Raw genomic sequence first — 57,671 nt, forward strand, 5'->3', positions numbered from 1 at the left:
CATACCTGAATAATGTCGAATCTATTTTGTTAAACTCACTAAACTTCCGATCCATGGAGTCAGGATATACATCATCGTGATAAGTATTAAACTCTTTTAGTTTTTTTCCCATATATAACCTCAGAACAGACATATGAAAATCTACCTCAATGCTTTCATATTCTGGGATATAAAGTGCATAAATTTCCGGCAGTTCATATCCTACTCGCTTCACATAATCCATTTTTTCCGGAAGATAATGATCATCATAATAGGCAAGCACAATACACTCATTTTGTGTCTTATTAAAAATACGAAGCTGTGCCCCCGTCTCCCCCATCTGTTTTATCGCTGAAGAATTGCCCTTAAAAAGGGCTGAGTTGAAAGGATTACTATACTTTTCCGGCTCAATAAAGGGCAGTCTATCTGTAGCTTTTGACTGCTGAACGGGAAAGACTCTAGCTTCAACAAAAGCCATCATATCAAGATGTTGTTGATCCGTCGGAGAGATACTGTCCTTCTCTCTATTAGAAATCCAAAATGCAAACAGGCAAACCACTACAAACATGAACAATACTGAAAAGTAAATAAAGCGGTCTTGTCCACCATGGCTACGCATGACTACAGAAATGTCATTTATTACCCTGGAATTACCATAGCCGTATCTAGTTAGATAAGTTAACAAATCATCAAAGAACGGAGTTCGTGCTGTATACTTTTCATGATCAACTATAAACTTTAAAAAGCGATATACATAAGGGGTAAAATGGCTTGGATGGATTTCATACATCAAAATGTAAAAAGCCTCTTTACGTAGAAAACCAACTTTTTTTGTCAACACATTACGTGGTGGCATTTGTTCCAAAACAGTAAAGCCTTCCTCTAATTTATCCTCCATTTTAAGGATAATAAACTCTTCGAGTTCCTTGTTTAAAAAGTCTGGATATTTGAGTAGTTTCCTGAGGTTATCGAAATTATTTTCCCTGAAATCCCGAACAATATACCCTATCAGTTCCGCTTTAAAATGTATGGAAATCAATTCTCTTATTCTAAGTACTTCCTCCTTAGTATGAAAACGTAAACTATCTTCATAAGTAGCTGGAATACCCCGGAGAAAGCAATACAGGTGTTCATAAAAAGTGATGGCCCTGATTTCTGCTCGGTAATACTTTAGTATAAAAAGTATCTTTTCAATATCATCCTTTGATAGGCTATTATTGAGGTTTCGATCTGCAATCAGCTTCTTTTCAATCCGGATGATGTCTTCATCAGAAATATTCTGAAGCTGATTCCGATCAACACCAATATTTTCGAGTGATTTAAAGAATAACAATTTTCGTTTTTGAGTTACGTTAAAACCTCAAAGATAGGAACTTAATATCAAAATTATTTTTGTAGAATTGCAACAAAGAACATGATACAGATAATTAATCAATTGTTTGAAATCGAACAAAAATTACGAACACGCAATGAGACATTCGCCGATCGGAATTTCACAAGATTAAAACATGAATTTGAACTAATGGGTTACGAGGTCATCAACCCGATTAACCGTAAATACCAGCTAACCGATACTGATCTGGAGGCCAGTATTTTGGGGGATGCTACTATTGGTCTAAAGGTAACACGGGTATTGAAACCTGTGATTTATTTAAAAAATGAAAATGACGAATATTCTCTTTTACAAAAGGGAATTGTGATCGTAGAATAGACAATATGAGGAATATAACTTTCGGCATTGATTTGGGCACTACAAATTCGGGAATTGCTAAATATGAAAACGGTCAGATAAGGCTGCTTAAAAACCCAGTAGGACTTCGTGATACGCTTCCTTCAGTGGTGTCATTTAGAAAAGGTCGTATCCTTATTGGAGATAAGGCCAGAGAACAATACCTGAGTAATGCCGGAAATGTCTTCAGTGCTTTCAAAAGAAAAATGGGTTCCAATGATCTTTATCATGTGAGTACTTCTGAAGGTGATCTGCAATTATCACCTATCGATTTATCTGCCTATGTTTTAAAAGAACTTAAGAATTATGTTCAGGATGAACATAGCGATTCTGTAGTGATTACCGTACCCGCTTCATTTGACACCATGCAATCCAATGCGACGAAGGAAGCAGGAAACAAGGCTGGATTTTCGGAAGTTGTTCTACTTCAAGAACCAATAGCAGCTTGCCTTGCTTATGCGAACACTAGCCGCCTGAGTCTGGAAAAAGAGCAAAAGTGGTTGGTCTATGACTTTGGAGGAGGCACTTTTGATGCTGCGCTAGTTTACATCAATGAAAGAGAATTAAAAGTGCTGGACAACAAAGGAAACAATTTCTTAGGCGGAATTGACATCGATTATGCCTTTGTTGAGCAGATTATAATTCCTAAACTGGTCTCCCTTATCGGTGATGAGGGGCTCTGGACAAAGCTCTTAAAGAAAGAAGGTGATTATGAGAAGCTCTGGCATTACCTGAATTACCTTTCTGAAGAATCTAAAAAGGAATTATCTTTATCGCCTGTAGTCTGGATGGAGATTGAATTTCCTGACTTGGATATCAGTTGCGAAATTGAGATCAATCGCGAAGAATTTAACAAGGTTGTAAAGCCAAAATATTTGGAATCAGAAAGCTTTGTATTAGCACTACTTCAAGAAAACAATTTAAGCTTTTCGGATATTGAACGCATCATCCTGGTGGGAGGCACAACCTATATTCCGTTTATTAAAGAACAACTAAAACAAGTTTCAGGGCTGATTGTAGATGATAGTATTGATCCTACCACTGCCGTTATTGTAGGTGCAGCCTATTATGCAGGATCACAGCCAAGCTCCTCACCTGCTGAAACAGCATTAACCTCATCAGTCAATAAACTAGCGATTAAACTTTCCTTCGAAGCCTATTCAAATGATCAGGAAGAGCTCATCGCTTTTAAGAGTTTAGTCCCTTTTAAAGGCCATTACCGCATTACCAGAACTGATGGTGGGTATGATAGTGGCATGATTGCATTCAGCGATACTGCTGCTGAATTTGTAACCCTACTGCCTAAAATGAAGAATAATTTTCAACTGCAGGTTTTCGATACAAAGAAAAATACGGTGTGCCAGGAAAATGAGATTACAATTTCGCAGGGCTTGTATAGCATTTCCGGCCAGCTACTTCCCCAAGACATTTGTATTGAACTGGATGACAACGATGGAGCGACTTATCTGGATGTGATCTTTAAACGGAATTCAATTTTACCATTAAGTAAGACGCTGTATAAGACCTTTTCGAAGTCCATCACAAAGGGGACAAATGATAAAATCGTCATCAATGTTGTGGAAGGAAAGGGAGGAACTATGCCTGGTTCGAATTTAAGTATAGGCTATATTGAACTCTCTGGGATTCAGATTCAGGATGACCTGATTGAAGGTACAGATATAGAAATACAAGTGAGTATGGATGAGTCAAGGGGACTTACTGTTCAGATTTATATTTCGGCTCTTAATCAGGAAATTAATGAAACATTTCACATCTCAAGTCGTGAGGTAAGTGTTGCTAAAACCCTTCAGGACATTCAGTTTGCAGAGCTAATGATTAAAACTGAAACTGATCTGAGCATTTCTCAGGAAGAGTTTGAATTCTCTGCGAAACTACAAGACATTGCAGTTCAGCTAAAAGTATTAACTGCTGAACTTAATGCCATTACGAACGACAGGGCAACCGAAGAAAAATATCGCCTTGATGAACGAAAGAGAAAATTATTGGCAGAACTTGATTCTTTTACCCGCAGCCGTGATCTATTCATACAAATAACTAGGTATAAAAAAGAAAAAGAAGACTTTATTGTGCAACAATCTTATGCCTATTCAGAACAAATAAGGAGTTTCAAAAACATTGTGGACAGAGAGAAGGAAATACTGGATTCAGGCAATAAATCCTTGATAAAAAGGATTTCAGAAGAACTGAAACAGTTAAACGATAAAGTTTACCTGCAGAATAATGAGAATTATATCGGCCTATTTTTTCAGTTAAAAATGCAGCCTAGTAACATTTATGAAGATCCCGATAAGGTAGGACACCTTTTTGAACAGGGGGACGATGCAATTTCAGAAAAAGACTACACGGTCCTGAAACAGGTTATTTCTGTTCTTGTAAGCCAGATAAAAAAGGAGCATTTAGGGAGTACCCAAATCCAACAGAAGGTGCTGCTAAATAACCTGAAAATGGGCGTTAAATAATAGCGGTTTATAACCTTCAATTAACCACAAGTCAAGAACCATAAAAAATATAATTTAAATAACCTGTAAACGAAAAAAGCCATTTTTCTTAAAAGAAGAACGGCTTTTTAAGCTTAGGCCCAGCTAGGTTTCTCTCGAACCATCTCCTATCTGATTTAGGTTTAATCAGTGATTTAATTAGATAGGCTTAGATCATGAAGTAATGGAATTTGCGTATACTATTTCATTGTTATGATTTCACTTAAAAACTTTCCGTCCCAAGTATATTTTTTCTGACTTTTTGTTTCTTTATATTTTGGAGCATCCAGATTCTCGCTGGTATTTTCGGCATCAATAATGTTTTTGTAGATCATTGATGGATCACCTTTATGCTCGGACGGGAACAAGATATTCTCCTGGTGATAAAAAACACCGGCATCAGACACAGACATTTTTTCCGGAAAATGAATGAGGTTTGTCCCATTCCAGGCAAAGTAGTAATACTGACTTGCAATGCCACATGCTTCGCCTAGAAAACCTAAACGGTGAATATTTTTAATATTTTGTAAGCCCATTCCAGGCAATATTTTGGTCTCTATTCCCGACTGACCATTTATATTAGCATGGAAAATCTCTTTTGTCATGAACACTTGTTCTTTATCGAAAATTTTCAATTCCGATTCATAATATGAGGAAGAATATGCTGTAGAAGGTCTAAATTTCTTGAGACCGCAAATAAACAATTCTCCTTCATCATTCTTAGAACCATTAAGGGCTAAAAGCCCTAACCAAACAAATCCTTTTTTTTGTTGATTATCTTTCACATAATTAACCTCATGCCATGGGGCATAGAAACCTCTAATGGTATTACCACGGTATGCAGCGCTTTTAATGATGACTTGATTTCCTTGTGTTAAAGAATCAATTACTCTTGCGTCAAGATTTGGGTAGTCACGGATATAGGCTAGATCTGCAAAAATATAAGCGGTATCCGCTTTCTGGAAGTTCCATAAATTATATTCCTCGTCCAAGGCGTAGGCTGTAGCTTTTTCCTGTGCTTTAGCAAATATGGATAACACACAAAACAGTAGTAATAATGATGATTTCATATCGCCAAATTTATAATTTGCTAATGAAATAAAATACATTCAAAGTTACAATACATCAATTTATACCCGATAAGGTATAATAAACTCTGTTTAAACTAATGAGCATTTTTATTGTTAAAACTTTGAATTGTTTTGTAAAGGAGTAAGAGGTTATCACCTAAATCGCCTACTTTGCGAATCTGACCATTGATGTCATAATCTATTCGTTGATCTCCTATCTGGCGAATTCGGCCATTGATATCATAATCTATTCGTTTGTCCCCAATTTGACGAACACGGTCATTGATATCATAATCAACTCGATCATCTCCTATTTGGCGAACTCGGTTATTAATATCATAATCTATTCGTTTGTCCCCAATTTGACGAACACGGTTATTGATATCATACTCAACTCGATCATCTCCTATTTGGCGAACTCGGTTACTAATATCATAATCTATTCGTTTGTCCCCAATTTGACGAACACGGCCATTGATATCATAATCAACTCGATCATCTCCTATTTGGCGAACACGATCATTAATATCATAGTCTATTCTTTTATCCCCAATTTGACGAACACGGCCATGGATATCATAATCAATTACTAAACCGTCAATATCACTTAATCGGCCGTTCAGGTCATATTTCAATGGTTTATCGCCAATGCTGTCAAAAGTAGAAACATTTTTATTTTGCAGCCTACCTTTTGAATCTAATCGTACATTCAAGCCTTCCTTTTGAACGATTAAAACATGTTTTTTATCGTTCCCAGAAAGGTCAAGCTTAATTGTTTGTGAATAAACAGTACCCGAAAAAATAAAAAAAGAAAATAAAAATAGGATGGTTTTCATAAGGATTAACTAAAGTGACTCATTGCTGGCCAATGATAATGAAATATAATTATATCTCTTTAAGCACTCCAACAAAAATCACACCTAAACCACTTATAGTACGTATAAAAATGTCAAAAAAACAAAACCTTCTTTACGATTTGTAAAGGAGGGTTTGTGGACCCAACTGGGCGTTTCTCGAACCATTTCCTTCTGATTTAGGTTTAATCGCTGATTTGGCTGCCAATATCTTTTAAATAAGGAAATGTGATATGATAGTATCATATCCTACTCTCTTTAACAACGCATCTACTTAATAACACATAAAGTTATACCCGAAAAGGTATAAAAACTCAATTTACACATAAAATATACCCTATCGGGTACTATTTAAATTATTTTCATTAAATTAGTACCCTAAAGGGTATAAAATGACACCAATTATAACATTTATCAAAGAAAGAAGAAAAGCTTTAAAGCTTTCCCAAACCGATCTTGCATTTAAATCAGGTGTGGGTCTTCGCTTTATTCGTGAATTGGAACAAGGAAAAACTACGCTTCGTTTAGATAAAGTTAATCAGGTACTAGCGCTTTTTGGTAAACAAGTAGGGATTACTGACCTTGATCACGTTGAAGAGGAGGAAAACTAATGATGAACAGAGCAAAGGTATATTATGATAAAACTCTGGCAGGTTATCTTGAAAAAACCGATTTTGGTTATCGCTTTTCATATGACAGCACCTACCTTAAACAACCGGAAGCTAAGCCGGTAAGTCTTACTTTACCAATTTCTAATTATCCTTATAACAGTAATATTCTATTCCCCTTTTTTGATGGACTGATCCCAGAAGGGTGGCTTTTAAATATTGCAAAGGAATATTGGAATTTTAAAAGCAATGATCGTTTTGAACTATTGGCTACGCTATGCAGGGACACTATTGGTGCTGTAACGGTTATCGGAGAGGAGGAGGGAAATGAATAAATGTCCATTTTGTTATCAATCACTTGATAAAGGAACATTCCATACCAAATGTTGTAAAAAAATGTTTGGAATAACTGAACTACCTGTGTTGACTTTAGATAAGGACCTGCTTAATGACCTTGCAAAAACAACGGTTAACAATAGAATTTCAGTAACTGGCGTACAGCCTAAGCTTTCGGTTGAACTTGAAGATGTAAAAGGAGCTGAAAAACGGCTTACTATTGTTGGGCTATGGGGGAATTATATCTTAAAGCCACAGAATATTAACTATGAACAAATGCCAGAAGTAGAAGATCTGACTATGCACCTGGCAGAAATATTTAAACTGAATACCTGTCAGCACTGTTTGCTTAAAGCTTCTGATGGGCAGATGGTATATATTGCTAAAAGATTTGATAGAGAAAAAGGACAAAAAATACATATGGAGGATTTCTGTCAGATTGGAGAATTTCAGACAGAACAGAAATATAATAGTTCATACGAACGTTGCGGAAAACTGATAACTAAATATTGTACAAACTCTGGATTGGATTTGATTAACTATTTCGAGCTGTTGGTATTTTCTTTCCTATCTGGGAATAATGATATGCATATGAAGAATTTTTCTGTACTCCATCGACAAGATCAGATCCTTCTTTCTCCAGCTTATGATCTAATCAACAGCAACTTGATTAATCCAAAAGATAAAGAAGATGTTGCGCTTAGCTTGAATGGTAAAAAGAAGAAGCTCAGTAGGAAGGATTTTGAAATGTTAGCTAGTGTCTTAAAGATTTCGGATAAAATGCTTAAAAGGATATTGGATAAGTATTGCAATACTACGGATAAGGTATTCAAATTAATAGATCAGTCATTTATGAGTAACGAATATAAAACCAATTACAAAAATATTTGGACTGAAAAACTCAATCGGTTAAAGTAATGATGCAAAAAAAGCCGTTCTTCTTATCGAAAAACGGCTTTTTAAGCAGTGGGCCGTCAGGGACTCGAACCCTGGACCAAAAGATTATGAGTCTTCTACTCTAACCAGCTGAGCTAACGGCCCTGAAAAATCTTATTGATTTTGCGAATGCAATGTTACATATTTGAATCGAATTTTGGAAACAGTTTCTATGAAAAAAATAAAAAACATCATCTTCGATTACGGCAATGTTATCTTTGAAATAGACTTTAAACGGGCTCAAAAAGCTCTATTACAACTTGGTATCGAGAATATCGAAGACTTTTTTGCGCATAAAAGCCACCACGATATTTTTAATAATTTTGAGACCGCAGCCATCGGTGCGGCCGAATTTAGAGCCGGAATCCGTGAAGCATCATCAAATAAAGACATCACAGACGAACAAATCGATGCTGCCTGGAACAGTTTATTGATCGGAGTTCCAGAAAATGTGCACGAAACCTTGTTAAAGGTGAAAGATAAATACCGTACATTTTTGCTGAGTAATACTAATGAAATCCATTACAACTGGATCGTTGATTACCTCAAAAGGGAATTTGATATGCCTGACAATAGCGGACTATTTGAAAAAGCGTATTACTCTCAACAAATGTTCTTAAGAAAACCTCATGTAGAAATCTTTGAAAAGGTTTTAAAAGAGAACAACCTCAATCCGGAAGAGACTTTGTTTATTGACGACAGTCCACAGCACCTGGTAGGCGCAAAAGCAGCAGGTATGCAGACCTTATTGATGACAAAGCACCCGAAATACCTCGAAGAAGTATTAATGGAACACGATATCCTTTAATGCCTTCTAAAAAAAACGTAAATTGCGGGCCTAAATAAAAATCCAACGTAATGACTGAACAAAAGTTTAAAACTCTGAAAGAATTCTATCCATACTATTTGACAGAGCATACAAATTTAACCAGTCGTGTGTTACACTTTATAGGAACAGGCCTTGTTATCCTTTCTGTATTTACAGGAATCCTGTTTCATGAATGGCGTTTCATTTTAGCGACGCCATTCCTGGGATATGGATTTGCCTGGATTGGTCATTTCTTTTTCGAAAAGAACAAGCCTTCCACCTTCAAATATCCGATGTTTAGTCTTGCCAGCGACTTTTTATTGTTCTGGGAATTACTCACCGGAAATCAGGACTTCAAAGTAAAGTAGTTGCCCTGATTATTAGCATAGAAAAACTCTATATCCGTATAGATATTTACAGTTTGTTACCGGAAACTATTATCCATAGATTTATAAAAACAATAAATCATCGTTTATGGAAAACAACAATACGAACAAGCGTAAACTTACAACTGCATCTGGCAGACCCTATGCTGAACATGAAAATACCCAATCTGTAGGAAGTCGCGGACCGCTACTTCTTCAGGACTTTATTCTCCATGAAAAGATGGCCCACTTTAACAGGGAAAGGATTCCTGAACGCGTAGTTCATGCAAAAGGTACTGGAGCCTATGGTACATTTAAAGTAACACACGACATTACTCCATATACAAAAGCCAAAATCTTCGGAGCAATTGGCAATGAATGTAAAGTATTTTTAAGGTTCTCTACTGTTGGTGGAGAAAAAGGTAGTGCAGATTCTGAAAGAGATCCACGTGGCTTTGCCCTTAAGTTTTATACAGAAGACGGAAACTGGGACCTTGTTGGCAACAACACACCGGTATTCTTCGTTAAAGACCCTAAGAAATTCAGCGATTTCATCCATACTCAAAAGAGAGATCCCAGAACAAATTTGAAAAGCCCTACCATGATGTGGGATTTCTGGTCGCTAAACCCGGAAAGCTTACACCAGGTGATGATCCTGATGTCTGATCGCGGTACCCCCTACTCTCTTCGCCATATGGATGGCTTTGGAAGTCACACTTACTCATTTATCAATAAAAATAATGAGCGCGTATGGGTAAAATTCCATTTCAAAACACAACAAGGCATTAAAAACTTTACCGGTCCGGAAGCTGACGCGATGCGTACACAGGATATGGACCATTCCCAACGTGATCTGGTAGATGCCATTGACCGTGGAGAATTCCCTAAATGGACCTTAAAAATCCAGATAATGACAGAAGCTGAAGCTAAAACCTTCAGATGGAACCCATTTGACCTGACTAAAGTATGGCCACATGGAGAGTTCCCGCTAATTGAAGTTGGAGAACTTGAATTGAATCAAATTCCAAGAAATTACTTCGCTCATGTAGAGCAATCCGCTTTTGCGCCTTCGAATACAGTAGATGGCATTGGTTATTCGCCGGATAAAATGCTCCAGGGCCGTATTTTATCTTATGCGGATGCACATCGCTACCGCCTGGGTGTAAACTACGAGCAAATCCCAGTAAACACTTGTCCTTTTATGGTAAATAATTACCATCGTGATGGACAAATGCGCATCGACGACAATGGAAACGATGATCCAAACTACTACCCAAATAGCTTCGGGGATGTAATTCCTGACCAAAGTTATAAAGAACCAGCATGGGAATTAGATTCTAATGTTGCGGATTGGTACGATCGAAATGCAGGTCCTGGTGATGATGACCATTACACGCAACCTGGCGACCTTTACCGTAAGGTAATGAGTCCGGAAGACCGTACAAATTTGGTGAACAACATTGTGGGTGCCATGGGTGGTATTACCGGCCCTAAAAAAGCACAGATTATCAATTTACAACTGTGCCATTTCTTTAGAGCAGACATTCAATTGGGAATGGCTATAGCAAAAGGCCTTGGTGTTGACGTGGATCAGGCTATGGCCAGCAGACACTAAAATACATCTAATGAAAAAGCCCCGTCTAAAAAAATCAGACGGGGCTTTTCATTTATAATCAAATTATAATCTTCTGCGTTCTTTCTCTTTCATGATCAAACCAAGCTCTCTACTCGTTTGTCCGGCAATGGAAGTATTTTCCTGCGCCCTTCTGAAAAGATACGGCATAACTGCTTTAATTGGCCCATAAGGAACATATTTAGCGACATTATAACCTGCATCTGATAAGTTAAAGCTTAAATTGTCACTCATTCCCAATAATTGCGCAAAATACACATGAGGATGGTTATGGTCTACCTTGTGTTTATCCAACAGGTTTGCAAGCACTCTACAGCTGTCTTCATTGTGCGTACCACAAACAATTGCAATCTCATTAATATGAGCCATACAGTAGTTCAATGATTCGTCATAATCTCTGTCGGAAGCCGCTTTGTTAGGTTGAATCGGTGATAAATATCCCATTTCTTCCGCTCTTCTGCGTTCTTTCTCCATGTATGCACCTCTTACCATTTTCACACCAAGGATATAACCAGCTGCTTTAGCGATCAAGTGATCTGCTTTCATATCAGCCAATTTATCATGACGGTACATTTGATAAGTATTATAAATAATGATACGCTCTCTATTGAATAAACGCATCATGTCTATAGCCAGCTCATCAATCGTGTCCTGAATCCAGGTTTCCTCTGCATCTACCATGATAGGTACATTTTTATCATAAGCAACCCTGCAGATCTTTTCACATCTAGCTTTTACTTTAGCATATTCTGCTTCTTCCGCAGCTGTTAAAGCTTGTTTTGCATCTAGTTTCTCTAATAATGCGAAACGGCCAATACCAGTTACTTTAAATACAGAGATTGGAAGACGTTTATCACCTGCTGCTCTTTCAATTGTCCTGATGATCTCCTCACAGGTAAAATCAAATACAGACTCTTCCTCTTCACCTTCTACAGAATAATCCAGAATGGTACCTACATTTACTGCTGCAAGTTGCTCAATCGTGTGTTCACACTCGGCAATAGTTTCCCCACCACAAAAGTGTTTAAAGATCGTGGCCTTGATGATTGATTTTATAGGCAGACCTATATTTAGGAAGAAGTTGGTAATTGGAGGACCAACTTTTGTTAAAAAGTTACTACTGATTACTTTGAAAAGCCAATATCCAGCGTTTAGTTCTGAATTGGATTTATTACGAAAAGCAATCTCGGTGTTGTCAAAGTTTAGTGTTTTTTTGGGGAAAATTTCCATTTAATTCGTGTGGTTAGTCATATTGCATGCAAAAGTATAAATTCCAAGGCTATCCATGGTACAACACTTTATAATTAATTGTAAATTTGCAGGTATAATGATAGAATTCAAATTAGAAGGTGAGTTTATTCCACTCATTCAGTTGCTAAAAGCAACTTCACTAGTACAAAGTGGTGGCGAAGCACAGACTGTTGTAGAAGACGGTTTGGTAAAATATAATGGTAAAGTAGATTTCCGTAAGCGATTGAAAGTGCGCGTAGGCGATGTAATCAGCTTTATGGGTCAAAAAATAACCGTAATTTAATGAACGTTATAGAAAGCTCAGGCCATAACATCCATTTCGAATCGGAACTTGCGCCATTAGCACAAATCATAGAAGAAGGTAATTACAGCAAGGTATTTATCTTCGTAGACCGGAATACTTCAGAGTTTTGTCTGCCCTTGTTGCAAGGAATGATGGACGACTATACCAATTTCGACCTGATTGAAACCGATCCTGGGGAAGAAAACAAAAACATTGATTTTTGTATTGGTATCTGGAAAACCTTATTAGATTTTGAAGCAGATCGTAAATGTCTGATGATTAATCTCGGTGGGGGTGTGATTACAGATATGGGTGGTTTCATTGCTTCAACTTACAAGAGAGGTATTGATTTCATCAACATTCCAACTACCTTATTGGCACAAGTAGATGCTTCTGTGGGTGGAAAAACCGGTATTGACATTGATAATGTAAAGAACATGGTGGGCACATTTGCGCTTCCACAAGCTGTATTTATCGAAACATCATTCCTGAAAACACTACCTGAAAGAGAATTGCTATCTGGTTTTGCGGAAATGATCAAACATGGTTTGATTGTAGATGCAGCTTACTACGAACGTTTAAAGCTTGCTGACTATAAAAACATTGCGCCTATTGAAGTTCATCGTTCGGTAGAGATCAAGAATGAAGTAGTTACCGAAGATCCACAGGAAAAAGGGCTCCGTAAAATCTTAAACTTCGGACATACTATTGGTCATGCAGTAGAAAGTTATGCGTTAATTAACGACAAAGCACCACTTACCCATGGGGAAGCGATTGCGATAGGAATGGTTGCTGAAGCTTACTTATCCAGCACAAACAACACCCTAAGTCCGGAAGAACTGGAAGACATTACCAAATATATCCTGAGCATTTACCCTGCATATCACATCAAAAAAGAGAGCTTTACTGATCTTTTAGGTTTCATGCAGAGCGATAAAAAGAATGAACATGGGCAAATTATGTTTTCTTTACTGAGTAAAACCGGGGCTTGTGACTTTAATTGTATCGTTACAGAAAAGGATATTCTGGAAGCTTTAGCTTACTATAATAATCAGGCTAAATAGTCCGTCAAACCTATTTATTCTGCGTTTTTCAGAAAATAAATATTTTAATATTTTCCGCAAGAACAGCTAATGTTTTGTAATACAAGTAATAACACGAGGCGTACCATAAATAATTTTTTTTAAGAAAGTATTGACAAATTAAATTTTGTTAGTACATTTGGAAAAACGAAAACGAAAAAACAATCGAAATGAGAAATGTTACTACATATTGGTTTGGTTACTTTTACTACTTTAGTAAGAGCCGGGACTGATATGCAACATAAATCATAAGATAAGAGTGTATATGAAAAGTCCCGGCCTAAAGCCGGGACTTTTTTTTTAACCAAAAAATTTAAAACCGCAGAAGTTCAAAAACACAAACCTTCCGCAAGCTTAAGAACCACAGAAAATTCAATCAGGTAAAATGAAACAGAAAAAAACAAGAGTAGCAATTCAAGGTATCAAAGCGTCATTTCATGAAGAGGCCGCTTTCAAATTCTTCGGAAAAGACATTGAAACTATAGAATGTAATTCTTTTAAGCAGACTTGCGAGAGCCTGGAAAACAAGCAGTCTGATTTTGTGATCATGGCTATTGAGAACTCTATTGCAGGAAGCCTTTTACCAAACTACACCCTGATCCGTGAATACAATTTCGCCATCGTTGGTGAAGTTTACTTACCGATTCAATTGCATCTAATGGCTTTGCCAGGTGTTAAATTTGAGGACATTAAATTTGCTACTTCCCACCCGATTGCGATTCGTCAATGTGTAGATTTCTTCGATGATTTCCCTCACATCCAGGTGATTGAAAGCAACGATACCGCAGCATGTGCAAAACGCATCAAAGAGGAACAATTAACTGATACCGTAGCTATCGCAAATACTTTAGCTGCAGAATTATACGGACTAAATATCATTGAAAGAAGAATCGAGTCCAACAAAAAGAATTATACCCGTTTTCTAGTGTTAAAAAAAGATAAAACAGACGATCTGCCGGAAATCAATAAAGCATCTATTTGCTTCCAGGTAGGCAATCATGTTGGTGCCTTATCTAAAGTACTCAACATTTTTGCAGAGCAGGATGTGAACTTAACAAAAATCCAAAGCATGCCGGTTCTTGGAAAGAGAAATGAATACTATTTCTACGTAGATATGGAATGGAGAAACAATGAGCAATACGACAAAGCCATCCGTCAAACCCTGAAATACACCGTGAACTTTAACATCATGGGTGAATACATGAGAAACGATAAAGTATAATAAAAAGAGACCCCATTATAGAAACCCTTCATAAAACATACAAGAATTAAACCCCAAAAAAAATGAAATTACAATTGAACATCCAACCAATCAGTACCTGGTTGAACACCAACAACGAACCACTAATCATTTCAGGTCCATGCAGTGCAGAAACTGAAGAGCAACTATTAACTACTGCACATTTATTAGCTGCAACAGGTAAAGTATCTGTACTTAGAGCTGGTATCTGGAAACCACGTACTCGTCCAGGAGAATTCGAAGGTATCGGAAGCATTGGATTAGAGTGGTTAAAAAGAGCAAAAGCAGAAACAGGCTTACCTACAGCTGTAGAAGTTGCCAATGCAAAACATGTGGAAGAAGCTTTAGCAGCTGGTGTAGATATCCTTTGGATTGGTGCACGTTCAACTGTAAATCCATTCTGTGTTCAGGAAATTGCTGACGCTTTAAAAGGTGTTGACGTTCCAGTATTGGTTAAAAACCCGGTTAACCCTGATCTTCAATTGTGGATTGGTGCATTAGAGCGTCTTAATGGTGCTGGTATCACTAAATTAGGTGCTATTCACCGTGGTTTCTCTTCATTCGAGAAAAGCTCGTTCCGTAACGAACCAATGTGGGAACTTGCTATTCAATTGAAAACTTTATGTCCTGATCTTCCGATCATCAACGACCCAAGTCATATCTGCGGTAACCGCGAATTAATCCCTTACATCTCACAAAAAGCATTGGATTTAGACATGCAAGGTCTAATGATTGAGTCACATGTTGACCCATCAGTAGCCTGGACAGATGCAAAACAACAAGTTACTCCTGCGGCTTTAAGCGAGTTGGTAGATCGTTTAACTGTTCGTGAACCAGAATCTAAAAACGAAGCATTTGTAGATCAATTGGCTGACTTACGTAAGCAAATCGACAAAATCGATGATCAATTGTTACAAAAACTAGGTGAGCGTATGGCGATCGTTGGTAAAATTGGCGAGTTCAAACGCGACAATCAAGTAACGATCCTACAGGTTAACCGTTGGGATGCGATCATGAACAAAGGAAAAGCATTTGCAAAAGCATTGAAATTAGACCTAAGCTTTACTGAAAAATTCCTAGAATTGGTTCACGGTGAGTCGATCCGCAAGCAAACAGAAATCATGAATGCTGGCAAAGCAGAAAAAGGCATTGCAGCAGAAACACATACAGAAGTTAAATCTTAAGAATGAGTAAGCATGCACTTGTTTCTTTTACCGGAAACACAGAAATCCATACAGAGATCACCCTTACGGGTTCAAAAAGCGAGTGCAACAGGGCATTAATCATTAGTGCTTCAAGTAAAGGAGCGGTTAAAGTAGAGAATATGTCTATTGCTGCCGATTCTGTTACACTTGAACGCATCTTAAATCAGATTTCAACCGCAACTCCACATCAACAAACCGTTGATGTGGGACCTGCGGGTACTGCCATGCGCTTTTTAACGGCATACCTTCCTACCCTTCCGGGTCAGTTTTTGCTGACTGGTACCGAAAGAATGAAACAACGTCCTATCGGTATTCTGGCAGAAGCTTTAAAAGCAGTAGGCGCCGATATCAGCTATGCTGAAAAAGATGGCTTCCCACCATTGAACATTCAAGGTCCATTAAAACAAACAACGGCTACCGTAAAAATTAAGGGAGACATTAGCAGTCAGTATATTTCTGCTTTGTTAATGATTGCCCCAACATTGGAACAGGGTCTTACGTTACAGATCGAAGGCGAATTAACTTCCCTTCCTTATGTAAATATGACCTTGAATATGTTGCAGGAAGCTGGTATCAGTCATTCCTGGGATGGTCACAATATCAGCATCAAACCACAATCTTTTAAACCTGCAACATTAGTAGTAGAACCAGATTGGAGCGCAGCTTCTTACTGGTATAGCATTGCTTGTCTGGCTACAAAAGCAGAAATTTCGCTTCCTTACTTAAAGGAAAAAAGCTTGCAAGGCGATAGCCGGATCAGGTCTATCATGACTGCTTTTGGGGTAAAAACAGCGACTACAGCTGAGGGAATCACACTTAGCTCTACAGATAAGAATTTCAGCGATGAGGTTTTAGATCTTAAAGATTGTCCGGATTTAGCACAAACGATTATCGTATGTGCGGCTGCATTGAAGCAAAATCTTGCTTTCACTGGACTGGAAACCTTAAAAATTAAGGAAACTGACCGTGTTAAAGCCTTACAAAATGAACTTGCAAAAATTGGTGTAACTTTAAATGAGGACAACCTGGTTTATACTTTAAACTGTGATGGACTTCATTTCCCAGAGCGCGTTACTTTCGGCACTTACGAAGATCACCGCATGGCGATGGCTTTTGCTCCGCTTAGTTTGCTGATCAAAGAAGTGGTATTGGAAGAAATGGATGTGGTAGAGAAATCATACCCAGACTTTTGGAAAGACCTGCAAAAAGCAGGATTTACAGTTACAGAGATTTAAATTAACCTATAAAAAAACGAAAAATGGCAGGTAATACATTCGGACAATTATTTCGCATCAGCACTTTTGGCGAATCACATGGTGCAGCTATTGGTGTTATTTTAGATGGCTGTCCGGCACAATTGCCCATAGATCTGGAGTTTATTCAGTCAGAATTGGACAAACGCAGACCTGGACAATCAAAAATTACCACGCAAAGAAAAGAAAGCGACACTGTTCAAATCCTTTCTGGCGTATTTGAAGGTAAAAGTACTGGTACTCCTATTGCGATGCTGATTCCGAATGAAGATCAACGTAGTAAAGATTACAGTCACAATACCGACGTTTACCGTCCTTCTCACGCCGATTACACCTATGATGCAAAGTATGGCATCCGCGATCATCGTGGTGGTGGCCGTTCTTCTGCAAGGGAAACTGCTGCACGCGTAGCTGCTGGTGCCATTGCCAAGTTGCTGTTGAAGCACCATGGCATTGAAATCTTTGCCCATGTATCTGCAGTAGGCAAAATTAATGCCCCAAATCTTGAATCTTCCTTAACTATCACTCAACTATTGGAGATCAGAGAGGAAAACATCGTACGTTGCGCAGATCCGGCTACGGCAAAGGAAATGATCGAATGTATTGATGGCATTAGAAAAGATGGTGATACTATTGGTGGAAAAGTAAGCTGTATCATTAGAAACTGTCCGGTTGGCTTAGGCGAGCCTGTTTTTGACAAGTTACATGCTGACCTTGGAAAAGCCATGTTGAGCATCAATGCGGTACATGGTTTTGAGTATGGTTCAGGATTTAGCGGCAGCGAAATGAGAGGATCAGAACACAATGATATCTTTCTTGTCGGAGAAGAGCAGCCTAAAACATTAACTAATTTCTCTGGAGGAATTCAGGGAGGTATCTCTAACGGTATGGAGATCGACTTTACAGTCGCCTTTAAGCCTGTAGCGACGATTATGCACAACCAACAAACCATTAATGCGGCGGGTGAAGCTGCTGAAATTAAGGGAAAAGGTCGTCATGATCCATGTGTAGTTCCACGTGCGGTAGTGATTGTGGAAGCAATGGCTGCCTTGGTTATAGCAGATCAATTCCTTAGAAATAAGAGTAGTAAACTGGATTAATCCAGCACTAAAAAAATAGCGTGTCCTGTTAAAATATCAGCAGGTTATGCTCATCAAAAAAATGGTCAATAAAAAAGGTGTTCTGTTTAGGAACACCTTTTTTTGTTTATTAAGTTTTTCTGCTTAAAATATTGCAGGGAATTTAGCTGCGTTATGTTCGTGCATCATTTGATATACTGCTTCTACGATATCATCTACAGATGGTTTAGTGAAATAATCACCATCAGAACCATAAGGAGGACGATGTGCTTTGGCACTGATCGTTTTTGGCTGTGCATCCAGGCTATAATAACCTTTTTGTTCTTCTAAAATCTGTTGCAGGATGAAAGCAGATCCACCACCTGGCACATCTTCATCTACCACCAATAGTTTATTGGTTTTGGTTAAAGACTGGGCACAAAGATGATCAGTATCGAAAGGAAGTAGCGTCTGAGGATCGATGATCTCCACAGAAATACCGAACTGCGCCAGTTCTTCTGCAGCTTCTTCTACTACCCTAAGTGTTGATCCGTAAGAAACAATTGTGATGTCAGTTCCTTCTTGAACCACTTCGGCTTTACCTAATGGCACTGTAAAATCACCTACATTTTCAGGAAGTTTCTCTTTTAATCTATATCCGTTTAAGCATTCGATCACTAAGGCCGGTTCGTCAGATCTGAACAAAGTATTGTACATACCAGCAGCTTGAGTCATGTTGCGGGGCACACAAATGTGCAATCCACGCAATGAACCAAGGATTAATCCCATAGGAGATCCGGAATGCCATACGCCTTCTAATCTATGACCACGGGTTCTGATGATTACCGGTGCTTTTTGTCCGGCTTTGGTACGGTAAGATAAGCTCGCAAGGTCATCACTCAATACATTCAGCGCAAACAACAGGTAATCCAGGTATTGAATTTCAGCGATTGGTCTTAGACCTCTCATTGCCAATCCGATTCCCTGTCCTACGATGGTCATCTCTCTGATCCCTGTATCTGTAATTCTCAGGTCGCCATATTTAGCTTGTAAACCGGCAAAACCTTGATTCACATCACCAATAGCTCCTAAATCTTCTCCAAAAGCAACTAGTCTTGGATCACGACCAAAGTTTGCATCAAAACAAGCGTTTAACAATTCACGTCCATCTACCATTTTGCTGGAATCGTTATATTCAGCAGGAAGCACATCCACTAAGAATGGGCTTTCTTTTCCGTCGGTAAACAGCTTCGAATTGTATCGTTCTGCATTCAGCTCGCTTTGTTCATTATACCATTCCAGCAGTTCATTTCTTTCGCGGGATGGCGATGCAACAGTTAAGCGCAAGGCTTTTCTGGCAGAAGAGATCACTTCTTTACGCATTGCATCTGGCGTGCTAGTCAATTGAGCAGTAATTCTGGTGATGGCAGGGTTTCCATTCGCCACCTGATTAATCAATTCAATGACCTGATCTTTTTCAATTTTAATGGCATCAAGGAACTCGTTCCAGGCTTCTTTTTGGGTATCACGAACCATTTTCTTGGCTGTGTCTTCCATTTCCACAATTTCTTCTTCAGAGATAATGGCAGATTCAATCATCCATTTACGCATCTGAACGATACAATCGTACTCTTTTTCCCACTCTAAACGCGCTTTATCTTTATAGCGCTCATGAGAACCAGAAGTAGAGTGTCCTTGTGGTTGTGTCACCTCAGTTACGTGGATCATTACCGGTACATGTTCTGTACGGCATACATCGATCGCTTTCTGGTAGGTTTCACATAAAGCCGGGTAATCCCAACCTCTTACTTTATATATCTCGTAACCATCGGCATTTTCATCCCTTTGGAAACCTTTGAGAATCTCAGAAATATCTTCTTTAGTTGTCTGATACTTTGCAGGCACCGAAATTCCATAACCATCGTCCCAAACTGAGATGGCCATCGGGATTTGTAATACACCGGCAGCATTGATAGATTCGAAGAATATACCTTCGGAAGTAGAGGCATTACCTATTGTTCCAAAAGCGACTTCATTTCCTTTCACAGAAAAGTTTTTCAGGTATTCCAGTTCTGGATTTTGTCTGAACAACTTTGATGCATAAGCCAATCCAACTAATCTCGCCATTTGTCCACCTGTAGGTGCAATGTCTGAGGAGCAGTTTTTCATGGCTGTCTGGTCTTTCCAATTTCCGTCTTCGTCGATAGAACGGCTTGCAAAGTGACAATTCATTTGTCTACCTGCGGATGCAGGCTCGGCTTCAACACTAGGGTTGGCGTATAATTGGGCAAAAAATTCTTTGATGGTACAAATGCCTGTCGCAAATGCAAAAGTCTGATCTCTGTAGTATCCAGAGCGCCAATCTCCATTCTTAAAGGCCTTGGCCATGGCAATCTGAGGAATTTCCTTTCCATCACCAAAAATACCAAACTTAGCCTTGCCCGTTAACACCTCCTTACGACCCAATAAACTGGCTTGTCTACTCTCGAAAGCTATTTTATAGTCGTTTACCACAATAGTTTTGAAGTCCTCAAAACTTAACTCTGAAGCGTCAATAGGATTGGTAGTAGGGGTAATATCAGGCATCATAAGCAATATTAGTTAGGGCACAAAGATACATAAAATCTAAAGTATGACTTATGGCTGTTCTGTAATTTATATATTGGAATACTTTTTGATTTATGAATCAAAAGTTTAAATTTGCTTTAAATCACCATAATCATGAAAAAGTTATTACTATTATTTACATTAATTTTAGGAGTAAGTATCGCTACTAACGCTCAAACAAAACCTGCTGAGTTCAAATTTGATAAGGAGCTGAACGATTTTGGTAAAATCCCTGTAAACAAGGCTGCAACAGTTGAGTTTAAGTTTGTTAACACTGGAGATCAGCCCTTGATTATTTCAAAAGTAGAGACTACTTGTGGTTGTACAGTTCCTGAATACACTCAAATTCCTGTTAAAAAAGGAGAAGCGGGTACGATTAAGGTAACTTATAATCCAACTGGTGCTGCAATGCCATTTAGCAAAGCGATTACGATCACTTCAAATGCTAAAACCACTACTAAAGTTTTATACATCAAAGGTGAAACTGTAGCGGCCCCAACTAAGTAATTTTTTAAACGATATTTTTATTAAGACCTCGTTCTATAACGAGGTCTTTTATTTTTGCAATATGCCTAACATTTCAGAAAAAGGGTTCCAAATGCCCGCATCACCAATTAGAAAGCTAACTCCATTTGCTGACCAGGCAAAAAAAGACGGCAAAAAAGTCTTTCATTTAAACATTGGACAACCAGATATCGCAACACCTGAAGGCATGCTAAATGCCATCAAAAATATAGACTTCGATGTATGGGCTTATACCCCATCAGAAGGTACATTATCTTATAGAACCAAATTAGCAGAATACTATAATAAATTAGGATATAACATCACTCCAGCAGACATTCTTGTTACTGTTGGTGGTTCTGAAGCGATCACCATTGCGATGCAAACCTGCGTAAATGAAGGTGATGAAATCATCATTCCAGAACCTTTCTATGCGAACTACAATGGTTTTGCTTGTATGAGTAATGTTGTGGTAAAACCGATCTTATCGCATATTGAGAATGGCTTTGCCCTTCCTCCTATTGCTGAGTTTGAAAAATTAATTACGCCACGTACTAAAGCGATCATCATTTGTAACCCAAATAACCCTACTGGTTATTTATATTCAAGAGAAGAATTAGAAGCGTTGAAAGAACTTTGTCTGAAATACGATTTATTCTTATTCTCTGATGAGGCTTACCGTGAGTTCTGCTATGATGGAAAAGAATTTATCTCTCCAATGCATTTAGATGGTCTTGATGAAAACGTAGTGATCATGGATACCGTATCTAAAAGATACAGTGCTTGTGGCGCAAGATTAGGTTGTTTGATTACTAAAAACAAGGCAGTGATCCAATCTGGGTTAAAATTTGCTCAGGCAAGATTAAGTCCGGGTATGGTTGAACAGATTGCAGGTACCGCAGCAGTAGACACTCCAGACAGTTATTTTGAAGCTGTAAACAAAGAATATACGCTTCGTAGAGATACAATTGTAAAAAGATTGAACGCAATTGAAGGTGTTTTTTGTCCGAATCCAGGTGGTGCATTTTACGTGGTAGCGAAGTTCCCAATTGATGATGCTGATGTATTTTGTCAGTGGATGCTGGAAAGCTTTGAGCATAACAATCAAACGGTTATGATGGCTCCTGCTACAGGATTCTACTCTACTCCTGGTTCAGGAAAAAACGAAGTGAGAATGGCATATGTCTTAAATACGGATGATATTAACCAGTCTATGGACTGTCTGGAAATTGCATTAAAACAATATCCTGGTAGAACTATGGCATAAATTTCGTAGATTTGTGTTACTAACACATGGGGCCGTTTTGGATTTGACAGGGTGGCGCTACGTATGTTAGCATGCAGTGCGTTGTACGGCGAGCACTTAAAAGAGAACGTTCACACTATAATTGGCGAAAATAACTACGCCTTAGCTGCCTAATTTAGAATTACGCTAGCTTTTGTCCCTCTGACTGCTGCATTGTTAGGTTAGAATATGGGGCATCGAAATAACAATGCTGGCTGCTAATAGGTACGGATTAGCGGCGAGATAAAGTACCTAAGGAAAAAGACAAGGTAGGTTTCCGGCCCGTCTGCTCCCGACAATAAATTGGAAAACAAGCATGTAGAAGGCATAACTTATCACACAACTGGACAAGGGTTCGAACCCCTTCGGCTCCACAGTTAAAACCTCTATTTTATTGATCTACTAGTTAGCTCTTTAAAATAGAGGTTTGTTTTTTATTAGCCTATTTTTAAATACATGATAATCAAATAGATAAGAGTTTGACTCCCCTCCCGCTTTCTTGCCTCCGCTTTCAATCTTGAATACAATTAACTGATTATCAAGCCAGTGCATTATTCATGTGGTTCATCATTTGAATAAAACTCTCTGAGTGTTGTATCGAGGATAATTTTTGCAATTAAATTCAGTAACGCTTCTGTTTTCTTTTTTTCAGAATCGCTGACTACCTTGCCTATTTGAAGATCAATATCAATAGTTGACTTAGTTCTTTTTGCTTTTCTCTTTTTCATAATCCTATTTTTATTTAGAAGTTATTGAAAAAGGAAAAGCATCATTTCGTCAGTAATTAAATGATCTTGGTTAGAAAACACCACTCTAGAAATTGATTACAAATAATCTTCCAACTATTCCAAGATTTATGTTCAAGAAACCCCTAGTGCTATTCAAAAGACATATATTCGTATTAAATCGGTTCAGATAACTGCACCCCCTTTTGAATTCTCCAATATGATTTTTAATATCTACTATATACCGAAAGTCTACGAAATAAAGATGATGCTAAATAACATGGTGTCAATGCAACAAGAAATAGAAAATAATAAGCAGATCGAAGGTGAAGCCTATTTGAAAACAAAACTTGGATTCAATATCATGGATATTTTAAAATTGGGTGATGTGGAGGCTGGTGGAAATATAAAGGGCACATAAGAAAAATGAAAAGAAGAAAAAAAATATTCCTTTTTCTAGTTAGCGTTATAATATTTTATGGCTGTAATCCGTCATGGGATGTTACCCTATATTCACAAAAAATTAGAGGAAGTAATAAAATAATATATCAATATGATGCTTCTGGTGGTAGGGATTCGCATCAATCTGGTTTTGCAATTCTGGACTCTGCAGAAGAATTTAACATGTCTAAAATTACCTCTTTACCCGGCTCCTATTTTGCAGAAGCACCTAGAAAAGATTATATAAAATTAATCCAAGTCAACAGTGGTGAAAATCCTACTAACGCGAAAGATACTATTCTAAATCCATCAAAACATTATTTCAAAGATATCAAAGGGATAAAATTTGAGATTACAGAATATAATGACACCTATGGAAGTAGTCCAATGAATACGGGACTGATGGAATATGAATTCGAAACGATAAAAGAAACAAATGATAGCTTAATATTTGAAAATGTAACTCATAAGTCAGGGATTGAATTGCCATCCAAAGTTTCTTTCCCAAAAGGTAATATAACAATATTAGAGGACACAACTGGGAGAATTCATCGGATAATTATAGAAAAATTCATAAGAATGAAAGGAGAAATCTACAAACCCACCAAACCTTTGGAAATAGTTCCAGATCAAGCAATAATTGGATTTGCAACTTTCTATTTCATTCCTAAAAAATTATTGAACTCAAGCGCATTTACAAACGAAGGCATTTTTAAGCAAGTAAGAAAATAACTGCCACTAACAGCGGTTTTACAAAATTTGGTGGAGATTTCTGCTAAACCGCTCAGATTTTCCAGTAACTTTATACAAGCCACCAAACTTAGTAAAGCCCCGATGGAGTTAGGTGCAATGCAGGGCGCATATCAGATCAATGCAGTATTAAAAATTTATGACAACCGACAAGAAATTAATATTGACATTTGGGATTATCTCATTTCTACTTTTGATTACTTTGCTATTCAAATTAACAGGAGTTCCTGGGGGTATGATTTTATCTGGACTCTTTTTGGGAGGGATGATGATCGTTGGAATTATTTTAGGCTGCTTAATTCTATCAGGACTTTTGAGGTTGATTATTAAAAGAACGTCATTTCTAACCATCTTATTTATCACCACTAGTATATCTTTTTTAGCGTTCCACTATCAATTGTATTCTCCAACATTAAAAATTAAAGTTCCAAATGGATATAAAGGTGAGGTTAATTTAGTGCTTTCAAACGTAGACGATAACATCCTAATTGTTGACAGTAATGGAACCGGGTACTTAAACGAATGGACTTTTAACAAAGCATATTCCAGACCGATAGTTGAGCAAATGGACGGAAAAAATCTTGATGAATATTTAATCGGATTCAGTCCATCAACTTTTTTCGGAAAAGGCAAGAGCTGTTGTGTTGCCAAGCGTGAAATTCAAAGCCTATCATTTAAAATCGGCACACAGCCTCATTTGAAAGATGAATATTTTCAAAGCAAAAGTTTGACCGAAATTGTAGATAAGAACCTTGCGATTTTTACGAAATTAGACCAATATTCAACAGTTAGTGAAACATCAACTAAGTAACTGGGTAGTAACTTATAACATTGTTGCGAACTGCACCTAACAGCGGCGCTTCTTTGATGAAAAATGATTATTACTTAAGGTAATCTGTGAATTTTAATTATTCAAATATAGGAAGCTAGAGATGATTGCATCTCAAAATTGCTCACGATTAAATCTTTTTCACCAAGTGTTTTTTCTATTTAGTGCTCTGACAAGGATTAAAGTCCTACAAGTGTACTTCATCCTAATAACATAAATTATCGCTGAAAAGTACTTTTATCAATTCTCTTTTTTGTAACGCAATCGGCTATAACCTGTACGAAATCATCCATATTAATCACCTTTTCTTATATTTAAGGATATGCGACATTTTCTATCCAACCCCAATAGCATGAAATATAATTTAATAGCCTTAAATTTCACATTCACAATATTCTCAAGTTGCAATTCCCATACGGTTCAAGAAGAACGTAAAGTTGACACATATGACAGTATCAAAAAGCAAGTAACAGAACCGGGATATGAGAAAACAACACCAGTGGCAAATATTAATGAATTAGAAATGGAGGTAAACAATGGCGGATTTAGCCAATATTTCATCAATTCATCTGGAAGAAATTGCTTCGAAACATTACTACTTTTAAACAAAAAGGGGAAACATAAAACTGCTGAATTGCTGGAGGAGGCTATTACCTTGATCAATCCAAGAAAACTAAACGAAGATGAATTTCTTGAGAAGTTACGTAAAAACCAAGTTGATGAACTCTATAATGACGAAATAAGTGAGAGGCTAAATGTTTTAGACGAAAAGTTCTACAAATATCCTGATGGAGGCATACAATAATGTCGCATATCAACGGTTTGACAAAGTTTACGGGGAACTCTTCTTTGACTATTCATGTTTCTAATATCGTTATTCAACCTCCAAACCTTGCCAAGTCACCAAACGTTATAGGTAAACCATAAATATCCAATTGACATCACCTAATTATTTACTAATACAATGAAAAACTTCAAATCCGTAATTAACGGGCACTTAGATATAATAGTTCATCAAAAAGAGGATGAGTTCGAGAATGTTAAGGAATGTTGGAATGAGGTCCTAATTCATGGTGATCCAGAAGGATTAAGGTCCCTAGCGAGTCTTCTGTTAAAATTGGCAGATCTCGATCAGGAGAGTATTACTGGTCTTCCAATTGGAGCCAGATCACATGAGCATTTGCGACCAAAATTTGAATTGTCAAATAGTTCGGAAACAGTTATTGTAGGCCGCCTGGATGCCAAAGGCACTGGTGCTTTTTATGATAGTTATAGTTCAAAAGTACCCGAGATAAATCGTAATCTCTAGTGTTCGACAATTGACCTGAGAAAACACTCAAAATCCCTAATTTTAGTTAATTTTAGCCCTAGTTTTGCAAAAACTTCAAAATATTGGATTCATTAAAATTCAAGAAAATGGGAACCAACAAAAATTAAAAAACACGCTAACTGCTTAATACCCCATTAACCATCTAATTTAAGGCTTTCAAAGTATGTTAAAATCGGCAACAACTGTTTGATTGAATGCCCCTTCGGCTCCACCCAGAGGGGAATCATTCATGATTCCCCTTTTTTCATTTACACCTTAATTTAATTCCTATGAATAACGTACTTTTATCACACAATTGAAGATAATACCATTAAATACAACCACAAACTAATGAAAATTAAATCTCTTTTAATCCTCTCACTATTCTTTTCCCTAAAATTAAATGCGCAAGTCAGCGTTAACAATGCCTGGAGTAAGTTCTTACAAAACGACCGCCAAGCCGCTCGTAACCTATTCTTACAACTCGCTAAAAACCAAAAGACTCTTGATGATGCAAACATAGGTCTATGCCTTATTTCAGAAATGGACAGACCAGACCATGAGGCATTTGCCTATCTAAATAAATTATATACCACCTCAAAAAAGCCCGAACCTTATCTGTTCGCCTTATGGGGAAGCTCAGCAAATTACCTGGGCTACAGAAAATCACCAGAGCAGATGGCATTCTACAGCAGTCTATCACAAAGGAAGGATATTGACGGAACTTTATCGGCAATGGCCTTATCTCTTGCTGGGAAGCACCACCAGGAAAACAAGAATTATGAAATGGCCAACAAAGCTTATGGTCAGATTGGCGAGCTTGAAAATTGGTTAATCACCGGGGAGTATGAAAATATTTCTACAAGTGGATTTGATAAGGCATACGATGTGATTGAACATCCAGAACTGAATGCGACATTTTCCGGAAAACGAAACCGTCAGTTTGGCTGGAGAACTGTCCCGGTTACCCGACTTGATAAATGGTTTGATTTCTCCTATTACAACAGCTATAAAAACGCTATCCAGTTTGCACAAACTTTTGTAAAAAGTCCTGCAAATGTAACTGCAGAATTGAGAACCGGAGTTTCAGGTTCTATTAAGGTTTGGGTAAACGACCAACTTATACTATCTGAAGCGGAAGAAAGAAATAACGACCTTGATTCCTATATCAATTCTATTAAATTAAATGAAGGATATAACAGAATTCTCGTTCAGGTAGGAGAAAGTTATGCCGACAGATCTAATTTTATGATCCGCATCACTGATGAAAAAGGAAAACCTCTAACCAACATTACCACAACCTCTACAGTCCAACCTTATATTAAAGAAAGCTCCTATGTTTCTAAGAAAATAAAATCTACAGCCTTCAACTATCTTGAAACAGAATTAAAAAAACAACCGAACAACTATTTAAATCAGTTGATGCTGGCGAGGCTTTACCTTAGACAAGGTGATGTATATGAATGCCGTATTTTACTGGAAAAACTAAAGCAAAGTTTTCCTCAGAGTACCTACCTGAACATGATGTTTATTGATTTATTTTCAAGAGCAGGGAACAGAACAGGGATTGAAATGATCCAGGAGGAAATCAAGGCAAGTGACCCGGAGAGTTCATATGCGCTTGAACTTATCTACAACGATTACCTTAACCAAAAAGATTACAATAACGCAACAGTCACCATCGCAAAACTTGAAAAAATATATGGCGAAAATGAAAACATTTATTTGAAAAAAATGGCTGTTACTGCAAAGCTCAAAAATCAGCAGGAAGTGATTGCATTAGGGGAGAAATCATACCTCAGATTTCCAAACTCTGCAGATATTGTAGGTGTAAAGTATGCGGTTGAAAAGGAAATCAAAAAGAATCCCAATGCAATTGCAATTTTAGAGAAATATATTGCTGAAAATGATGACTATTCTTCTGCTAAATACTTAGCACAGCTTTACCTTGACAAGGGTGAAACTGAAAAAGGTTTGTCTATCTACAAAAATGAAATAAAAAATGACCCTATATCATTCGGAGTTTATTCAGATCTGGCAAACCAGTATTACAAGCTCCAGCAATATGATGAGGCAGAAAAGGTGTTCTTGCAGGCACTCCAAATTGACCCTAATCATGCCGAAACTTATGCTTCCCTTGGTCAGCTTTACGACGCCAGTAAACAAAAAGCAAAAAGTATTGAAGCTTACAATAAAACACTTCAAATTTCCCCTAATAATTATGATGCGATACAATCGTTAAGAAGATTACAAGAGAAAAAAGCTGTTTTTGATTATTTTGTTCAACCAGATATTAAAGCCATCATCAGTGCTGCTCCAAAAGCATCCGAATACCCTGATGACCAAACACTTGTTTTAACCAGGGAAATACAAAAAGTAGTCTATGAGAATGGGGGATCTGAAGAAAAACATTTCGATCTTACAAAGGTACTTACGCAAAAAGGACTAGAATCCTTTACTGAATACTCTATTCCTTATAATGCTGATCAAAACTATAACATTGAGGTTGCTGAAGTCATTAAAGCAAATGGGACTAAAGTACCGGCCGAACAAAATGAAAATCACCTCGTGTTTACCAACCTTGAGGTAGGTGATGTGGTTAACCTTAGATACACCATCGAAAATTACGCTGCAGGACAAATGGCTTCACATTTCTCAGATTCCTTTTATTTCAGCTATGGTTTGTCTTATATCAATAAAAAATACTCTTTATTGATACATCAGAATAAGCCATTCAAGTACATATTTTCAAAAAGCCCTATTGCTCCGGTGATCAGCAAAAAGGACGAATTTGATCTATATGTATGGCAGCAGGAGAACCAAAAGGCTTTGCTTTATGAAGACAAAATGCCTCCTTCAGATGATGTGACTAATAAGTTGTATATCTCCTCCATTCCCAACTGGCAGTTTGTTGCAGACTGGTATAACAATATCGCAACAGCCAAAGCTCGTAGCAGCTACGAAGTAAAATCCGTTGTAAAGGACCTGTTTGCTCATCAAAAGAATGCAGATCAGCTTACAAAAGTTAAAATGATCTACAACTTTATTACACAAAATATAGCGTATAGTTCCATACCATTCAGACAAAATGGAGTAATCCCACAAAACCCAGCTACTGTGATCAATACCCGTATTGGGGATTGTAAAGACGTCTCCACCCTTTTTGTTGCCATGTGTAAAGAAGCAGGGATAGACGCAACTCTAGCTCTGGTTAATACCCGTGATAACGGCCAAAGCTCATTACCACTCCCTAGTATAGATTTTAACCATTGTATCGCAAAAACAATCATAGATAATCAGGAATACTGGGTAGAACTTACCTCAGGATCTCTACCATTTAACACGTTCAACACTGGTTTTATCAATTCTAATGTACTTGACATTACTAAAGCATCCAATGAGCTGATCAAATTTAATCCGGCAGTAAGAGGCCGAAATACATTGACCTATCAAACGGCAGTAAAAATCGAAAATAACGATATGGTCATCACCGAAACGAATCAAAATACAGGATCGGCAGTCAGTTATTTACGTTCAGTATTTACCGACCTTAGTAACAAAGACCAGTTAAAGAAGATGAAGGAGCAGGTGAGTGAAATTTACCCGGAGAATGAAGTTTACACACTCAATTTCACAAATCTTGATGCCGGTAAAGCATCATCAGACACCTTGGGTACCGCTTCTTCCTATAAACTAATCAATGTAAATAAACCTGTAGCAGGGATGTTGATCTTTTCCATTCCATGGTCTAACAGAGTTTCTGCAGCTGATTTGCAAATTCTACCAGAAAGGAAATTCGGTATTGACCTTACGAAACTATTTTCGATGGACGAATCTAAACAGCAATTAACTTTAGAGTTGCCTGCGGACAAAAGCCTGGTACAGGTACCTAAAAGCATCCATATTTCAAATGATTTTGTAGACTTTAGCATGGAAAGCACACAGGTTGGCAACAAGATTTCCCTAAAGCGAACTTTTGTATTAAAGAATGATTTCGTGCCTTTAGACAAAGTCCAGGCCTTTAATGTTTTTTATAAGCAAATAGCCGATGCAGATGAACAGCAGCTGGCCATGAAATAAAAGGTTTAATGGAATGTTAATTCCTAACGATTAGCCAATAGCATAAAGCCCTTCAGATCTCTGAAGGGCTTTATTATGCTAATAGACTGACAGTATAACTCCCTCTGGAATTGTCACTTCATTTAAAGTATTTAGCCCCGCATTATTCATTACGATGTAAGGGAGCGTTACTTGTTGTTGTCATATACTATATTTCGTTTATAGGGAATGGGAACTCGTATTTCTCCCCCCTAAATCCGTCGGTCACCTTTAAAATTGATCCATAATTTGGTTCAGTAGGAAGTCCTCCACCGGTATTTTTTCTGATTGCCAGACCATAAAATCCATCTTCTGCAAGATTTGTGAAAATTGGATAAGAAACGTTCGTATAGTCTTTATACCATTTGGTATCACTAGGATTTTGATAAATAAATGCTGAAACAGCACCTAAAGCGTAAGAAAGGTTAACTTCCGCAGCAACTCTATTAGAATTATACAACTCATAACCAAACTCTTGCGGCAAAACCCCAGTCGTTGAACAATTGCCAAGCATAATTACTTTACCCTGATCGCCTTCAACTTTGCACCAAAATTCCTTGTTGCTATAAAAACCGGCAGGTGCAACTCCACCTCGGTTAGCATCGGTATAAATGATCGTTGTACCGTTTGCTAAAATATTTCTAGTGGCTATCCAATAGGTGTCCATATTGTTTGAATCATTAGCCAGGACGCAGGAGTTTTGAGCTCTATCTCCATCGTATGTGAGTTGAATTGGTTTATCAGTCAATTTAACCACTGTTGATTCTGTTCTGAATTCTCCTTCTTCATTTACTGTTATACCCCTGAATTCAACAGTTGTCCCTCCATTTAGGCCTAGGTTATCTGTAAAGTAAACCGTATTGGATATTTCATTCCTTACTTCCTTTTCTGGGATATAGCCCTGATTAACCAATTGCCAGGGACCATATCCAGATCCCTCGTTTTTTCGGTATTCTAGTCCATAGGATGATGTGTTCACATAATAAGCTGACTTGTAGCTGTATTTAGCAAAAAAAACATCAAACTGAACCTTATAATCAAGCACATCGGATGTAAAAGCCAATGTATTAAGCCCAGCATCATTCATTACGATATAAGGCTGATTTATATCACTAGGTACTAACTGCTGTTTGAACTGCCTTTTTGTGGCATGCATCCGATAATTCAGAGATCCAGGGATATCTTTCACCATACCTAAAAAAGCTTTATTTCCCTGTTGATCATCAATTACCAAAAGTTCATCGATATAAAATTTCTCTTTAATTTTATCGCCATATTCGGAAAGGAATAAGGCCGGATAGCTATCCAATTTCACCTCCCCTTCAATACGAATAGGGAGGCTGGCGGTGCCACCGAATAAATATGCGTTATTTGCTGCGCTCATGTTAATTGTCTTGTACGTAAATTGACCATTGTTTGCCCGATGTAGATGGAATGAACAGCTTGCTGCTCGCTTTAATTGTTGGGGATTCAATTACAGACTCACAAAGAAAACCTTTACCATTAGATACCCGCACCCAAGTAGTGTCTTTCATATAAATACCCCCGGAATAATCCTGATTAAACCATCCACTATCGCCTTTTGATCGGAACCCGTTTGAGGAGTAAAATTCCCTACCAGTTATACTTACATCTGAAATAATCTCACCGGCATAATAACCGCTACCATTAACAGCGAGTCCGTATCCCATTTCCACTTTAAAACCCATGTGAACATGACCTTCTCCAGATATGAAAAACGGAGTAGTTCCATTTGAATTAAAAATAGAAAAGCCATCATGACCCTGCCCCCATACGCCAGCTACCATTCTAAAAACTGAACCGCTAGGATTATTAAAATTTTTCAACTCATAATAACCATTACTAGGATCAGTTGCCTGTAATTTAATTGACTGAGTAAATTCGCCTTGATTTCCTCTGGTCAGTAAGCTACTTAATGTTTCACCACCTGGATTAATATTCAGCCAGGAATTAAAATGGCTCAGTACTCCTAGCTTTCCCTTACCATCACTTCCATCAACTACAATAGGCGCAAACATAATATTGGCTAAGTCATTAAGTCTGGCACTTCTACCTCCCCAATTAATTGCATTGGTCGCTTCTGCTGCTACCCCAGTAATATCTATCGGCCATGTTCCTTTTGCATTTGATCCATTTACGTTCGCTTTACCTGGCACGGTCGGAGCATCAGCAGTACCGGATAAGTCTCCCGACAATTTAATTCGTCCTTTTATAGAACTAGTTGCATCCGGGTTGCCTTCCTCTATGCGGTCACGAAGTCGCTTAATCAACTCCCTCAATTTAACTCCTTGAGTTTTATTTAATGCCGGGTTATAAGCACCGGCTGATTTAATGGTTTGATCAATATACTGATCATCGATAAATGTATTTTCTGACATGTGTTATTTTATTTAATAAATGATTTATGATATTCAGTTTGTTAATTTTAAACAGTAAGTTCATTATCGGTCAGGTTAAACAATCCTGAAGAATTCTGCAGCTGCATTTTAAACCTATGGTACACTCGATTTCCGTCCTCATCTTCAAAGACTAATGGAGCAGCTAAAGTGTATTCGGCAAGCCCTTCAGACTCCGGATGGGAAACAGTGTAGATTCTCTCCCAGTTCCCACGACTGTTCTGCTTAAAGAGGTAATAAGTACCCTGGTTCGTAGTTGGCATCCAGGTTAACTTATTTTCTGCTACCTGATAAACCAGCTGAGGTGCCTCTGGAGTTTTGGTATCAATCAATCTGGCTGTCAGTAATTCTGAAGGATTTGAAAACACTTCTTCCGGCATTTCCATTTCATTAATAATTGTTCTGACCCCAACAAACCTGTAGTAAACTGTTTGTCCTGATGGCGCTTTAGTCAGCTCAGAAAAATCATCCGTAATTTCAAATCCAGCTATATTCGTTTCTTCAACATCAATATCAAAGTAGCGCTCCATTCTATGAATGCTGCCTGTTTTAGCCTGATCTGTTGTACAGTAAACTCTAACTTTAGAAACCTGATCTTCTGGAGAGAAAGCTGCAATTTGAAAAGTCACCGCAATTCCATGATCATTTGAAGCGTAAGGTTTTACTTCAAACTGATTGACCAATGGCGCTGCTGAACCAACAACATTCAATACGGTTACAGGTCCTGTAAACAAACTTAATGGGCCAGGTATCAGTTGGTTGTTCAGTTCCGCTGCTGCATAGAAATAAAGATTTCGGGAAGAAGCATTCAGGTGGTAATCGCTAAATCTGATATAGGTTGTATTTTGTTCTGCCGGTTTCCCATATTTCCTTACCATTGGAAATGGATTAAAATCAGGACTTGAATCTGACAGCAAATGACCGTCAAGATCTCTGATTACTGGCAAAGTATTTTCTGTTTGCAGTCCCTGTTTCAAAAAACTAAAAATTGGTGGCTGCTCTGTAAGAGGCATTAATGTACCCTGGATGGCTGCGCGGAATTTTTCCAGCTTCAGCGTGTTAGAATCTGCTTCATTTGTCAGCCCTTCTTTATTCGGAACAGGAAAACCATAAGCCTGAGGTGTTGCCTCATAACTGTGAAATTCAAGATTCTTCAAGGGATCAAAAATCAGATTAACCATTTCATAAGCCCTCTTGTTATAATGAGGATCTTCTTCCAAGGCAGCTAGATCTTTCAGGATCTGACTCACTGTTTCCGGCTCATAAAATGCATAAAGAACTTCTTCCATAGCAGTCCTGTAAAACATAAAACCAAATGGCTTTCTCAGCAGTCCCTTGTGACTTGCGGCTAGCTTCAAGTCAAAGGTAAAAGCAGCTTTACCAGTAGCATCCGGCCTTACCTTGAGGCCAACAGCCATAGGGGCTTCGGGCTGCACAGGCTCTTCTATTCGGCGTGATAGCAATACTACCGGTACCGATACCTTGGATACAAAATCATTACCAGATAGTGTATCTGCGCATTGTAAAGCAAACAGAGATTTTCTTTCATTCTGTTCATCATCAGGCAGAATATTTGATCCATTAAAGCTATGGGGAGCCTGCTCAGGGAAAATATAAGCCCTATAACCTGGGTGATAATTGATATTAACCTGCTCATCCTCGTTTCTGGAATGCATAATTGGTGCCTCCTGATAGCTGGTATCACGTACATATAAGATCAGCGGATGGGTTTGCTCTACAAAAGCCACTTCCAATACTTTCATTTCCAGTCCTTCTTTTACCTGAGGGATTCTAATGTGCCCTTTATACCATTCCACATGCGTGGTATTTAAGGTATCCGGTGCATTTTTCTGAGGATTTTGCGGATCAAATGGAAGGTTTGTCTGAGGATGTGCCGGCAATGACTCCTCACAACTAATCATGTAGTATCCAGGTAAATCATCCGGGCTCCCGCCCTCGCTAAACAGAGGAACCACTTTTGCGGCGCAATGCAGTCCCCCGATCCAGTATTTACATACATTTCCTTCGGAATCTACTGAACTTTCAATATTTGGTTGTCCTGGATTGGCAAAACTGACCAACGAAATATCTTCAATCACAGGCTCCCAGTTATCCTGATTACTCAGGTTCTCCACCATAGAAAATCTACTGTTCAATTCAGGTGAAGTATAATTCTTTTGTGAAGCATACGTTCCCGGATCTTCCTCATCATTAACCAAATCTAAATCATAAGCCTTTTCGATGGTAATAATAGGACCCAATGCCGCATATTCTACCTGAACAACCCTAAACTGACCAGCTGGGGTAGACAAAATACAGTCTTTAAACCTGAACAAATCTTGACTGGCTACAAAGGGTTTTATTACAGTACCTTCAATCAATTTATAGCTCCCGCTGAACAACTGTAATAATGTCTCCGATCCTTTAACTGGTCGTATCGATTTAATCATCCCAATTACCTCCATTGGTAAGCCTTGTTTAAAATGCGCTTTGATTTTATCCGGTCTTACAACAGTTGATAATTCTTCAACCGAGGTCTCCTCCAGAAAAGAAACATCAACAATGTCTATCCAATTGAAAGTGGTTCTTGTAAAATTAATATCCTGATCAGGAAAAGTATTGCTTTGATCTTTTAACCAGCTTTGTTCAACTGCAGTAGTAAACAGTAGTTGACTTTCCTTTTGGATATATTGAACCGTCACATCAGTAGGCGGCACCAGGGAATTTCTAACAGGAATTTTCGTAACATCTGTAGCTACTTCATCACTGACCACAGAAGCTCTGGAAAACCAATTGACCCCATATATTGCGTAAAAATGTACGCCTGATTTTCTTTCAAAGTGGATGTACAAACTTGTAGGATCATCCGGAACAGCCACTGTTTCAAGAACCCCTTTTGATGGAAACTCATCGTCAAAACTATAGAATGAGGTACCGATTGCTTTTTCATGGGTAATTTCCGGCTTGATATACGATTGCTGATTTTCTGCACGGTACTCTATACCATACTGGACAGGTTTTGGATTTTCAAAAATATTCTCATTTTCAATAGAAGAAAGATCAGCAAAGAAATCATGGGCTGGAATTTCATCACTAAAAGGCATCCTTCCGATATTCACCGCCCTTACATTATCCAAACTTGTATATCCTTGCTGGTCAAAACTATTGTCCAGCTCAGTATCCACTACAGGGAGACCATAATTAACCTCTCTCATGATAGGTTTTTCAGGCAAACGACCATCAGACTTCTTTACTGGTAAGCTGGTATACGTATAATCCATCATTTCAGTACTGTTCAAGCCTTTGCGATTTGTGTATTCCAGACGATAGATGAACTGGTCATTCAATCCCGCATTAGAAGGCGTGTCAATATGCCCCAGACCCAACATTCTGGCCATATGATAATCCATTCCCTGCAGATTTAAGATATCCAGATAGCTGACAGAAAGCTCGGGCATATCTACACCAGTTTGATCATCCTTTAAGTTATCTACGGCTCTTGGATCAAGCTCACTTAATTGCAGGTAACGCATTACCGCATCTCTGATCCCTGGTTCATTAGGAACTGAAGAATCCCATTTGGCCTTGTAATTGGCAATTCTTACTCTTGAGCCGTTGTTGTAATGTGGCCATTTGTTATCGATGGGATAAGCAGCACTTTCCAAACGGTTCATCACTTCGGCATCATTAAGGGAAAGAGAAAAGCCATTACCTACAGGAGTCCAGTCTGTGGAAGACCTGGTAGTCAGAAAATCATGATAAGTTTCAAAAGAGAAAGTTTTAAATACACCAGTTGCTGATTTTCTAAATCCTAAAGTCCTGATGTTCTCGCCCATGATTTCTACCTGATCAGTAGCACTATGCTGTAGAACGACCGTCTTTCTTACGTTTACCGGTTCTGAGGCTTCTCTAGTGCTGGAAGATTGGCAGGCTGCTTCCATTTTAAGGTTAGCCACAACTGAACTTGAAGCATTTTGAAAACCTAAGGCTACTTTAAATGCAGTTTTGTTCAAGATTTCCAACTTAATTACCCCAGTGTAACTATTCAGGAACTGAAAATAACTCATCGTTGGACTCATGATCTGGGCCAGGCGATTATATTTAATCTTGTCTGCAAAGCTCAACTTCAGCCTGTTACTAATGCGTTGCCCATTAATCATTTTATTGATGACATAAGTCCACACTCTTTTACTGTTGTTGACCACTGGTTTATCCAGCTCAAAATCGACATCCATGATTGCAGGATTAACATACAGGGTACGAGAGACCTGAGCAAAATCATCCGGTTTATTAAAACCAATGGTAGAGCCATTGGTATTGTTATAGGTACCTTTTGGCATGTGATTGGTACCCAACTCTCCACTTAAGCTCCAACGAAGGTGTAAGCCTTCAGCAACACCATCTGTACCATCAGAACCAGAGACCTGAAGGTAAACTCCAGGAGAGTTATTTTTAAAACGTTCATCCGGATCAGCACAAGGATTTAGTCCCATTCGGAATAGATAATCTTTGATCTCTTCCAGGGCTTCTAATACCGGAATAAGCGCTTCATCAATCGCTGTTTTTCCTTCTTCAGAAATTTCAGTGCTTCTGCTACAAAAAGCTTGCAGAATATTCAATACGGTCCTGAATTCCGAACTATAACCATCATTGGTATCGTCCTTATATCCTACCCAAAAATCCAGGTTGGAAAAATCTGCTGCATCAAAGTCGCTCGGATGCAGTATGGCATTTGCCCCGCTACCGGTATTTTCTAAAACTTCTGTTACCCCGTCAATGAGTCCTAGGACATTGATGACTCGGAGATATAACTTACGCAGGATGTCATTTTTAAAAAGGCCTAGCAACCTTGATGCTTCCGCATCAAGGTTGCCATTGTCTTCTAAGGCTTGTATTGAGAATAAACATGCTGATAATTCATTGTAATCAGCACAAAAGGCATAAGACCTGTTTCTTGTCGGCATTGAGAAATATTTTATAGGTTAAATCAATAATTGAGTTCCGTTTAAAAGCGGAAAGGATTAAACAGTTGCTGTAATGGCAATCACAGGACTGGTGTAATCTTCCTGAACAGTTTGATAATCATTACCGTTGAAGATTTTATATTTGAACTTCAGCTCCATATCAGCAGCAGGAAGCTCCATCGCTGCATTGGTAATGAACACAGCTGAGGTATCTCTGGAGTGGATGTAGATAAACTGATCTGCAGCTGAGACGACCTGACCTGCTGAATACAGCACCATTTTCACTGTATCTGACAATTCTGCCAGAGGAAGCTTAGGATCATTGAAAGGTTCAGGGTTTCTGATTAAAATTCCAAGGATCTTTCTATCCGCTGGGTTCTCAGGATTAACATTAATCACTGGCTGAATCACAGTATGCGAAATCACATCTGGATTTTTTAGTCTTAGACCACCATAAATTAATCTATCAAACTTTACAGCATAATTCAACACTGCTGCAGGATCATTTTCTGAATCCCCATCAATCAGATTTTTCAAGGAATTATTGATTTCCTCTGTACTAAAGCTTACTGATTCCGGATAAATGGCATACACAGGTTTTTCTTCACTACTATCAAGGATAAAACTTGACACTTGTGCTGCAAAACTGTCGAAAGCGGAGGTTCTGAAGCTAAATTTGTGTACTTCTTCTTTTTGCTCCGTTTGCCCTTCAGGCTGATAAACTGCATTAAACAGTGCAGTATAGAGTCGTTTTGGCTCAAGGTCAGGAAGCTGATATGCCCCTTGTTTGGTTCTCTTTTTAATGCTTATTGGATTGGCATTACAAGAGTCCGACAGCGCAGAGAGGTTCATCAGGAATAAAATCTGCTGGTCTGGTGGTAGCGAACGGAAATTATCCAGGGTGATTTCCTTATCTGGTAATTGTTCCCAAATTAACTCCGGATTTATCGTTTCACCAAATGGGTCGACTAACTGAAGCTCTAACTTGCTTTTTACCGCTGGTAATCCTTTATAACCATCCCAATTGGCATACATTGCATGAATATATGGTTTGGTAAACAGTAAGCTGATTTTTGGATCATGGCAGAAAACGGGTTTACTTAGGTCATATCGACTTAATGCATCAGGAAATGATCTATCATAATCAATATAATGTTTAAGGTTAGCCAATTTAAATTCAGCTGCACGATCTTTGGCTTCCAGCTCCTTATAGGCCTTACTTTTCTGTTGGAAATGGCCAATAGGTCCGGCAGTTTTAAATCCAAAAACATGTGTTTTAACAGGTCCTGAGCTTGAATTACCTTTAGTTACCTTATCTCTCGTTTTAACCGCAATTGCAAATGTAGTATCAGGTCGCCATACTGGTTGAACGGTTTTACTCATTCCGTCTCCAAGCACTTTAATTTCATTTATAAAGCCTTCTTTTGTCACTTCATTTTCTTCCTGTCTACGTTGTAAACTTTCCGAAAGGTAGGTGATCTGATTCAGCATGGTTGATCCCAGAGCAGACTCATAGGGTTTAAACACGTTATCTGAAACTAAACTTGCCTTTAAAACCTGGTCAATATACAGGTCCAATTGTCTTGTTTCACGATCAAAAGATATCAATATATTCTTATACTGTTTTTCTGTAAGCAATCCCGTAGCGCAATCCAAGGTATATTTATCTACACCTTCCACTATGCTTTGGCTATATCCATCATAAACTGTCAAGACGACTTTGAATTGTGGAATGGTAAATTGGTCATACCCTGTCCCTGCTATACCAGGAGTTTCCTGAATTAAGTGAATGGCAAAACCTTTTTTCTCTCCTGTTGTGAAATCTTCGTTAACCTTATGCATTAAAGTGGATGCTCCGGCATTGAAAGGATTAAAAACGGCCAGGAGTTCAAATGCAAAACTTTCATTCTCCACTTTCAGGTCAGGGCCATATGGTACATAAAAAGCGTCAGTCCTGGAGGTGAAGGAGTAGATCGAGTTCATCATTTCTACCTGATTTTCATCCTTCTGATAAAAACCAGAAACCATGTCTGGACTTCCCATGATCATTCCAGGATTTCTTCCCAGTTGATCATTGTTGTTATTCATTTTCCAATAGCCAACATCAGAGGGCATCTGATGGTAGGTTTTATTCAGGACCTCTTCCGCATTCAAGCTTTTATTAAATAACCTGGCAAATAAGATGGACTTATCTAAGTCCTGCTGATCATAATCCTGACCGGCATCATAATATCCTCCCAGAATAAGATCCCCCTCAAAGTCCAGCATTTCATTTTTGAAGAACTTCAGAACTACTTTATTGATAGGATTGGCCAGATCGTTATAGATAAAACTACTATTCTGATCTCCATAGGAAAGCTGGTCTTCTTTTCGTTTAACATCTTTCCCAAATAGTTTTCCAAAGAAACCGGGTTTATTGACCCTGCTGAAATAGTCGATCCGACAATTATTTTCATTTGGTCCGAAGTCCAGTTTCAAATAAGTAACAGGTTTTGAAAGGCGGATGGTCATATACCCAGTTGATGCTTCCAATGCCAGGCTATTTCCTGCATAAATGCTGTTATAATTTACCCTGGCTTTAACACCATCGAGTACGAATGTTTCTCCTTTAAAAGAGAAATCATCATTTTCTTCATAAACCGTATCCAGAGGTTCTTCCTTCCAGTTGATGACCATTTCTTTAGTAATGGTTTCAAAGCAGAATAAATCTTTTCTCTTAAAATTCAGTCCGTCGAGATCAGTTCCAGTATTCGTTACCTGATTGGCATAACTAAACATGTTCTGAGACATCAGACGGATTTTATTGTACTTATTTGGCTCTGTAAACTGCCAGAATCCATCCTTAAGTGTAGTCAGATCAATGGCATTCGCACCAGTATTCTCCGAGGTGATTGCTGTTACGGCCTCATAAATATGATAGGGTTGCCATGAACCTATACCTGAAGGATTCCATGCATAAATATCAAGCCCTGTCAGTTCATATTCATGAAGAATCTGATTGCCCAATCCTTTTTGAGGAGGCATTAGCTCCGAGTAACCTTCAGGTAACTGATTAGATGCTCCTCCCAATTTAGAAAGGCCTGGTTTAACCGGTTTCAATAATTCAATATCTATGAAACTGTCCATTGGAATCGTAAAATTAATCTCCGAATCCTGATCGTTAAAATTGTATTTCCAACGCCCATCACCAGGTTTAGGAATTGAGCTCAGCTCAGTACTGATTTCCTGATTGATATAGTTAAGCGGGAAAGTCTCATTGGATAAAATATTGGTAGCTACTGCCGGTAGATAACCTTTTGCAGGGTCCGGCAATTGCAGCACTTCAACTGGCTGTAACAGTGGCCCGTCATTATTATTTATGTACCAGCTGACTTCAAATCTGAACTTAATATTCTTAATTGGCCATGGAAGTTTCACCTTAAGTTCCAGCGAGCCTGAAATATTAAATGGATGAGGAGCTTCCACAGCAAGACCAATCTGTACGGCCAAGCCTAATTTGATAAAAAAGATTTTCAGATAGGCATAACCTCCGAACTGAATATATGCACCGATCTGTACAGGTTTAAGACTGATTGATCCGCCCATATCCAGATAGGCACCAATACCGACTGCCACCGGACCGAATTTCTTATTAAAATCAAACCTTGCACCGGCTCCAGCTTTAAATCCACGCGAAGAGATCATCAGGTAGGCATAACCATTGAATAAGCTTAAGATCTTTGCCCTTACCCTTGCGTTTTCCGGTTGGTCTTTACCAACATTAAGGTACCATCCTGATGAGTTATTGAAAAAGAAGGCCATGTCCAGGTTTCCGCTTAATGAGAATAAATCCCCATCAAATGATCCGCCTTCCGGAAGTCTGTAATTGACACCAAGATTCCCTCTAAATGAGTTCCCATCAATGGCAATAAAGGCACTAAAAGGAGGATCAACATCGTCTTTCAATCCTATTCTGGACCTTAAAATTCCCGCTTGCCCCTGGATTAAAAACACATCCGGTAAACCCAGTAACAAAAATAGCTTACTTGAGAATACTTTCCCAGAGTCAAAAGCAGTGGCAATAGAAACACCCGCTCCTACAGAAAACCCATCCTTATCAGCAAACTTATCCAGCTCAATACCTTCACGTTTGGTAATGGTACTCTTGGCTTTATAATAATCCCACCAGGAACCTGTCTCCGGAATCGGAGGTGTTGTTGCAGATTTTGAAGGCAAGTAATGTTGTCCGATCAGGCCTCTAAAGCCATAGATCCCTAAGCCTGTGGCACCTAAAGGAATTGGGGTAGATAATTCCATACCAATATCCACCACAAATGCTGGAATACTCGGATTCATTCTCATTCCCGCACTTCCTGCCATTTTTAATTTCGGCATGGAGAAGGATACGGAGCCAGTATATTCTGAACCGGCATTTGAACCGGATATTGCCGGATCAGGATTGTTCATACTCAGATAACCATTCAGCAGGAATGCCGCATTGTCTTTGCTTGCATTACCAGGTACAGTAAGGTCAATCCCAATTTTATCGATACTTGCAAAGCTGTCAAATGGCTTATCCTGATCGTTATCGTCAACTGTGAAATAGTATTTGATTCCATTTCCTGTGGCATTTACACCGGCTCTTCCTGTATTAATCATTCCATCGAAGCCGAAGAAACGATATTTACGTTCTATGCCATTGTGTTTTCTGGTGTAGGCACCAAGGGAGATGTTATTTACCTCCAGCTTAACCGGACCTACCGACAGGCGGAATGATTTAGGAACAGCCAGTCCACCGCCTTCAAATTCAATATCTCCATTACTCCAGATGCGGAGCTTCTGAATGTCAATTCCTTTAGGTAAAACTTTTCCTAAACCAGGTAGATCTGCAATAAAATCAAGCTTACCTGCTACTTCCACAAAAAATCCGCGGTCCTGCTTTCCTAAGCTCAGGCTTCTTACCTCCAATTCAAATACGTTCGGCAAGGTGATTTTCAAGGGCGATCCCGTAGAAAGCGCAGTAATATTGAAATCACCATTATCCAGAATCTGTGCCTGAATATCAATTACTGCAGGCGCAGCACCCTGTTTAAAACGACCGATGGTCAGTTTACCCTTGATATCACATTTGATAATCGAGTTTTGCTGAAAGTCAATCGCAAACCTATTCAATTCTACATCGAAATTGCCAAATTGCCTATGCAGCAAGCCATTTGACTCGAGTGCAATCTTACCGGAAACACCTCCAGTACCAATTAAGAGCTCATCTGCAATAATTTTCGCACTAAGTTTTTCCTTATTATCCGCTCCGAATTTATTAAATCCAATGACTGCATGTTTTACGTACAAGCCCATAAAATCCGCAGGATAACCCGCAGCATCTGCTTCTGGAATATTTGTTTTTCGGCTTAAGTCGAGCTTTGCATCTGTAAAACCAATCATCAGACCCGTGTTTCCAATCTGTGAATATTCAGGGACGAGAGATCCTGCCAATTCTAATTGTGAACCAATCCCGGCTTCAGTATCCGCATAGAATGTAGCCTTCGCAAATTTGAATAATGTTTTTGCATTGGGAATAGCTGTCCCATCAACGGTTACTGGTCTTAATACATTATTTGGAAATTCAATCCCTGCAGATAGTGTTAAGGTTGCTTTGATCTTAGGGATCAGCAGTTTCTTAATATAATTCTCGATACCTTCAGGTACTATGGATTCATAAAAACGGGCTAAATTGTCTTTAATTAAAGTAGTATCGGTATCCAAAATGTAAATGGCAAACATCACTTCAGAAATACTTTCTGGAATATTCGGATTTGCAGCAATTAGAGATGCTACTTGTTCCACAGTTACCTCTCCTTCCGGAGGTAAAGCTATGTTGGCATTGGGATATGCCTCATTTATGGCATCAATTACATTTTGAAATTTTAATCTTGTGCTTTCCTCATCTTCCACAAAGCGGTTAAGTACATGTGCAATCACTTGTTCTTCAGAAATTTTGAAGATTTTAAGACCTAGCTCAAAAAAGGCTTGTGGTGTAAAAGAAAAGCTATCCAGGTTGAATGACCTTAAAAAAGCGAGCACTTCCCATTGGTATTGCAGGGAGACAGGAAATGAAGAGATGCTGGAATCCCCATCTTCATCAGGGTTAAGAATCAGTCGCAAGCCAAAGGGTAAATCTATACCCAGGCTTTTTGATATGATGTCCAAACTATAAAACGCAGAGTCTCCCCTTGGGCTTTTGGAATATTGAAAGTTCTTATAATGGATGTGATCCAGGATAGAACCCAACCCATTTTCCGCAAAGTGCAAGAACTCTGGAAGATCATCCACCTTGATCACTTCTGATAAGGCAGGATAGTATCTTTTGGTTATGGCTGTTGTTACTGACATAGTCATTTATTTAAATTTTTGGGCAATAGAAGCCCTTTATTGTTATCGGGAGACAACAAGAGGGCATACTTATCTCTTGATAGGCAGGTTTGGAACATGCCATCGGAAATTTTAAAGAATAAGAGTTGTTATTTTGTTCCTATTAAAGGCGGTAACATTAGCGGCCTACCCTAAAAAACAGGAACAACAGTAGGACTGACATAATAGGCTGCCACTTGCGAAGAAATTCCAGTTAACTGCTTTAACGTTTCCTGATCCTCAGGAATATCAGCGAAATATATGGCGTCACGTCCATCATCATTCAGATGGTAATTATTATAAAAAATTTCTAATAATTTCCCGTTTGTATTTTCATCATAAGAACAACTGAATAAATGATAATCTGGATTAACAGCAGGATTATAAAAATACTTCCTTGTCTTTTCAAATTCAGGAATATTTGTGATCAAATCCTTCGTATAATCAAAAGCAATGATATTACCGTTAACGTCAAAAAGTTCATTGCGTTTAACATACAAGGCTCCGTTCTCATCGTAATCAAATCCCTTCTCCAGTACATAGCCTCCTATGATTGACTCCCTCCCTACAATAGAGATATACATTCCGGAAGAAAAGAATTCATCCATGATCTCGTGATGAACTTCATTGGCTTCTTTATAGTAAGTCATTAGCTGTAATTGCCCATTTTGAAAACGTTCCTTCTGTTTTATTTTTCCGTTGAGACTATATATTTTATAATAAGAGTCTAGCCTAGCTGCCTGATGTTCATATATAGTTTCATCAAACATATTTTTAAATTCAATATTCATCATTAATTAAATTTTCACTGTTAATTCGGGGCCTAGGTTTACTCTTCTATCTCCTTGTTTTGCATTGTATATTACAAAGTTGATTTCTTGCCTTTCAGCAATCTTTTTTACGGAGGGCAGGGATCTGAATTCATCCTGGAAAGTTTTTAAGATTGGAACATCATTGATCACTTCAAAGTGAATTAAAGATTCTAGTTTCAACTTCGAATTCTTCAACACATTCGTCGAACTGTTAAACAGTTGAACTATCTTTTTCATTTCATTGATATAGATATTCTTCTCCCTGGAATCAACTTGATACTTATCAATCCTTCTTAAGATATATTGATAATGTTTTTTCAAATTATTGTAGCTTATCCCATCAAGATACACGGTAAGATCCACTGAATCAGGCACCATCTCTAACAAGGAGGATCCACTAAATACCAAATCAGTTCCAAGACCATATTTTTCAAAAAGAGGACGAACCTCATCTTTAAATATTAATAGATCTTCATATCTGCTGAAACAATAAGGTCTTCCACTGTCTAAAAGAAAAGCATAGTTCTCTATAAAACTCTTAATCTGTGAGTAATTGGCCTGTTTGACACAAGTAAAGCTTTTGATTATAATATCATATCGGTCTGATAACGTTATATTAGAATTTGGCAGATAATTAAGCAGATCATTAACCTGAAGGATGGTGAGCAGTACCTGATTTGTAACTTTAAAAGTATCTTCAGCTGATTTGATATAAACTTTTTCTGAAAAAACAGGGATCTTCTTGACGTTGGTTGCTTCGTTCACAATAGGATCAATAGGAACTCCTTTTTTTAGATTATGTATTTTAGTAATTCTATAAAACTCTTCATAATACAATATTAGTTTTTGAAAATCGGGTAGTTTATCTAGTTTATTATACAAATCGAGAGCTTCGGGTTCAGCATTAAATTTCCCATAGATCTCTATATTAGCTTTTGCTGTAAGTATCTCCACCAGTTCAAATGGAAAATTTTCTCCTGATTCATTAAAAACTCCCTTTTTATCAAGAATATCCTGTAATTTAGCTGATAAAACCGGATAGTCATCTATCAATTCATCTATAGCATAAGGGACAATCATATCCTTATCAGCAGTTATGATATCTAACAAATCCTGAAGATTATCAGAAAAAGGAGTTTCCTGTGTAGGTGGAATTTCTTCTAGTCTTTTCTGGGTTCTCCTCGCCGAGTAAAACACTTTCTTTCTTGAAGCTACTGAAGTCCCTGCAGTGGTAATAGTAATCCACATAAAAAGCTCACTTAAAGCTTCACGAAGCTTTCTTAAATCTTCATTACCTTCCGATATTTTAAAAAAATCATCAAATGCAAAAAACATATCAGCTGTTAAATTCATGGCTAGAAGTCCATTATAGACCCCATGCCAGGCCAATACCACTTCCTTGGCTTTTAAACCCTTCTTCATTGCGACCCCTACCTTGGTAACATATTTCAGGTATTTCATTTTACCGAATACCGATTCTCCCCCTGTAAAATAAGTTTCCGCCACAAACAATGCGACATCAATAGCAAAGGAAAGATTTTCATCAAACTTCTTTAATTCAGTGAAATCTACGGCATAATGAAACAGAAAGGCAGGTATAAATGATGTTTTTGGTATAACACATTCCAGGTCGGGTTCGAAACCGACTATTGAAATGGGCTGATATAGGTGAAAACTACCGAATGGTTCTTTTCTTAAATCGGTGAGATAAAAAGGTGCAGTTCCCGGTATAGTATACTCCTTCATACCGGAGATGTTAATTCTTGTCCCTGCAAATGAGCTCTCAAAATGAGCTTTCTCAGATTTAATACCTTTGACTTCAGCCCTCGCATTTTCAATGGTTAAATCAAGCGATAAAACGCAATTCTCATTTATCTCATTTTTACCAGCAGGGCTACGAAAATAACTATGATCATTAATTGAATTATCATTCAGGTCCCCATCATTGGCCGAGTAATACATATTATACGTTGAAGTCTTCCATAATTCATATACTGCAGTCGTAAAGTATCGTTTATTTGTAGCCTCACTCACCAGGTGTTCCATATATGGATAGCGCCCAAGGCGTACATCATCCATTTTACCAAACAAAACCTCAAAATTTGTTTTAGGATTATCACAAATGTCCAAGAGAAATTCTAACACATCATCTGCTTCATCTTTGGAGAAAGAACACATTATTTTTAACACAAGATTTTCTTTACTTGAGGCTATAATGGTATCCTTAATGAACTCCGCTAACTTAGCTAACCTGATCTTAAGAGGAATACTCCTCACAGCCCTAAAAGGTAAAATTTCCAATATAGTTGTAAACCTGTATTTCTCGTCCTGTAAACTCAATAGCTCTCCTGCCACATACATTTTTTCATAAAAGCTGACTAGCGCATTATAATAATCATTAAACTCATCATAATCAGGCAATCCCGAAAAAATCGGATTCATTTTACCTAAAGTCGGATGATCTGGTGTCAATGTAAAGTAATACCCCCAATCTTTGTTCATGTTGTAAACTGCGTTTTCAAGGAAGCCTAAGCTTTTTTCATCAAGTTTACCTTCAGCAACATCTTCTATCCTACGTAAGGATAGAGGACTTAGGATAAGGGGAAATATAGTTTCAACAATCTCATTTATCTTAAAGACGATAAAAGTGGCAATTTTAGAAAAACTCTCCTTTTCTTCCGGTTTTAATGCCCATTTTTCCTTTCCATTTACATTTTTATTATCGTTAAAAAAATCGCCAAATATTTTAGCATAAAACAAACCAGTTGGCCTGCTATTCATGTCTTTATCTTCTTGTATTTGGCTAACGATAACCTTAGGAATAATCAACTCTCCTGTTTTCGGATCTTTATATTTTCTTACCCCCTTACCTTCTACTTCTAAAATAAATTTGCAGGTTTTCGACTTAAAGTATTTGTCGTATGGCGTACCGAAATCCAACAATGTCACTTCAACTTCGTCCCCAACCTTGGCCATATATTTCAGTAAATCCAGACCCTTACTTAAAGTTTTTAGGCTAGGATTATTTTTTGCAATGTATCCCAAATAACCTTTCTCACTAAAATAACCTGCCCCTATAAAATACCCACTGGCATTTGCATGAACCTTATCTTCCTTTCTAAAATCATCCGTCCCATAATAAACATACTTTTCTCTTAGATAATAAAATGTGGATAGAAAGCCCCGGGTATCAAATATCAACATGGAAAAATCATCATTTAATTTAACGGCAGTTCCGTCGGTCTTTAAAATTACTACTGTTCCCATCGTTCGATATTGGTTTTAATTGTGTTTTCTGTATAATTAAATAAAGGCTCAATGATGTATTTACTATAATCCTTTGAATAATGGGATTTCCCATCTATAGAATAGACGACAATTTCTGTTTGAGGTAATTTCAGCTTGACTTCTAACTCATTAGACTCCGATACAATTCCAACCAGGTATTTCTGATAAGGAGTTCCTTCTACGGAGATCAGTTGATTATTCTGCTCAAAAAGATCAATAAGAAATAATCTCGGATTTATTAAATTCCCCTCCGAAATCAACGCTTTTAGCAAATCATTTTCAGCCTTGCTAAGCCCTAGTATGATCTTATTTGGAATAGCCTCTTCAGTACTGGAAAGCTGGAGTCCAGTGATCGTTTTTGTAACATCTGTAAATTGAGAGATTTTATAATATAAAGGTTCTGGAAGCTTATATCCCTGACCATTCTGGATTAGTCCATGACTTGATGCACTGGATTTTGTATTTGCTGTGATCGAACCCGTTAAAGAAGTCGCGTGATTTAATAAATCAATTGTTTCAGTTAAGTACGTAACTCTCTCTAAGAATGGAAAATCAATAGCTCCGGTTTCAATCTCATCCTCTACCACCACCGTTTGAACTGCAGAAATCCCGAATTTCTTTTTATCAGCATAATGATTGACCAAATTCAACTTATAACTGGACATCAATAACAGGTTTGAGGAAGCTCCTCCTTTAAATACCGGACTGGCACCAATTAAACCAAAAACATCGTCAAAAAAACTTGCAGTTGAGTACACATCAACCATTGATCCTTCATTATTTGAAATTTGTTTTACCAAATAATCATAGGTCTTTCCTTGATAGAGCAAAATATTGAAAGATGCAATGTTCAGCTTCAATCCATTTGCTGCTATGGATGGATTTGAAAGTTCAATAATCTTTGTTAATGAGCTTGCATTACCTTCAGGAGAATCTGGTAATTTCAGGTTATCGGCATCGCAAAAGTTATTATGTTGAGCATTGTCAAGCTGCGCTACTTGGCCATAAAGCATTGCATTTGCACTGTTATCCCTGACCAATTGTAGAAACAACTTGTTATAGGATTCATTATGTGCCTGTGGATCCGAATCTATTATTAGGGGCCAACCATCCGTTACATAGTTAATCTCAGCCATACTTAATACAGATCCTCCCATTTTTAAAGAGGTTTCAGCAGAATCCTTAATCAAATAATTACCATAAAAATTGTAGGATCTTCCCCTGTCACTCTGAATATAGAGATAGAGCCTATTTTTCGTTTTAAAATTAAGGATGACCTCATTATAAATCGCTTCAGCTGTCTTGTTAACTTTAATGCCATTATGATCAATTTTAACCTTTCCGCCATCACTGTGGAAACCGAAGAATGCTGCTGCATCCAGAAATTGAAAAATCTGTTCACGTTTAACTTTCTTTTGAAAATCAGACAACTCATTCGGTAGACTAATTACCGCTTCTTTCGTCCTGGCATAAGCCAGATCAAAAACAAACTCTTCATTCGGTAAGGGCAACTGATAATCGCCATAGTTCAAAACAATATCGATCCCAGCCTCAGTGGCAGAGAAGTTCCCCAGCGAGTCGCCCATATCTACCATGGGTAGTTCAAAAGCAGTTTCTTCAACTTCAGAAGATGATCCATTCTCTTCAACAAGCTGTGTTTCTTTAAAAAAGAAGCTGTCAATCATCAATGCATCTTCCTGTACCAATGGATTATACCCGAGGTACTTTGCCAAAAAAGGCGGTACTGGTTCATTACCCTTTTGGTGAAAAGAAATAAAATCCTTATTTACCCTATTGATCAAATCGGAAGAAGTTTCAGATTTTTCAATGACCTGATCAGTGGAGAAAAAATTGCTTTTATCAAGTCCTCTATAAATAAAATACTTAATATTAAATCCTGTGATTGGTTGTGTATAAGGACGTAAAATTAAATTCACCTTATCGACACTCCCAGCCTGTGGTTGTATCAATACGATCCCCTTACAAATTGCAAAAGCTTTTGCTCCAGGGGCATTAAATTTGGTGGTCAGACGAAATTCACGGTCATCAATCGGCCCGAATATTTGGGCCTCACTTTGAGTCATTACAGAAGGGTCTGTAAAAAAGTGTGATTCTGGTGAAAACCTTGACCTATAACTATTTGTATTTGCCATATAATTGATTAAGTAGGTTTATTAATTGAGATTGCAGCGAAGGCTGTCAGTCTAATGCTATTACAGGAAGCCCTTTTAAGGCCATATTGATAAATAAGAATTTCCTATCGGTGAAAAGAGGTCAATAAAGAATTAGGAACATTGTAATTAAAACTTATCACAACAGGTAAATAATCAGGATTATAAGTTCCATCAGCACTGCCATCAACCCGGACATTAAAATCGATAATCGATCCAACATTTGCACCTCCGATTACGGTTGGCATATAAGTGCCTTCACTTCCGTTCATGGCCATTATTGCAGCTCTGTTTTTTAAACTAAAGGCTCCTGAAAGTGTACTCACATAAGCAGACCTTCCTTTAATTTGAAAAACAAGATCTGAAGTTCCTGGATTATCTCTGATAAGTTTTGCCAGGTTAAATTCAAACCTCCAGTTTGTTTTAGATGGACTATTAAGGTCTGAAGCCAATATCAGAGCATCTTCCACCACATCCCTATCTTCCCCAATAATGTTAGCTCCTTGATGCGCTGGTACGTGGTATCCAGAAATACCTGGAGTATCGATTATTGCAACTAAGTCCATAGTCGAATCATTGTAAAAATCAACTACCAGTACCCCCGCCTTCTTCATGTCAATATGTACATTGATTTGTTTACTGACCTGAGTAAATCCATTTTTATTAGCATTAATGATGACTGCTTTGACTTCATTTCCAATACCATTTAAGCTCGCCCTATAAGTCTGTCCTATGAAATAGCCCTCTGAAGCGGTAAATACAAACCCTTGGGATATATTCCTCTGACTTCCATCAGAATAATGACCTATAACAGCATAGCTTGCCTGACTGCCCTGATCTACATCTGCCGCCCCTGAGATCTCCGTAGATAATAACGTGACCGGCTTAGGATTGCGCACCATTACCTGTTTGGTTAAAGTTTGGGCACCCGTTTTCATTGCATAGATCGTAATCTCCTGCTCATCATAATAATCAGGATCATTGCTAACTACAAATAAATTGTTGGTAAATGAGCCCGCAGCACTGGCCGAAAAGGTGTATTGCGCTGAGATGCTTTGACCTAATCCATCGGAGAAGAATTGCAGCACTTCATATTTTGTACTGCTACCAGCATTTACAGAATTCGCACCATCCAGAATAATTGAGGTCGGTATTTCACAGGTCTTAAAAGAAATTGTTTGTATACCCGACCAGCCTTCAGCAGTCAGTATCCTCACTCCCAACTGATGTTCTCCACAGCTAACTTTACCATTGAAATTGATAAGTTTCTGGTCAACCACAAGTGTACCGTCAAGGTACCATTGGTAAGTAAGCGCCTTTTCCTGATCTGAAGAACTACTGAATGCAGCCTGAAAATATGCGACGTTATCGCTATGATGAGTACTGCCAATAATGAAAAAGGCAGGGCCAAATAGGCATTTGTTTACCGTCATTTTAAATTGTTTTATCGTAAAAAACAGATGTTAATAATTGGATTGGAAAGACTATTTTCTCCCAATCATGAATACAAAAGTGACAGCGATTATCACTATAATGAAGGCTATCAGCCAATATTGAAGCTGAACAGGTTCTTTCAGTTTCACCAATGTGGATGTCGTTATTTTTGACGCTAAAACTGAGCTTTCCGACCTTCCGCTACTTGTGTATAAATCTTTATGGATCAGCGTTTCCTTCTGGATCCTTACCGGGATATGCCTGGGATTCAAAACCGCAGATACCGTTAATAGCCGAGTCTGCGGATTTAAAGTCAACCTGACGTCTACCAACTCATGCTTTATGGCAGTAATTCCATTGACCAAACTATCCATTTGAAAATAGCTCCCCTGACTGATTTCTTGTCCAGCTATTGTAATCACAGTATCAGCATGCTCCGTAATACTAATTAGCGATTGGTCTACAAACACAGCTGTTGAATCCAAAGTATGTGCTTTACGCTCAAGAGAACGGTTAACTGACTGATCTATGGAAACCTTCCGGAACATTCCACAACCTGCTAAGGAAAGCATCAGTAAACATAAGATGGAGGTTAAAAAATGTTTCATAATTTTCTGATTAAAAGTTCCAGTTCTGCTGCTTTAAAATTAATGCTGTCGAGTTTTTTATGAATAGGGGAACAATAAGCTGCTGCGGGTATTTTTTGGGAAAAATGCCTGTTTGAAGACACCCCGGATACACACAGCATCAATACCATCACCGTGGTTATCATTCTCTTTTTCATCGCTTCTTATTTTTGTTAAAATATTTTTTCACGGACTCTACAGTTCCATTCAAGTTGAGTAATGAAGTGTCCAGCTTCCTGCTATTGCTATCCTGCTGCTCCTTATAAGGTGCCAATTGTTTGGGAAGTTCTCGCTGAACACCAGTCACTACTGCCATATTTATCTTCTCATTTAATAAAGTAATGTCCTGAATTCTCAGGCGGTTCATTTCATTATTGATGTTGTACTGCCAGAAATTTAATCCTACAGAAAGAATGAGCATGGTAGCAAATGGATTCTGTTGAACCGCCATAAATAATCGATCAAACATCCTTTCTATCCAAGCCGTCTTTCTGTCTATCAGGTCCTGATTAGGGTCGGGATTTTTAATATGCATCTGTTCCATTTATTTCGCAATCTCAAAGTGCATCCAATCGTAATTCTTTTCCCTACCTAGTGATAGAAATCCATTCTGGTAAAAGATATCGATCATGTCCTGATATTCAGGTCTTGCAAATCTTGCGGTTTTCGAGTTCTCTCTTAACAGGTTTCTATCCGGATCCAGGTCAATGGCAGTCCCCCAGGAATGGCGGGAAAGGGTTTGTGTACTACCACGCATGAAGCGATAGTTGAAACAGCCGCCATATAAATCTATTCCCAGTGCAACAATCTTTTCATAACCATAATGAGCCAGAATATCATCGAAAGTATCCAACAGCGGTTCGGTAATCAGTTTATGGCATTGAATTCTGGTTACATAAGAGCTTCTCTGCCAGGCAATTCTCATTTTAAAAGGAAGGACAATTGTAGTTAAATAGCCGATGCCATTTGCATTTGGGATTCCATATTTTGCATTTAATTGTTCTGTATTTATCATCATTTTTCATTTATTGGCCGATACCTCAATCGCTAACTGCCACACCACAATATTTTAACTTTACAAGATGAGCTCAATAAATACCAGCATCAATAGGAACTCAACTCGCTAAAAGGATAAAGACTAAGCAAGCATCAACATCAATACCTCCAGTTCATTGGTGGTTAATGTGGAATTCTCCGCAAATAAATCCTCTAGTTGTTTTTCATTAAACAGCTGTAAAGCAGATAGACTTACCTCGGTTTCATCCTCAGTTAATCTCTTAAGCGCCTGGCTTACCTGGTTTACTACCTCGATATCTGTAGTGCCGCTCAGCGTGCCATCAGCATTAAAAACTAAGCCACTTTCCTGATAAATGGCCGCTCTGATTTCATGGAATCTCTTGCTGACCAGGGATAAATTGGTCTTAAGTTTAATCACAGGGAATAAAAGTTCAGAGCCTAAAGATTTGATGGTGCATTTACCAAGGATAGCAGAAATTTCCAATGCTGTAGTGTAATTGATCACTGTGTTTGAAGTCATAATTTTGATATAATTATTGGTGTTATTTAATTAAATATTGTGCATTTGAATCCCTTCCGCGAACTGACAGGAAGCCAGATGCAGGTGTTATTGAACTTAGAATTGTCTTATTTTTAACTTGTGCTGAGAATGAATATAAAGGTACTTCAAATATCAATACCTTTGTTTTTTAAGGTTTTATGAAGTCTATACTATAAAGTATATCATTCGAAAAACTCATTTTCAATTCTAATCAGGTCATAAATATGATAAACTTCTTCTCTAAAGTCTTCGTAAGCTTTGAATGCAACAATCACTCCGGGGATTGACATGCTCAGGACCTCCTGAGAAGCCCCAATCAATGCGGATGCCTGCTTTAGTATACCAGGTAATGTATTTCTTCGTACCAGTTGCATGATCTTCTCTGGATCATAGAACAACAGCAGCACAGCGATTAGCAATTCCCTTTCATAAGTGATGTTTGCCCTGCCCTTTCCATTGGTCCAGGAATCCACTTTAATTCCTTTGATCTTTTTAAAAGTAGAAACAATTCGTTCTATGTTAGAAAGATCCGTTAACCGCTCTTCAGGCAAGGTATCTTTAATTTTCTCTGTGATGACCTGTGCAATTTCAGGATACTCTTTGCGCAATACTGCAACCATTAAATTTGAGCTGTATTCCATAATTATTGATGATAATGACTATTTGTGCGCAATAGTTCCTTTTTGCACAAACTTCAGTTAAAAATTAGATATTTAAATGTTATTTACTTCAAATGCGCGGTAAGTTGCCATGTTCGCATCCGAAATTACCATGAGGTTTAGCTTCAGGTGTTGGATCAGTGATTTTGCGGCAGCGACATTTCTTTCCAGATTTGGTTGGCCCCTCAATTCAATCCCATTTTTCAGCCTTTTATACTTCCCTGGCTCGAATAAGGAAATAAAAGTTTGAAGGTCATCTCTGCCTGCTGCAGCTTTGAGTATTTGGTTATTCATAAGTATATTTTTTATAGTGTGTGTACGCTTAAATAAAAGCGCTTTCTTTTTCTTCAATCAATTGTTCCAGATTAGCCCCTTCCAACCTGCAGCCTCTTAAGAAAGCATTGAGTGCAAGTTTTTTAGCGCTGGCCTTTATCCGCTCTATCGCTGTACCCTCCTTAATTCCTAGCAAATTCCGATCTATCTCCATCCGTTTAACTCTTGAAACCATCCGATTTGATTCCCTTTCCAGTGATTCAGTTAAATCGCACTTTGCCTCTTTCATAAACTCCCACTTTTCCGCATTACTAAAAGAAATCAAGCCCAGGCCATCCAGAAAATCGTAAACTATTCCTCCAGATAATACTTCCTTTCCTGCATCCACCAGCCGCATTGCATCCATTGCGTTTTGCTTCGCCACCCGAAACCTGGAAATCCGATCAGGAACCTCATACTGCTTTATAAATCCTGCTGCCCGCATCAGTTGTTCCCGAACCTCATGCTGTAGATGCGCCTCAATGAATTTTTCAAATGTGACTACATTCAAACCATAAAAAGGGCCGTATTTACCTCTAATTCCTCTTGAAAAAGCGAGGGGAATCTCTTGCAAGCGTATAAAGGGAAAATGACGAGGGATCAAATCCGTTAATTCATTGGCCAGGTAATCTTTGTCTTTCTGCGGAGGCTGAGCCATCCCAAGATCAGTGTATGATTTTGCCAGCGCCCTGACGATGACCTCAAATACCTCTTGATCCTCGTTGGTTCTAATGGCAGGCATTTTAAGGAGCAACTCCCCTTCTGATGGATATTCAATCAGAGAAAGCTGTTTGCTTAAATTAGTTGAGGCCGCTTTCATAAAGATTTACTTCTTCGTTCTACCTGCCCCCATTCCATTGCTGCTTCCACCCCTTTAATAACTTGTCCTGGTATTTTAAAATGATTAGATGTTCTTTTTTCCTTTTCCATCGCTAATTTGTTAATCCAACTTTCTGAATTCCAGGCCCCATCCTGAAATAATTCAGCGGAAGTCCCTAAAAAATTTTTAAAAGAATGAGAGAAACTGTTACTAATGCATTTGAATTCCACATAGGCGGCAAACTGTTTTTCAAAATATTCAATCCTACCTTCATGGTCTAGACACTTCAGACAAACAGAAACTTCTCTTAACTTATCAAAATTCGCTACTTCGTTAAAACCAAAATACTGCATGACACTTTCTGACAAGGAATCATATTTCCCTTCCCTTTCCTGTTCTAATTCCTCTTCCTTTCCCTTCCTTTCCTGAACATCCGGATGTTTCCCAATTGATTCATGGTTATTTTCTAACAAATCGACCTCAGTGAGGTTCGGTTCTGCAGGAAATTTCTCTCCTTCTGTAAGCTCTTTGCCTGTAATCCTCTGGTGCTTTCTGAAAGTGGGCAGCAGACCGAACTTCTTCCCTTCAACAACATAAGAACGGATAAAGCCATAATGCTCCAAAATCCCCAGGCTCTCTTGCATGTCAAAGTCCAAAAATGGTAAGATATCAAGTTTAATAGAGCGTGGTTTGTATTCAAATCTGCCCTTACTGTCGGCAAGCATCCATAAACCCATAAAAACCATCATAATGTATTTTCCAGGATGTTCCTGTTCCAGATCCTGCAATTTCTCATGCCTTAGAAAAACAGGCTTAACAGTTCTTATTCTTGCCATAGGGAACAATTAATAAGGTGGTCAATGCATTTGATTTCTGACATAACAAATCATTTTTTAAAACCTCCTCCAGCAGCATCCGCTCTAGTATTTTAATCCTTTGCTGCAGTCTCTTGATTTTCGCTTTTTCATCCGTCATACCGATCCTCCAGCCTTTTAACGACCAGCACTTCTTCCCCAAGCAGATCCGATTTTTGAATGTCAAAATTCCGATCGGAATATTTAAAGGTGATCACTCTACTAATCATCAGCCTGATCATAGCCATTTTCTCAAATGAACATTCAAAATGCGCTCCTATTTCTAAATCTTCAATCTTAGATTCCCAGGTGGTATAGTTAAAAGGTTCCAGCACTTCAGTCCGGCACGATTCCACATCAGCTTCCGGATAAACCAGTTCGCTTTGCTCTTTTTCCGAACCATATCTTAATCCAGAAGTTCTGCTTTCAGGCTCCGAATTTATGGTAGTTGTCCTATTCAATTCGGGAATTAATTCTGTTTTCAATGTAGTTTCCATATTTATCATGAGTTTTAAATTGTTAATAAGCCTCCTTTATATTTATATTTGCCGAATCAGTGAATCAAATATAGTTCGTAATTACGAACTATCAAAATCATTATATTCTGTTTTACGAAAAATAAATTATAACAAT

The 57,671-nt window shown here is 38.1% G+C and carries 45 protein-coding genes, 1 tRNA gene and 1 other RNA gene (1 of these 47 cut by a window edge); 23 read left to right on the plus strand and 24 right to left on the minus strand.

Annotation, left to right across the window (positions count from 1 at the left end):
* Positions 1 to 1,312 carry the 5' portion of a hypothetical protein gene (locus R2S10_RS15225; protein ID WP_316841278.1) on the minus strand. The gene continues 263 nt to the left of window position 1, outside the view, so 1,312 of the gene's 1,575 nt are visible here — the first part of the coding sequence; its start codon is at positions 1,310 to 1,312; its stop codon lies off the left edge, out of view.
* Between the two features lie 81 nt (positions 1,313 to 1,393).
* On the opposite strand from R2S10_RS15225, the gene R2S10_RS15230 reads away from it, so the two are divergent.
* Both R2S10_RS15230 and R2S10_RS15235 read left to right on the plus strand, forming a co-directional pair.
* Positions 1,394 to 1,690 carry a hypothetical protein gene (locus tag R2S10_RS15230; RefSeq protein WP_316841279.1) on the plus strand — a complete coding sequence of 99 codons (297 nt, stop codon included), beginning with the start codon at positions 1,394 to 1,396 and terminating at the stop codon, positions 1,688 to 1,690.
* A 5-nt stretch (positions 1,691 to 1,695) separates the two neighbouring features.
* Positions 1,696 to 4,188, plus strand: coding sequence for an Hsp70 family protein (locus R2S10_RS15235; protein ID WP_316841280.1), 2,493 nt, complete (start codon positions 1,696 to 1,698; stop codon positions 4,186 to 4,188).
* A gap of 218 nt (positions 4,189 to 4,406) precedes the next feature.
* On the opposite strand, the gene R2S10_RS15240 is transcribed toward R2S10_RS15235, so the two are convergent.
* Both R2S10_RS15240 and R2S10_RS15245 read right to left on the minus strand, forming a co-directional pair.
* On the minus strand, positions 4,407 to 5,315 hold the full coding sequence (locus R2S10_RS15240; protein WP_316841281.1) for a hypothetical protein: 909 nt from the start codon (positions 5,313 to 5,315) through the stop codon (positions 4,407 to 4,409).
* 56 nt (positions 5,316 to 5,371) lie between these two features.
* Positions 5,372 to 6,112 (minus strand): hypothetical protein, encoded by a 741-nt coding sequence (locus R2S10_RS15245; RefSeq protein ID WP_316841282.1) that lies wholly within the window; start codon positions 6,110 to 6,112, stop codon positions 5,372 to 5,374.
* Between the two features lie 410 nt (positions 6,113 to 6,522).
* On the opposite strand from R2S10_RS15245, the gene R2S10_RS15250 reads away from it, so the two are divergent.
* Genes R2S10_RS15250 through R2S10_RS15260 form a run of 3 tightly spaced genes read left to right on the plus strand, consistent with a single transcriptional unit; the run spans position 6,523 to position 7,992 of the window.
* Positions 6,523 to 6,741 carry a helix-turn-helix transcriptional regulator gene (locus R2S10_RS15250; protein WP_316841283.1) on the plus strand — a complete coding sequence of 73 codons (219 nt, stop codon included), beginning with the start codon at positions 6,523 to 6,525 and terminating at the stop codon, positions 6,739 to 6,741.
* On the plus strand, positions 6,741 to 7,073 hold the full coding sequence (locus R2S10_RS15255; protein ID WP_316841284.1) for a HipA N-terminal domain-containing protein: 333 nt from the start codon (positions 6,741 to 6,743) through the stop codon (positions 7,071 to 7,073). Before R2S10_RS15250 ends, R2S10_RS15255 begins: the two co-directional genes overlap by 1 nt.
* Positions 7,066 to 7,992, plus strand: coding sequence for a HipA domain-containing protein (locus R2S10_RS15260; protein ID WP_316841285.1), 927 nt, complete (start codon positions 7,066 to 7,068; stop codon positions 7,990 to 7,992). The genes R2S10_RS15255 and R2S10_RS15260 overlap by 8 nt, the downstream gene beginning before the upstream one ends.
* A 49-nt stretch (positions 7,993 to 8,041) precedes the next feature.
* On the opposite strand, the gene R2S10_RS15265 is transcribed toward R2S10_RS15260, so the two are convergent.
* Positions 8,042 to 8,115 (minus strand) — tRNA-Ile (locus R2S10_RS15265).
* Positions 8,116 to 8,182: 67 nt separating this feature from the next.
* On the opposite strand from R2S10_RS15265, the gene R2S10_RS15270 reads away from it, so the two are divergent.
* From R2S10_RS15270 to R2S10_RS15280, 3 genes are all read left to right on the plus strand, one after another.
* Positions 8,183 to 8,818 carry an HAD family phosphatase gene (locus R2S10_RS15270; RefSeq protein ID WP_316841286.1) on the plus strand — a complete coding sequence of 212 codons (636 nt, stop codon included), beginning with the start codon at positions 8,183 to 8,185 and terminating at the stop codon, positions 8,816 to 8,818.
* 50 nt (positions 8,819 to 8,868) lie between these two features.
* Entirely contained in the window at positions 8,869 to 9,186 is a 318-nt protein-coding gene (locus tag R2S10_RS15275) for a DUF962 domain-containing protein (RefSeq protein ID WP_316841287.1), read from the plus strand.
* Positions 9,187 to 9,292: 106 nt separating this feature from the next.
* Positions 9,293 to 10,798, plus strand: coding sequence for a catalase (locus R2S10_RS15280; RefSeq protein WP_316841288.1), 1,506 nt, complete (start codon positions 9,293 to 9,295; stop codon positions 10,796 to 10,798).
* A 63-nt stretch (positions 10,799 to 10,861) separates the two neighbouring features.
* Here R2S10_RS15280 and R2S10_RS15285 read toward each other — a convergent pair whose 3' ends face one another.
* Complete coding sequence (locus R2S10_RS15285; protein ID WP_316841289.1) at positions 10,862 to 12,046, minus strand: proline dehydrogenase family protein; 1,185 nt, start codon at positions 12,044 to 12,046, stop codon at positions 10,862 to 10,864.
* Positions 12,047 to 12,143: 97 nt separating this feature from the next.
* Here R2S10_RS15285 and R2S10_RS15290 point away from each other — a divergent pair, with 97 nt between their 5' ends.
* The 6 genes from R2S10_RS15290 to aroC all read left to right on the plus strand — a co-directional run bounded on the left by R2S10_RS15290 (position 12,144) and on the right by aroC (position 18,230).
* The gene (locus R2S10_RS15290) at positions 12,144 to 12,350 is read left to right on the plus strand and encodes an RNA-binding S4 domain-containing protein (protein ID WP_182959816.1); all 207 of its coding nucleotides are present in this window, start codon (positions 12,144 to 12,146) and stop codon (positions 12,348 to 12,350) included.
* The gene (aroB, locus tag R2S10_RS15295; RefSeq protein ID WP_316841290.1) at positions 12,350 to 13,414 is read left to right on the plus strand and encodes a 3-dehydroquinate synthase; all 1,065 of its coding nucleotides are present in this window, start codon (positions 12,350 to 12,352) and stop codon (positions 13,412 to 13,414) included. Before R2S10_RS15290 ends, aroB begins: the two co-directional genes overlap by 1 nt.
* 403 nt (positions 13,415 to 13,817) lie before the next feature.
* Positions 13,818 to 14,654 carry a prephenate dehydratase gene (locus R2S10_RS15300; RefSeq protein WP_316841291.1) on the plus strand — a complete coding sequence of 279 codons (837 nt, stop codon included), beginning with the start codon at positions 13,818 to 13,820 and terminating at the stop codon, positions 14,652 to 14,654.
* 62 nt (positions 14,655 to 14,716) lie between these two features.
* A complete protein-coding gene (locus tag R2S10_RS15305) occupies positions 14,717 to 15,856 on the plus strand; it encodes a chorismate mutase (protein WP_316841292.1) in 1,140 nt (379 codons plus the stop codon).
* A 2-nt stretch (positions 15,857 to 15,858) separates the two neighbouring features.
* Entirely contained in the window at positions 15,859 to 17,112 is a 1,254-nt protein-coding gene (locus tag R2S10_RS15310) for a 3-phosphoshikimate 1-carboxyvinyltransferase (protein WP_316841293.1), read from the plus strand.
* Positions 17,113 to 17,135: 23 nt separating this feature from the next.
* Positions 17,136 to 18,230 (plus strand): chorismate synthase, encoded by a 1,095-nt coding sequence (gene aroC / locus R2S10_RS15315; protein ID WP_316841294.1) that lies wholly within the window; start codon positions 17,136 to 17,138, stop codon positions 18,228 to 18,230.
* Positions 18,231 to 18,353: 123 nt separating this feature from the next.
* On the opposite strand, the gene R2S10_RS15320 is transcribed toward aroC, so the two are convergent.
* The gene (locus R2S10_RS15320) at positions 18,354 to 20,777 is read right to left on the minus strand and encodes a thiamine pyrophosphate-dependent enzyme (protein WP_316841295.1); all 2,424 of its coding nucleotides are present in this window, start codon (positions 20,775 to 20,777) and stop codon (positions 18,354 to 18,356) included.
* 132 nt (positions 20,778 to 20,909) lie between these two features.
* Here R2S10_RS15320 and R2S10_RS15325 point away from each other — a divergent pair, with 132 nt between their 5' ends.
* From R2S10_RS15325 to ssrA, 3 genes are all read left to right on the plus strand, one after another.
* Positions 20,910 to 21,302 carry a DUF1573 domain-containing protein gene (locus tag R2S10_RS15325; RefSeq protein ID WP_062549874.1) on the plus strand — a complete coding sequence of 131 codons (393 nt, stop codon included), beginning with the start codon at positions 20,910 to 20,912 and terminating at the stop codon, positions 21,300 to 21,302.
* A gap of 61 nt (positions 21,303 to 21,363) precedes the next feature.
* Positions 21,364 to 22,566: a pyridoxal phosphate-dependent aminotransferase gene (locus tag R2S10_RS15330; protein WP_316841296.1), complete on the plus strand. Its 1,203-nt coding sequence runs from the start codon at positions 21,364 to 21,366 to the stop codon at positions 22,564 to 22,566.
* Positions 22,567 to 22,594: 28 nt separating this feature from the next.
* Positions 22,595 to 22,961, plus strand: a transfer-messenger RNA (tmRNA) gene (ssrA, locus tag R2S10_RS15335).
* A 174-nt stretch (positions 22,962 to 23,135) separates the two neighbouring features.
* On the opposite strand, the gene R2S10_RS15340 is transcribed toward ssrA, so the two are convergent.
* Positions 23,136 to 23,312 (minus strand): hypothetical protein, encoded by a 177-nt coding sequence (locus R2S10_RS15340; protein WP_316841297.1) that lies wholly within the window; start codon positions 23,310 to 23,312, stop codon positions 23,136 to 23,138.
* A 286-nt stretch (positions 23,313 to 23,598) separates the two neighbouring features.
* Between R2S10_RS15340 and R2S10_RS15345 the strand changes: the two genes are divergently transcribed.
* The 6 genes from R2S10_RS15345 (at position 23,599) to R2S10_RS15370 (ending at position 30,718) form a co-directional block, all read left to right on the plus strand.
* Positions 23,599 to 23,730, plus strand: coding sequence for a hypothetical protein (locus tag R2S10_RS15345; RefSeq protein ID WP_316841298.1), 132 nt, complete (start codon positions 23,599 to 23,601; stop codon positions 23,728 to 23,730).
* A 5-nt stretch (positions 23,731 to 23,735) separates the two neighbouring features.
* Positions 23,736 to 24,482: a hypothetical protein gene (locus R2S10_RS15350; protein ID WP_316841299.1), complete on the plus strand. Its 747-nt coding sequence runs from the start codon at positions 23,736 to 23,738 to the stop codon at positions 24,480 to 24,482.
* 157 nt (positions 24,483 to 24,639) lie between these two features.
* Positions 24,640 to 25,311 (plus strand): hypothetical protein, encoded by a 672-nt coding sequence (locus R2S10_RS15355; protein ID WP_316841300.1) that lies wholly within the window; start codon positions 24,640 to 24,642, stop codon positions 25,309 to 25,311.
* A 370-nt stretch (positions 25,312 to 25,681) separates the two neighbouring features.
* Positions 25,682 to 26,134 (plus strand): DUF4375 domain-containing protein, encoded by a 453-nt coding sequence (locus R2S10_RS15360; protein ID WP_316841301.1) that lies wholly within the window; start codon positions 25,682 to 25,684, stop codon positions 26,132 to 26,134.
* 312 nt (positions 26,135 to 26,446) lie between these two features.
* Positions 26,447 to 26,638 carry a hypothetical protein gene (locus R2S10_RS15365; protein ID WP_316841302.1) on the plus strand — a complete coding sequence of 64 codons (192 nt, stop codon included), beginning with the start codon at positions 26,447 to 26,449 and terminating at the stop codon, positions 26,636 to 26,638.
* A 351-nt stretch (positions 26,639 to 26,989) separates the two neighbouring features.
* Complete coding sequence (locus tag R2S10_RS15370) at positions 26,990 to 30,718, plus strand: tetratricopeptide repeat protein (RefSeq protein WP_316841303.1); 3,729 nt, start codon at positions 26,990 to 26,992, stop codon at positions 30,716 to 30,718.
* Positions 30,719 to 30,905: 187 nt separating this feature from the next.
* Here R2S10_RS15370 and R2S10_RS15375 read toward each other — a convergent pair whose 3' ends face one another.
* The 17 genes from R2S10_RS15375 to R2S10_RS15455 form a co-directional block, all read right to left on the minus strand.
* Positions 30,906 to 32,120, minus strand: coding sequence for a hypothetical protein (locus R2S10_RS15375; RefSeq protein ID WP_316841304.1), 1,215 nt, complete (start codon positions 32,118 to 32,120; stop codon positions 30,906 to 30,908).
* 1 nt (position 32,121) lies between these two features.
* Entirely contained in the window at positions 32,122 to 33,135 is a 1,014-nt protein-coding gene (gene pilV / locus R2S10_RS15380) for a shufflon system plasmid conjugative transfer pilus tip adhesin PilV (RefSeq protein WP_316841305.1), read from the minus strand.
* 47 nt (positions 33,136 to 33,182) lie between these two features.
* On the minus strand, positions 33,183 to 38,117 hold the full coding sequence (locus R2S10_RS15385; protein WP_316841306.1) for a hypothetical protein: 4,935 nt from the start codon (positions 38,115 to 38,117) through the stop codon (positions 33,183 to 33,185).
* A gap of 57 nt (positions 38,118 to 38,174) precedes the next feature.
* On the minus strand, positions 38,175 to 44,486 hold the full coding sequence (locus tag R2S10_RS15390) for a hypothetical protein (RefSeq protein WP_316841307.1): 6,312 nt from the start codon (positions 44,484 to 44,486) through the stop codon (positions 38,175 to 38,177).
* Positions 44,487 to 44,656: 170 nt separating this feature from the next.
* The gene (locus R2S10_RS15395) at positions 44,657 to 45,298 is read right to left on the minus strand and encodes a hypothetical protein (protein WP_316841308.1); all 642 of its coding nucleotides are present in this window, start codon (positions 45,296 to 45,298) and stop codon (positions 44,657 to 44,659) included.
* A gap of 3 nt (positions 45,299 to 45,301) precedes the next feature.
* Positions 45,302 to 48,583, minus strand: a complete 3,282-nt coding sequence (locus tag R2S10_RS15400) for a hypothetical protein (RefSeq protein WP_316841309.1) — start codon at positions 48,581 to 48,583, stop codon at positions 45,302 to 45,304.
* Positions 48,571 to 50,688: a hypothetical protein gene (locus R2S10_RS15405; RefSeq protein WP_316841310.1), complete on the minus strand. Its 2,118-nt coding sequence runs from the start codon at positions 50,686 to 50,688 to the stop codon at positions 48,571 to 48,573. The genes R2S10_RS15400 and R2S10_RS15405 overlap by 13 nt, the downstream gene beginning before the upstream one ends.
* Before the next feature lie 173 nt (positions 50,689 to 50,861).
* A complete protein-coding gene (locus R2S10_RS15410) occupies positions 50,862 to 52,208 on the minus strand; it encodes a hypothetical protein (RefSeq protein WP_316841311.1) in 1,347 nt (448 codons plus the stop codon).
* 51 nt (positions 52,209 to 52,259) lie between these two features.
* Positions 52,260 to 52,817 carry a hypothetical protein gene (locus R2S10_RS15415; protein ID WP_316841312.1) on the minus strand — a complete coding sequence of 186 codons (558 nt, stop codon included), beginning with the start codon at positions 52,815 to 52,817 and terminating at the stop codon, positions 52,260 to 52,262.
* A 172-nt stretch (positions 52,818 to 52,989) separates the two neighbouring features.
* Positions 52,990 to 53,379 carry a hypothetical protein gene (locus R2S10_RS15420; protein ID WP_316841313.1) on the minus strand — a complete coding sequence of 130 codons (390 nt, stop codon included), beginning with the start codon at positions 53,377 to 53,379 and terminating at the stop codon, positions 52,990 to 52,992.
* Positions 53,380 to 53,853, minus strand: a complete 474-nt coding sequence (locus R2S10_RS15425; protein ID WP_316841314.1) for a M15 family metallopeptidase — start codon at positions 53,851 to 53,853, stop codon at positions 53,380 to 53,382.
* Between the two features lie 120 nt (positions 53,854 to 53,973).
* Positions 53,974 to 54,372, minus strand: coding sequence for a hypothetical protein (locus R2S10_RS15430; RefSeq protein ID WP_316841315.1), 399 nt, complete (start codon positions 54,370 to 54,372; stop codon positions 53,974 to 53,976).
* A gap of 203 nt (positions 54,373 to 54,575) precedes the next feature.
* Entirely contained in the window at positions 54,576 to 55,034 is a 459-nt protein-coding gene (locus R2S10_RS15435) for a hypothetical protein (RefSeq protein WP_316841316.1), read from the minus strand.
* A gap of 72 nt (positions 55,035 to 55,106) precedes the next feature.
* Complete coding sequence (locus tag R2S10_RS15440) at positions 55,107 to 55,346, minus strand: hypothetical protein (RefSeq protein WP_316841317.1); 240 nt, start codon at positions 55,344 to 55,346, stop codon at positions 55,107 to 55,109.
* A gap of 28 nt (positions 55,347 to 55,374) precedes the next feature.
* The gene (locus R2S10_RS15445; protein ID WP_316841318.1) at positions 55,375 to 56,184 is read right to left on the minus strand and encodes a hypothetical protein; all 810 of its coding nucleotides are present in this window, start codon (positions 56,182 to 56,184) and stop codon (positions 55,375 to 55,377) included.
* Positions 56,181 to 57,020: a hypothetical protein gene (locus R2S10_RS15450; protein ID WP_316841319.1), complete on the minus strand. Its 840-nt coding sequence runs from the start codon at positions 57,018 to 57,020 to the stop codon at positions 56,181 to 56,183. Before R2S10_RS15450 ends, R2S10_RS15445 begins: the two co-directional genes overlap by 4 nt.
* A gap of 128 nt (positions 57,021 to 57,148) precedes the next feature.
* Positions 57,149 to 57,535, minus strand: a complete 387-nt coding sequence (locus R2S10_RS15455; protein WP_316841320.1) for a hypothetical protein — start codon at positions 57,533 to 57,535, stop codon at positions 57,149 to 57,151.
* Positions 57,536 to 57,671: the final 136 nt, after the last annotated feature.

It is taken from the genome of Pedobacter gandavensis (assembly GCF_032678745.1).
Lineage (GTDB): Bacteria > Bacteroidota > Bacteroidia > Sphingobacteriales > Sphingobacteriaceae > Pedobacter > Pedobacter gandavensis_C.

Excerpts from the sequence above, each read along its gene's own strand:
- R2S10_RS15325 (WP_062549874.1), top strand. The coding sequence starts at position 20,910 with ATGAAAAAGTTATTACTATTATTTACATTAATTTTAGGAGTAAGTATC.
- R2S10_RS15240 (WP_316841281.1), bottom strand. The coding sequence starts at position 5,315 with ATGTATTTTATTTCATTAGCAAATTATAAATTTGGCGATATGAAATCA.
- R2S10_RS15300 (WP_316841291.1), top strand. The coding sequence starts at position 13,818 with ATGAAACAGAAAAAAACAAGAGTAGCAATTCAAGGTATCAAAGCGTCA.
- R2S10_RS15425 (WP_316841314.1), bottom strand. The coding sequence starts at position 53,853 with ATGATGATAAATACAGAACAATTAAATGCAAAATATGGAATCCCAAAT.
- R2S10_RS15390 (WP_316841307.1), bottom strand. The coding sequence starts at position 44,486 with ATGTCAGTAACAACAGCCATAACCAAAAGATACTATCCTGCCTTATCA.
- R2S10_RS15285 (WP_316841289.1), bottom strand. The coding sequence starts at position 12,046 with ATGGAAATTTTCCCCAAAAAAACACTAAACTTTGACAACACCGAGATT.
- R2S10_RS15400 (WP_316841309.1), bottom strand. The coding sequence starts at position 48,583 with ATGGGAACAGTAGTAATTTTAAAGACCGACGGAACTGCCGTTAAATTA.
- R2S10_RS15445 (WP_316841318.1), bottom strand. The coding sequence starts at position 56,184 with ATGAAAGCGGCCTCAACTAATTTAAGCAAACAGCTTTCTCTGATTGAA.
- R2S10_RS15450 (WP_316841319.1), bottom strand. The coding sequence starts at position 57,020 with ATGGCAAGAATAAGAACTGTTAAGCCTGTTTTTCTAAGGCATGAGAAA.
- R2S10_RS15245 (WP_316841282.1), bottom strand. The coding sequence starts at position 6,112 with ATGAAAACCATCCTATTTTTATTTTCTTTTTTTATTTTTTCGGGTACT.
- aroB (WP_316841290.1), top strand. The coding sequence starts at position 12,350 with ATGAACGTTATAGAAAGCTCAGGCCATAACATCCATTTCGAATCGGAA.
- R2S10_RS15310 (WP_316841293.1), top strand. The coding sequence starts at position 15,859 with ATGAGTAAGCATGCACTTGTTTCTTTTACCGGAAACACAGAAATCCAT.
- R2S10_RS15275 (WP_316841287.1), top strand. The coding sequence starts at position 8,869 with ATGACTGAACAAAAGTTTAAAACTCTGAAAGAATTCTATCCATACTAT.
- R2S10_RS15375 (WP_316841304.1), bottom strand. The coding sequence starts at position 32,120 with ATGAGCGCAGCAAATAACGCATATTTATTCGGTGGCACCGCCAGCCTC.
- R2S10_RS15455 (WP_316841320.1), bottom strand. The coding sequence starts at position 57,535 with ATGGAAACTACATTGAAAACAGAATTAATTCCCGAATTGAATAGGACA.
- R2S10_RS15430 (WP_316841315.1), bottom strand. The coding sequence starts at position 54,372 with ATGACTTCAAACACAGTGATCAATTACACTACAGCATTGGAAATTTCT.
- R2S10_RS15345 (WP_316841298.1), top strand. The coding sequence starts at position 23,599 with ATGCAACAAGAAATAGAAAATAATAAGCAGATCGAAGGTGAAGCCTAT.
- aroC (WP_316841294.1), top strand. The coding sequence starts at position 17,136 with ATGGCAGGTAATACATTCGGACAATTATTTCGCATCAGCACTTTTGGC.
- R2S10_RS15340 (WP_316841297.1), bottom strand. The coding sequence starts at position 23,312 with ATGAAAAAGAGAAAAGCAAAAAGAACTAAGTCAACTATTGATATTGAT.
- R2S10_RS15435 (WP_316841316.1), bottom strand. The coding sequence starts at position 55,034 with ATGGAATACAGCTCAAATTTAATGGTTGCAGTATTGCGCAAAGAGTAT.
- R2S10_RS15270 (WP_316841286.1), top strand. The coding sequence starts at position 8,183 with ATGAAAAAAATAAAAAACATCATCTTCGATTACGGCAATGTTATCTTT.
- R2S10_RS15355 (WP_316841300.1), top strand. The coding sequence starts at position 24,640 with ATGACAACCGACAAGAAATTAATATTGACATTTGGGATTATCTCATTT.
- R2S10_RS15405 (WP_316841310.1), bottom strand. The coding sequence starts at position 50,688 with ATGACTCAAAGTGAGGCCCAAATATTCGGGCCGATTGATGACCGTGAA.
- R2S10_RS15395 (WP_316841308.1), bottom strand. The coding sequence starts at position 45,298 with ATGATGAATATTGAATTTAAAAATATGTTTGATGAAACTATATATGAA.
- R2S10_RS15370 (WP_316841303.1), top strand. The coding sequence starts at position 26,990 with ATGAAAATTAAATCTCTTTTAATCCTCTCACTATTCTTTTCCCTAAAA.
- R2S10_RS15350 (WP_316841299.1), top strand. The coding sequence starts at position 23,736 with ATGAAAAGAAGAAAAAAAATATTCCTTTTTCTAGTTAGCGTTATAATA.
- R2S10_RS15420 (WP_316841313.1), bottom strand. The coding sequence starts at position 53,379 with ATGGAACAGATGCATATTAAAAATCCCGACCCTAATCAGGACCTGATA.
- R2S10_RS15255 (WP_316841284.1), top strand. The coding sequence starts at position 6,741 with ATGATGAACAGAGCAAAGGTATATTATGATAAAACTCTGGCAGGTTAT.
- R2S10_RS15260 (WP_316841285.1), top strand. The coding sequence starts at position 7,066 with ATGAATAAATGTCCATTTTGTTATCAATCACTTGATAAAGGAACATTC.
- R2S10_RS15305 (WP_316841292.1), top strand. The coding sequence starts at position 14,717 with ATGAAATTACAATTGAACATCCAACCAATCAGTACCTGGTTGAACACC.
- R2S10_RS15290 (WP_182959816.1), top strand. The coding sequence starts at position 12,144 with ATGATAGAATTCAAATTAGAAGGTGAGTTTATTCCACTCATTCAGTTG.
- R2S10_RS15410 (WP_316841311.1), bottom strand. The coding sequence starts at position 52,208 with ATGACGGTAAACAAATGCCTATTTGGCCCTGCCTTTTTCATTATTGGC.
- R2S10_RS15360 (WP_316841301.1), top strand. The coding sequence starts at position 25,682 with ATGAAATATAATTTAATAGCCTTAAATTTCACATTCACAATATTCTCA.
- R2S10_RS15330 (WP_316841296.1), top strand. The coding sequence starts at position 21,364 with ATGCCTAACATTTCAGAAAAAGGGTTCCAAATGCCCGCATCACCAATT.
- R2S10_RS15250 (WP_316841283.1), top strand. The coding sequence starts at position 6,523 with ATGACACCAATTATAACATTTATCAAAGAAAGAAGAAAAGCTTTAAAG.
- pilV (WP_316841305.1), bottom strand. The coding sequence starts at position 33,135 with ATGTCAGAAAATACATTTATCGATGATCAGTATATTGATCAAACCATT.
- R2S10_RS15230 (WP_316841279.1), top strand. The coding sequence starts at position 1,394 with ATGATACAGATAATTAATCAATTGTTTGAAATCGAACAAAAATTACGA.
- R2S10_RS15440 (WP_316841317.1), bottom strand. The coding sequence starts at position 55,346 with ATGAATAACCAAATACTCAAAGCTGCAGCAGGCAGAGATGACCTTCAA.
- R2S10_RS15415 (WP_316841312.1), bottom strand. The coding sequence starts at position 52,817 with ATGAAACATTTTTTAACCTCCATCTTATGTTTACTGATGCTTTCCTTA.
- R2S10_RS15320 (WP_316841295.1), bottom strand. The coding sequence starts at position 20,777 with ATGATGCCTGATATTACCCCTACTACCAATCCTATTGACGCTTCAGAG.
- R2S10_RS15385 (WP_316841306.1), bottom strand. The coding sequence starts at position 38,117 with ATGCCGACAAGAAACAGGTCTTATGCCTTTTGTGCTGATTACAATGAA.
- R2S10_RS15235 (WP_316841280.1), top strand. The coding sequence starts at position 1,696 with ATGAGGAATATAACTTTCGGCATTGATTTGGGCACTACAAATTCGGGA.
- R2S10_RS15280 (WP_316841288.1), top strand. The coding sequence starts at position 9,293 with ATGGAAAACAACAATACGAACAAGCGTAAACTTACAACTGCATCTGGC.